This window comes from Compostimonas suwonensis, assembly GCF_002797855.1.
GTDB lineage: Bacteria > Actinomycetota > Actinomycetes > Actinomycetales > Microbacteriaceae > Compostimonas > Compostimonas suwonensis.
In genome coordinates, this window is the sequence record NZ_PGFB01000006.1 from 1 (window position 1) to 57,671 (window position 57,671).

Below are 57,671 nucleotides of genomic sequence, written 5' to 3' on the forward strand. Positions count from 1 at the left end.
CACCGCAAGACCCCACCCGATAGTGACCATAAGAAAGCCACCATTGAAGCCCTTCGTCTTAGCAAGCGCGACATTAGCGACCACACCACAGCCCAAAAGAACAAGCAGGGCCGTGCCTACGAGTTCTGACAGAAATACAACTCCGAGATTGTCCACGTTGACCTTCCTTAGAGTGAGCGCGCTCCTCGCGGAGCGTCTTGGCCCAGCAGATGACTACACCCTAGTCCTCGGCGAACATTCAGGGAACGGATGGAGCCAATGTCGCCGGATGCACTGTTGCCGGGTCGCTTCGAGGGCGTAAATTGAGCGGAGACGGAGCGTGTGCGCCCGGCGCGTCTGCCCGGCAATGTGCTGTCTCTGCGATCGGAGGGATTTTCAATGAAGAAGCTCATCAATGATCCGAAGAACGTCGTGGATGAGGCGGTCGCCGGTGTCGCGCTCGCCCATGCCGACCTCGTGACTGTCGTGACCGATCCCATCTACATCGTGCGCAAGGACGCGCCGGTCGCGGGCAAGGTCGCACTGGTCAGCGGTGGCGGCAGCGGCCACGAGCCCCTGCACGGCGGCTTCGTCGGCTACGGGATGCTCGACGCGGCCGTTCCCGGCCCGGTCTTCACCTCTCCGACCCCGGATCCCATCCTCGCCGCCACGAAGGCGGTCGACTCGGGTGCCGGCGTGCTGCACATCGTCAAGAACTACACGGGTGACGTGCTCAACTTCGAGACCGCCGCCGACCTCGCAGCCGCCGACGGCATCGAGGTGCGCACGGTCGTCGTCGACGACGACGTGGCCGTCAAGGACTCCCTCTACACCGCCGGCCGACGCGGAGTCGCCGGCACGGTGCTCGTCGAGAAGATCGCGGGCGCCGCAGCCCAGCGCGGCGACAGCCTCGACGAGGTGGCCGAGATCGCGACCAAGGTCAACTCGCAGGTGCGGTCGATGGGCGTCGCGCTCACGCCGTGCGTCGTGCCGCACGCGGGGGAGCCGAGCTTCACCCTCGCCGAGGACGAGATCGAGATCGGCATCGGCATCCACGGCGAGCCGGGTCGCGAGCGCATCAAGATCGAGCCTGCCGACGCGATCGTCGAGCGGATCCTGGGCCCCATCGTCGACGACATCCCGTTCGCCTCGGGCGACAAAGTGCTGCTCTTCGTCAACGGCATGGGCGGCACGCCCCAGATCGAGCTGTACATCACCTTCCGTCACGCCTTCGAGGTGCTGGCCTCGAAGGGCATCGAGGTCACCCGCACCCTCGTGGGCAACTACGTGACCTCGCTCGAGATGCAGGGCTTCTCGATCACGGTGCTGAAGCTCGACGACGAGCTCACGGAGCTGTGGGACGCCCCCGTTCAGACAGCGGCGCTCCGCTGGGGAAGGTAGAGGAATTCGATGAGTTTGGGTATCACCTGGGCCGTGGCCTGGATCAGGCAGAGTGCGCAGGTCGTCTCGGAGCACAGGGTCGAGCTGATCACCCTCGACCGCGAGATCGGCGACGGGGATCACGGCGAGAACATGGAGAGGGGTTTCTCGGCGGTCCTGACGAAGCTCGACGACCTGCCATCCGAGGCCACGCCCGGTGATGCTCTCAAACTCGTGGCGACGACCCTCATCTCGACGGTCGGCGGCGCGGCGGGGCCGCTCTACGGAACGGCGTATCTGAAGGCCGCCGCCGCAATCGGCTCGGCGCCCGAGCTCGACGGCGCCGCCATCGTGGCGCTGCTGACGGCCGCCCGCGACGGCATCGTGCTGCGCGGGAAGGCCGAGGTCGGCGACAAGACGATGGTGGATGCCTGGACTCCCGCGGTCGACGCCGCGGCTGCCGCTCAGGCGGCCGGGGCCTCGGAGTCGGAGATCCTCGCGGCCGCAGCCGACGCCGCGGAGGCGGGCGCCGTCTCGACGGAGCCGCTCGTCGCCCACAAGGGACGCGCGAGCTACCTCGGCGAGCGCGCGATCGGGCACCGTGACCCGGGAGCCCAGTCGACGGCGTACATCCTGCGTGCCGCAGCCGATACGGCCGCAGAGGCCTAGGGCATGGCGCAGACCACGGGCGGGGTCGGAGTCGTCTTCGTCTCCCACAGCGAGAAGATCGCCGACGGCCTCATCGAGCTCGCGAGCCAGATGGCGCCCACCGCGGCACTCGCGGCTGCGGGCGGCACCGACGACGGGCGGATCGGGACGAGCTTCGACAAGGTGCTCGCCGCGATCGGCGCCGTCGACAGCGGTCACGGGGTCGTCGTGCTGTGCGACCTCGGCTCCGCCATCCTGACCGCCGAGACCGCGCTCGACTTCCTCGACGACACCGTGCGGGCATCCGTGCGGATCGTCGACGCCCCTCTCGTGGAGGGCGGCGTCGCGGCGTCGGTCGCCGCGCAGACGGGCGCGTCGCTCGACGAGGTCGCCGCAGCGGCGCGATCGGCGGTGGGCGAGGCCGGCGCCGCGCCCGAGACCCCGGGTTCGGCCGCGCCCGCTGCTGCGGCATCCGGAACCGGGGGCGACGCGGCATCCGACGCGACCGGTGCGACAGATTCCGGCTCGACAGCGCCCGGTCCCTACACCCGCACGGCGACGCTCATCAACAAGGACGGCCTGCACGCCCGGCCCGCCGCCGAGTTCGTCAAGCTGGCCTCGACCTTCGGCGGAAAGGTGACGGTCAACGGCAAGGACGCCAAGAGCCTTCTCGGCATCATGTCGCTCGGGCTCACGAAGGGCACGAGCGTGGAGATCGCCTCGGCCGACCCCGCGGGGCGCGACGCGGTCGACGCCCTCGCGGAACTCGTGGCGGGCGGCTTCGGCGAGGCGTAGCCCGCGTCTCGAGATCTGCGCTCTCGACGTCCGGTGAGGCCAGCGCCTAGACGGTGCTCGTGACGTAGTCCTGCGTCAGCTCGAACACGGCTGCGAAGCCCTGGCCGATCTGGATGAACACCACGACGAGGGTGACGACGAGCACAACGACGGCCAGCCACAACGGCAGGTAGCCGCGGCTCGAGCGCCGATGCGCGACGACCGAGCGGCCGATGGTGTAGACGAGCGAGTTGAGGAACGCCCACGCCCAGTGGAAGGGCCGCACATAGCCGTCGCGACGCAGCCGGCGCCAGTCGAGGTAGGCGAAGATGACCGTGAGGCCGTAGATCACCCAGCTCGTGGCCGTGACCAGGAGGTAGCCGGGGTCGAGGAGGGTCGCGAGCTGCGTGGTCGCCGACGGATCGAGGGAGGCCTCCATCGACCGGGTCAGGTAGCCGGTGAAGTCGAAGCTCACGAAGACGAGCAGGGAGAGGATCGGCAGCACCACGGCGACGAGCCAGATGAACGGGTTGTACACGGGCGTGCCGGGCTGCACGGTGCTCGCGGTTGTGGTGCCGCCGGGGTTCGCGAGGTGTGCCGTCCACGCGGTGCCATCCCACCAGCGCACCTGACCGCTGCCCTCGGGGTCGGGATACCATCCCGGTCGAGCGGAAAACCCTGCGTTCGACTCGTACGACACCGATCGCTCCTCACCTAGTCGGACGAGGCCAGCCTAGAGGAGGAGCGATCGGATGCCGGAATGTCAGTTCGCGACCGTCGTTGCGCTCGGCGCGGGATCGGATCGGCGGGAGCCGCCGGTGAGGGCCTCATCGTCGAGCAGCACGCGGTTCGCGCCGTCGATCTCGAGGCTCTCCGGCAGGATGTCGCGCTCGATCGTCGTGGCGAGCGGCTTCTCCTTCACGAAGCACAGCAGGATCACGGCGACGACGATGAGCGGCACCATGTAGAGGAACACCGGGGTGAGCGCGTCGTTGTACGAGCCGACGATCACGTCGCGCACGCCGGAGGGCAGATCCTTGACGATGGCCGGCGTCAGCGAGTTGCTTCCCCCCTCGGCCGCAGCACCGCCGGCCGGCATCCGCTCCGCGAGGAGCTCGGTGAGGCGGGCGACGAACAGGCTGCCGACGATCGCGGAGCCGAGCGAGGCGCCGATCTGGCGGAAGTAGTTGTTCGAGGCCGTCGCCGTGCCGACCTGGGTGATCGGGAACGAGTTCTGCACGATGAGGATGAGGATCTGCATGCTCATGCCGAGCCCGATGCCCATGATCGCGAGGTAGGTGCAGAGGATCCAGACCGGCAGGGTCGGGGTCATCGTCGAGAGCAGCACGAGCGAGACGGCCACGATGGCCGTTCCCACGATGGGCAGCCACTTGTAGCGCCCGGTCTTGCTCACGAGCTGGCCGGAGCCGATCGAGCTGATGAGCAGTGCGGCCATCATCGGGATCATGAGGAACCCGGCCTCGGTCGCGTTCGCCCCGGTCACCATCTGCAGGTAGGTGGGCAGGTAGGCGAGGGCGCCGAACATCGCGATGCCGATGATGAGGCCGGCGATCGTCGTGAGGTTGAAGTTGCGGTCCGTGAAGAGGCGCAGCGGCATGATCGGCTCGGCGGCGCGGCGCTCCACGAGCACGAAGGCGACACCCGCGACGACGGTCCCGATGATGAGGCCGATGATCGTGAGCGAATCCCAGTCGTAGGTCGTGCCACCCCAGGTGGTCACGAGCACGAGGCAGGTGGAGGCGACGGCGAGCAGGGCCATGCCCGCGACATCCAGGCGGGGCCTGCTCGTGGTGCCCTTCGGCAGTCGCAGGAAGAAGACGGCCGAGACGATCGCGAGGATGCCGAGAGGGATGTTCATCCAGAACGCCCAGCGCCAGCCGATGCCCTCGGTGAACCACCCGCCGAGCAGCGGGCCGGCCACCGACGACAGCGCGAAGACGCCGCCCATGATGCCCATGTAGCGTCCGCGCTCACGGGCGGGGACGACATCCGCGATGATCGCCTGGGCGAGGATCATCAGACCGCCGCCGCCGAGACCCTGGATGGCGCGGCCGATGATGAGCCAGGTCATGTCCTGCGCCATGCCGCCCACGATCGAGCCGGCGATGAAGATCGAGATCGCGATGATGAAGAGGCCCTTGCGGCCGATCAGGTCGCCGAGTTTGCCGTAGACGGGAAGCACGATCGTCGAGGCGAGGATGTACGCGGTCGTGACCCAGAGCATGTGGTCGACGCCGTCGAGCTCGCCGACGATCGTCGGCAGGGCCGTGCTGAAGATGGTCTGGTCGAGCGAGGCGAGCAGCATCGTGACCATGAGCCCGGCGAAGACCAGGAGGATGTTGCGTTTGGAGGCGACGCCGGATTGCGGTGCCGCCGTTGGAGCGGTGGTGGTCATGTCAGTCTTTCTACGGTTTGTCGTACGAGCGCGGCCGCTCGCTGTTCGAGTTCTGCTGCCGGGCTGTCGCTTCCTGCGGCGATCCACTCCTTGACGGCGGCACGCAGGCCGCCGCTGCAGAGGGCGAGGAGGAGCTCGGCCGTCGGTTGCGCGTTGTTCGGATCGAGGTCGGAGAACCGGGGGTCACGAGCGAGCAGGGCCGTGATCGCGTCGACGATCTGCCCGGCCATACGCGTGAACTGGCTGACCTGGCGGCCGAGGAGCTGCGGGTTGCTCTTGATGATCTGCACCCGCGACTCGTGCAGCGCGGGATCGGTGATCGCCGGGCCGATGATGGCGAAGAGCAGGCCGGTGACGGATTCGACCGTCTCGGCGCCGTCGGCGCGGGCCAGGTGCTCGGCGAGGAAGTCGTCGGTCAGCTCCACGTCGTGGATGCCGAGGATGGCGTCTTCCTTGCTGTCGAAGTAGTTGAAGAAGGTTCGGGGGGAGACGCCGGCTCGTTCGCTGACGGCATCGATCGTCACCTGCTCGGGGCCGTCGCGCAGTGTGAGTGCGACGGCGGCCTCCTCGAGGCGGGCGCGGGTCTCCATACGTTTGCGGTCACGCAGACCGACGGTTTCAGGAGAAGGCATTGCCCAATCGTTGCACAATGTGAAAACTTGCGCAAATGCAAAATTGCAGGGATGCAAGGATTTCGCGCGCGGCGAAACGAGGATGGGCTGTGGGCCGGGCCGCTGATCATCTCAGTGCATCCCCTCGGTAGGGTTGGGGCAATGGGAAGAATCGTCGAGCACATCATCGCGGACGCGGATGCCGGGCCCTACGCGGTTGCCGTGACGGCCGACGGAGCGGTGTGGTGCAGTCTCGTCTCCGGAGCGGCCCTGGTGCGACTCGCACCGGACGGGGGCATCCGGCGGATCCCGCTCGGTGAGGGATCCCGGCCCTCCCTGCTCGCCGCCGGGGCATCCGACTCGGTGTGGGTGACCGACACGACCGGCAACCGGATCGTGCTCGTGGGCGAGAGCGGCGTGCTGACGTCGATCGCCGTTCCCACGGAGGGCGCTCAGCCGTACGGCATCGTCTCCCTCGACGACGGCACCGTCTGGTTCACCGAGCTCGCGAGCGACGCCCTCGGCCGCATCGACGTCCTCGGCCGGGTCACCGAGTTCTCCGCGGGCACCCGTGACGGCGTCGTCTCGATGATCGCCGCGGCGGGGGAGAGCCTGTGGTTCACCGCGAACCGCGCGAACGCCATCGGGATGATCCGCGGCGGCGACTCCGCGGTGCGCCTCTTCGAGATCCCGACTCCGGATGCCGGGCCTGTCGGCATCACGGTCGGCGGCGACGGCGCGGCGTGGTTCGTCGAGATCCTCGCGGGGCAGATCGGCCGGGTCGACCGCAACGGCGGCTTCACCGAGTTCCCCCTGCCCGACCGGGCGTCCAAGCCGCACGCGATCTGCGCGGATCCCGCCGGCGGCTGCTGGTTCACCCTCTGGGGCTCGAACCAGCTCGGGCACATCGCCGCCGACGGCGAGATCGCGCTCATCGAGCTGCCGGCCGCGCACGGGGAGCCGCACGGGCTCGCCGTCGCGCCCGACGGAACCGTGTGGGTCGCGCTCGAGACCGGGGCTCTGCTCGCCGTCACGCCCTGAGCGGCTGCGTGCTGCCTCATGGTGGCGGGCCCTGCGAACCCGGGCGAATCAGAGTGAGCCGCGCGACACGATCCATCGGCGGCGGAACGCCGGCATCGCCGCGGCGATGTGCTCGACGCCCTGGTCGTCCGGTCGACGGGCGAGCCCAGACGCTGTTGTCGATGAGACGCTTGTGACGGCCATGAGCTCGCCACTATGTCGAAGACGGGAGCCTATAGAAGATGAGTAAATTCAGTTCACGAGCGGTGAGCTGACACTCCGCCCAGCGTCGAGAGGCCGCCGACCACGATGTCGACGAGCAGCCGTGCGTACCGCCCGTCCGGGTCGAGGTCGTCGACGTCGACCTGCATCCAATAACCCTCGCCGGAGACGCGCTGCCCGCAATCACTGGGAAGAGCCGCGACCGGTGTGCGGCAGAGGGCGTGCCGGGCGGGAGAATGGAGGGGTGAGTGAGGCGGGCGAGTTCGTGGATGCCGCACTCCAGCGCGAGAGCTCCTGGGAGCGCGCGGACGAGCACCGCGAGCGGCTGGGCGGCGCGCTGCAGTACTACGGCAGCTCGGTGGGGGCGGTACGCGGCACCGTCCGCGACCTAACCCGCCGGCATCCGGGGCTCTCGCACGACGAGGTGACGGCGCTGAGCTCCGAGCTCTGGGCCGCGCCCGTGTTCGAGCGGCGGCTCGCGGCGATCGTGCTGCTGCAGTCGAACGTCGCTCTTCTCGACAACTCCGACCTGACCCGCGTCGAGGGCTTCGTGCGCGGGGCGCGGCTGCGCGCCCTCGTCGACCCGCTCGCGGTCGATGTCATCGGCCCGATGGTGGAGGGGTTGACCGGCCAGAAGCGCGCCCGTGCCGACATCGCCCTCGACCGCTGGGCGCAGGACGACGACGTCTGGCTCCGACGTGCGGCTCTGCTGTCCCCGCTCCGCGCCTTCCGGGCCGGACGCGGTGACGAGGACGGTCTCGCGCGGCGGGTCGCGACCGTTCGGGCGCGGCATCCGGAGACTGACATCGGGGCGGATGCCGCGGACGCCCCCGACTCGGAGGCGATCGCCCTCGTGCGCGCCGAACTGGCCGAGGCCCGGCCAGGACTGCGTCTTCCCTGACTGTCGCGTATCTTCAAGACCGCCCGTCCGCCCGAGCGATAGCGTGGAATCGTGGACATCAAGGCGACGAATGCACGTGTGATCGAGCAGTTCCGTGCGGGCGAACCGGTCGAGGGGATGCATCGCGATCGACTCGCCCTGCTCACCACCGTCGGCTCGAGGTCGGGGCTGCCGCGGACGACCCCGATGATGGTGAACCGCGACGGCGAGCGGATGCTGCTGGTCGCCTCGAACATGGGGGCGCCGCGAGACCCCGACTGGTACAACAACCTGGTGGCGGAGCCGCACGTCACGATCGAGGTCGACGATCCGGAGCCCGACACGCGCTATGACGCGGTGGCGGCACCGGCGACGGGCGAGGAGTACGAGCGGCTGTGGGCGAGGCTCACCACGGAGTACCCGTTCTTCCTCGACCACGCGGCCTCGAGCAAGCGCCGGATCCCGATCGTCATCGTCACGCCCGTCTGATCAGGCCCGGGCTGCGAGCGCCGGCACCCGCGTCGGCACTCGCATCGACACCACGACCAGCACCCCGGACCGCGCCGGGAAGCCGCACCGTCACCCGCAGCCCGCCGTCGACGTTCGCCGCGATCTCGAGCCGCCCCTCGTGCGCGTCCACGATGCTCGCGACGAGCGCGAGCCCGAGTCCGTGCGTGTCGCCACTCGAGGGGCCTGCACCCGAGAGGCCAGGGCCAGAGCGCACCTCGCGAACACGGCCGCGCGCGCGATAGAACGGCTCGGCGAGCAGGGCGATCGTCTCCGGCGGCACGCGGTCGCCCGAGTTCGAGACGGTGAGCACGACCGGCAGCGGGTCGAGGGGCTCGAGCCGGGTCGAGACGGATGCCGCGCCATCCGCGGTGTTGTGCCGCACGGCGTTGAGCAGCAGGTTGGCCACGAGCTGCCGCATGAGCACGGAGTCCGCGCTCGCGACGGCCGGTTCGAGCGACGTCGTGAAGCGGATGCCGCGGGCCGAGGCCTCGGCCCGCACGAGTCGCAGCTCCGAGGTGACGATGCCGCCGACATCCACCGCCTGCGCCCGCAACGCCGACTGCCCGATGTCGGACAGGTCGAGCATCGCCTCGACGATCTCGATGCTGCGCCCGTTGGTCTCGGCCAGTCGCTCCAGCAGTTGCGGGACGTCGGCGGCAGCGGGGTCGTCCCGTCCGACGTCGAGCAGGGTCTTGGTCGTGGCCAGGGGTGTGCGCAGCTCGTGGGAGGCGTTCGCGGCGAAGCGCTGGTGCGCGGTGAAGGAGCGCTCGAGCCGTTCGAGCATGTCGTCGAAGGTCTTCGACAGGCGGGTGAACTCGTCGTCGGGGCCGGCGAGCGCCACCCGGTGGCTGAGGGAGCCGGTCGCCGCGCGCTCGGCAGCCGTGTTGAGGACCTGCAGGGGCTTGAGCATCCGCCCGGCCAGGATCCAGCTCAGCCAGGCTCCGAGCGCGCCGATGGCCACGAGCGAGACGATGCCCACGACGAGCAGGGTGTCGAGCACGTCGCCCGCGGTCGAGATCACGACACCCGTCTGCACTACCGTGCCGAGATCCGCCGCCTGCAGGGGTGTGGGCGAGAGCGTGAGAGTCGTGGGGGCGGCCGTGGTGAACGTTCCCGGGGAGATGTCGTAGGTGGGGATGTAGCGCATCGCGAGGTAGATGCCTGTGAGCATCAGCGCGCCGATCACCACGAGCAGCAGGGAGCTCGCGATCGTGAAGCGCGCCCGGGCCGAGAAACGGGGCAGGCGAACGGATGCCGCGACAGCGGTTGCGGCGGGCGGCCTCCCGGTCATCCGCGTGACCCCGCAGCCAGGCCCATCCGGTAGCCGACGCCCGAGACCGTCTGGATGATCCACGGCTCGCCCAGCTTCCGGCGCAGCGACGAGATGGTCACCCGGATCGCGTTGGTGAACGGGTTGGCGTTCTCGTCCCAGGCCTTCTCGAGCAGCTGCTCGGCGCTCACCGTGCCGCCGTCGGCCTGCATGAGCAGATGCAGCACGGCGAACTCCTTGCGCGACAGGTGCGCGAGGCGCCCGCGCCGGAAGACCTCGAGCCGGAACGGGTTCAGCTGCACGTCGTCGAACTCGAGCACGGTGGGAGTCGCCCGGGGCGAGCGCCGTTCGAGCGCTCGCAGCCGGGCGATGAGCTCGGGCACCTCGAACGGCTTGGCGAGGTAGTCGTCGGCGCCCAGCTCGAAGCCGCTCACCTTGTCGTCCAGCCGCCGGGCGGCGGTGAGCATCAGGATGCGCGTGTCGAGCTCGGAGTCGGCGATGCGCCGGCACACCTCGTCGCCGTGCAGACCCGGGAGGTCGCGGTCGAGCACCACGACGTCGTAGTCGTTGACGGTCACCGACTCCATGGCCGCCAGGCCGTCGTGCACCGTGTCGGCGGCGATCGCGGCGCGCCCGAGCGCCGTTCTGATCGCATCGGCCAGGTAGGGCTCGTCTTCGACGATCAGCACGCGCATGGGTCCTCCGCTCGGCGCGCACGGACGCGCGCCTCAAGCGATTACAGCACCCCGGGCATAAAGAAAACGTAGGGCCGGCTCCTTACGCTCTCGCAACCCGCCGTGACGTGGACTGGTCTCCGTGGTCGCAACGGCCACGAAACGATCCGGCTGTGCCGGCGAAGACCGGCGGAAGCCGGTGAAGGAGGACAGATGTCCATGAAGTCCATGAGTCCCGTGAAGCGTTGGGCCATCGGCGGTGTCGTCGCCGTGGGCGTCGGCGTCGCCGGTCTCGGCGCGGCCCTGCCTGCGATGGCGTCGTCGCTCGAGGGCGCGTCGACCGACGGCTCCTCGACCGGCGGCGTCTCGTTCGAGAACACCTCGTTCGACGGCGTTTCGATCGGCGGCGTCCCGATCGAGGGCGTTCCCGTCGACGGCGCGTCGTTCGACCTCCCGGTGAGCCCGATCACTCTCACCCCGGGCGACGGCGCGACGTTCCTGCCGAACGGCACGACCGGAGCCGCGGTTACCACCGGTCCCGCACCGGCGGGGACGACCTTCGAGCTGCCCGAGGGTGTCGTCGACGGCGTCGCCGTGCCGATCGGTCCCGTGCCGGAGGGTGCTCTCTCCGGCTCGTCGACCACGACCCTCACGCCCGTGGAGTAACTCGCGAGATGCGACCGGGCGGCGCGCATCGTGGGGATGCGCGCCGTCCGGGGCGGGCGGCGTCGAATCGTCGGGGCCGCCCCCGGTAAACTCTGACGGTGTCCTATTCCGTCGCCGAAGTGAACCAGGTCGTCGAGTCGCTCTGGCCGACCGCCGACGCGGAGGCCTGGGACGCCCCGGGTCTCATCAGCGGAGACCCCGATGCCTCGGTGAGCAGCGTTCTGCTCGCGGTGGATGCCGTGGCCGCGACGGTCTCGGAGGCCACCTCCGCCGACGTCGACCTCCTCCTCGTGCACCACCCGCTCCTGCTGCGCGGTGTCACGACCGTGGCCGAAGACCGCTACAAGGGCGCGCTGCTGGCGCGTCTCATCCGGGCCCGCTGCGCCCTCATCGCCGCGCACACCAACGCCGACATCGTCGCCGACGGGGTGTCCGACATCCTCGCCCAGCGCCTGGGGTTGCGCGGCACACGCCCGATCGTGCCGACCGTCGACGCCGCGACCGGCATCGGCCGGGTCGGACACCTCGACGAGCCGACCACCCTGGGCCGTCTCGCCCGCACCATCGCCGAGCTGCTGCCCTCGACGGCATCCGGGATCCGCGTCGCGGGAGACTACGACGCCGCTGTCGAGACGGTGGCCCTGTGCGGGGGAGCGGGCGACTCGCTTCTCTCCGAACCCGCTGTCACGGCATCCGATGTCTACATCACGGCAGACCTTCGTCATCACCCGGCCTCGGAGGCCAGGGAGCAGGCCGCTCTGTGCGACAACCGGCCGGCCCTCGTCGACGTCTCGCACTGGGCGAGCGAATGGCTGTGGCTCGAGGTCGCCGCCGGGCAGCTGCGGTCGGCGCTCCCCGAACTGCGGGTCGCCGTGAGCGACGTGCGCACCGATCCGTGGGATTTCGTCATTGTCCAGTGAGTGCGTTTGTCCAGTGAGCGCATTCGTCCAGTGAGCGCATCGTCCAGCGAACTCTCGACCATCCAGGGAAGGTGAGGACACCGTGAAGGCCAGTCCCCAAGCTCAGAAGGAACTGCTCAAAGTACAGGAGGCCGACAACGAGCTCAGCCAGCTCGATCACGCGGCGAAGACCCTCCCACAGCTCGCCGTGCTCGCCGAGCTCGGCACGCAGAGCGCCGAGCTCGACAAGAGCGTCATCGAGGCGCGCGGCCGGCTCGACGACGCCCGAACGGAGCTGAGCCGCGTCGAGAGCGACGTCGAGGTCGTTCAGGCACGGATGTCGCGCGACGCCGCCCGGCTGCAGCAGACCTCCTCGGTCAAAGACGTGCAGGCGCTCGAAGGGGAGATCGAGTCGCTCAAGAAGCGGCAGTCCGATCTCGAGGACATCGAGCTCACCGTCATGGAACGCGTCGAGGAGCTGAGCGCGCTCGAGCAGGGACTCGTCACCCAGCGTGAGGCCGTCGCCGCATCCGTCGCCCAGGCGCAGGCTGCCCGCGATGAGGCCCTCGCCGGGATCGTCGCACGCCGTGAGGCCGTGCGGGCCGAACGCGAGAGCGTCGTCGCAGGGCTGCCCGACGACCTCGTCGCCCTCTACGAGCGCCAGCGTTCGCGCTACGGCATCGGGGCGGCCCTCCTGCGCGGCGGGGTCTCCGGCGGCAGCAACATGACGCTCACCGTCGACGACCTCAACGAGATCCGGCGTGCGGCGCCCGATGATGTCGTGCTCGACCCCGAGAGCAACTGCATCCTGGTGCGCACCGACGAGTCGGGGATCTGATGGCGAAGAGGTTTCTCGTCGAAGCCGACGGCGGGTCGCGGGGCAACCCGGGTGTCGCAGCGAGCGGAACCGTCGTCATCGACGCCGACACGGGTGAGATCGTGGCCGAGATCGGCCGCTATCTCGGCATCGCGACCAACAACGTGGCCGAGTACACGGGCATGATCGCGGGTCTGGAGAAGGCGTTCGCCCTCGACCCGACCGCGACCGTGCACGTGAAGATGGACTCGAAGCTCGTCGTCGAGCAGATGAGCGGCCGCTGGAAGGTCAAGCACCCCGACATGCAGAAGCTCGCGGAGCACGCCCGCGAGCTCATCGGGCACTCGGCGGTGACCTTCGAGTGGGTTCCCCGTGCGCGCAACGCGCGGGCGGATGCCGTGGCCAACCGGTCGATGGACCTCAAGGCGTCCTTCGGGGAGTAGCCGCGGCATCCGTCCGATCGCTGCTTGTCAGGCGTCAGACGCTCGACGCCAGGCGTCGGGCGTCAGGCGCCCCGAGCGCCTCGAGCATGTCTGCCCGGGCGTCGGCGGTGGCCCGTGCCTGGTCGTCGAGCCCGTTCCGGTTGCCGCTCGCCTGGTCGCGCGTCGTGCGGATGCCGAGGGCGCTCGCCTCGGCCTGGTAGCGGCCTGTGGCGCGAGCCGCCACCCGCCCTGCACGACGGCGCGCGGTGCGCCTCCAGCGGCGGCGTTCGCCCAGCTTCGCGAGGGGCGCGACCTCGTCCGGGGCGATGTGGCCGTCGCGTGCGAGAGCGGGCAGGGCCGCGGCGATCGTCCTGCCGCGTCGGTGGCGCAGCACGAGCGCCAGGATCGCCATCGCGAGGAACAGCGGCACCATAACGCCTCCGTAGATCTTGTAGATCAGGTACGGGTCGGGCCCGGCGAGGCCCGCCCAGTCCCAGGCGCCGTGCAGGGTGATCGCCACGATCAGGCCAGCGAGGGGGAGGCCGATGCGCAGGCCGCGCCGGCGGGTGTTCGCCGCCGCGGCGATGCCCAGGCCAAAGACGGCGACGAGGAACGGGTGCATAAACGGCACCATCACCAGTCGCAGGAGGAGGCTGATCGCGAGCACGGCGATCGAGTTCACGTCGGAGGTGTCCGATGCGGCGAAGGCGGTCACGGTGCGGCCGAGGTAGAGGATGTTCTCAGTGAACGAGAAGCCGGCGCCGACGAGCCCCGCGAAGACGATGCCGTCGAGCAGGCCGACGAGCTGCCGGCGGCGGTAGATCAGCAGCCACACCAGGAACAGGCCTTTGAAGACCTCCTCGGTGACGGGGGTGATCACGAGCGGGCGGACCCAGGCGCCGACGTCCTCGCCCATCGTCGTGTCGACGAGCGTCTGCGCCCCCTCCTGTGACCAGATCGCGCAGAAGGCGGCGACCGACCCGCCCCATGCGAACGCCGAGAGCAGAAGGCGCGGTCGCCCGCGCTTCCAGCGGTCGAGCCAGAGGAAGACGCCCACGATCGGCAGGATGACCAGGGCGGACAGCACCAGGCCGACGGCCACGCCGTCCGCTCCGATCTGGGTCGCCACCCAGATCACGGACGCGATCCAGGCGATCGCTGCCAGCAGCGGCCACAGGAGCCGGGTCGGTGCCGATGGTCGGGGTGTTCGGGGTGTTCCGGGTGTTCGGGGTCGTCTCTCTGAGGTCTGCACTGCCTGCTGTTCCTTCCAGCCTGTCGATTCCGCCGTGTGCGGTCGCCTCGCCGGTGGGCGACGCTGTCGCCAGTAGACACCGTGCCGTTACGGCATACTCAAGTGGGGCGGTCGTGCAGCGCGGCGTCGTGCAGCGCGGCGTCGTGGAGCGCGGCGGTCGCGCAGAGCGAAAGGCAGGGAGCGGACATGGGCTGGAGCACACGCGAGATCGCGCACCTCGCCGGCACCACTCTGCGCACCGTGCGGCACTATCACGAGATCGGCATCCTCGACGAGCCGGAGCGGATGCCGAACGGCTACAAGGCCTACCGCACCGAGCACCTCGTGCGTCTGCTGCAGATCCGCCGGCTCACACGGCTCGGATTCTCCCTCGCCACGATCGCGTCGATGGAGGACGAGCCGGAGCAGCTCGAGGAGACCCTGCTCGCGATCGACGCCGAGCTCGCCGCGACAATCGATCAGCTCACGGAGGCACGGAGGGAGATCGCCCAGCTGCGGCGCCGGCCGGCGCCGACCGACCTCCCCTTCGACATCTCGACCGCAGCGACGGAGGCGCGTCTGTCGCCCACCGATCGGTCGTTGTTCGCGGTGATCTCCCACGTCGTCGGCGGTGACAGCTCGCAGTACCTCCAAGCCCTCTTGCAGGACTACGAGCCGGATGACGCGACCGGCGAGTTCGACGTGCTCCCGCCCGACGCCGACGAGGAGACCCGCGAACGGCTCGCGCAGCGCATCGCCCCGCAGATGCGCGCGCTGGTCGAGAAGCATCCGGATTCACCGGAGATCCCGAGGGCGTCGAGCCGGCAGGCGGCGGGCACCACGCTCATCAACGCGATGCTCGACCTCTACAACCCCGCGCAGCTCGACGTTCTCGTGCGCATCTGGAGAGCCGCGGGGCTCATCTGAGAGGTGCCGGCGGGGTCGTAGGGTCGCGGGGTGGTCAGGGGGCAAGGGCTCTCGACTTGTCCTGCACGGGATGTCGCGTGGTCGGGTTGTCCACAGATAAAGTGGCGCTGACTTGGGGTCGTCAGTGGGCTCCGGTTGACTTGGTCTTACGGGAACGCTGGTGGCGAGACAGATCCTGAGCCGTCCCAACGCACCGCACAACCTTTAAAAGGCCAGACCAGTCTGCGGATAGGATCATGTGTCTGCAGGACCTTCAGCTTTCGATAGACCGGACGAATTCGATGGACGAACGACAGTCGCATTTTGAACGAACTCTCCTTGCGCACGTGGCGAAGCTGAACGCCTATAGCGAGCAAGAGGATGGGCAATGGACTGTGAAAGGGTTCATCGACGTCTTTAAGAACATCTATACGATCTCAGCTGACACGAAGATCGTGTCGAAGATCCTAGAGATTCATATCTTCCCAGAGCTGCTGAAATTCGCTGACGAGGCTGGCTATCAGATCGTGCTGGCGGACCACCAGAACTACTACCCCGACATCAGCTTCGTCGCGCTCGATGACCCAACGATCAAGTTCGCTGTTGACCTCAAGACCACATACCGCCTCCAGGACAAGCCGGGGTATTGCAACGGATTCACGTTGGGGTCACACGGGGCTTACTTCGTCGATCGCGCCGGGAAAAAGAATATTCAGTTCCCCTACAACGAATACACGGCGCACTATTGCCTGGGTGTGATTTATGACCGGGCACTGAAGACTGATCTTGACGAGACACGGGTCTACGACATCACTGATCTCGAATCAATTACATCGGTGATTTCTCATCTGCAGTTCTTCCTTACGGAGAAATGGAAGATTGCATCGGACAAGAGCGGCTCGGGAAACACCGCAAATATCGGCTCTATCAACAACGTCGAGGAGATTGTTGCGGGCGCGGGGATGTTCTCCAGACTCGGAGAGTCCTGGTTCGACGATTATTGGATGAATTATGGCAAAATCTCGATCAGCTTGCCGACCGGCGTCACAAAGAAGATTACGGATCTCGAATCGTTCCTTGTGTATCGCGGTGGTGACCCTTCTTTGATTGTCCACAAGCATGGTTCGAGAAAGCGGGCCCTCAGTGAATGAATGGCGATTACCCTACACTGTGGGCAAAATCGGCACACCTCCCCTGAAGTCTCAAGGGATCAAAACGAAGCTCGTGCCGTTTATTGCGCAAAGCATAAATTGGGCCCCGGGGTCGTCCGGTCGATGGATTGAGCCGTTCGTCGGGACCGGATGTGTCGCTTTGAATGTTGCACCCCCTCGGGCATTGCTCGCCGACATAAACCCCCATGTCATTGGTGTCTTGCGCGACATTCAAAAGGATGTTCTCACGCCCCAGTCCGTCCGATCTTCACTGTTCGAGATGGGTAGCGAGCTGGCGCGACGAGGCGAAGAGTATTACTACGAGGTCCGCACTCGCTTCAATGAGACCGGCGAACCGATCGATTTCTTATTCCTGAACCGAGCATCATTCAATGGAATCATTCGCTTTAGTAGGAAGTCGGGCTTCAACACTCCGTTCGGGCACAAGCCGGAACGATTTAGCACCCAGTTCCTGAGCAAAGTTTCAAATCAGGTTGCCTGGGCACGCGAGCGCATGATGGGCAAGGACTGGGTGTTCGCGGTCCAGGACTGGAGAGACACCATCGCTTCGGCCGGTCCGAAAGACTTTATTTATCTCGATCCGCCCTACATCGGTCGTAGTGCCGACTACTTCAGTCAGTGGAGCGATGCCGAGGCGACGTCATTGGCGCACGCAACTCGAGAGTCACCTGCGGGATATGCGCTTTCGATGTGGCTAGAAAATGAGCATCGTAGGAATGATCACATAGAGGAAAGCTGGGGTCAGACAGTCATTAGAACAGCGACGCATTTCTATCACGTGGGTGCAAGTGAGAGCCAGCGAAAGCCCATGATCGAAGCTTTAGCGCTTCGCCCCGGATATGAGACATCAGACCTCGGAACTTTCATCACGGGGCGCTCGCTCCAGAAGCGCATGGATGACGCGATCGAGCCACTCTTCGCGTGATCTGAGGGCGCGCTGCTTCCTCTGGCAGCCGGAAGTAGCGGAGCCCCCGTTCGGCTTACCGGCCTCAGCATTCTCGAGCATATCCACGCTAACGGATGACGCATCCGGATGGACAACGAGGTACCCAGGCTCCAGACACTCGCGCAGATCGATCGGACTGATACCGGGAGCGGGGAGCATCGCACGCCCCGGGTAGACTCCTGGTGAATGGGTCGGCAAGACGGCCGCGTCGTCAGCACTCCTGGAGTGCCGGCGCCGAGGAACGTCCGGGCTCCACAGAGCAGGGCGGTGGGTAACACCCACCCGGGGCAACCCGCGAGACAGTGCCACAGAAAACAGACCGCCCGTCGCGTGCGACGGGTAAGGGTGAAACGGTGGTGTAAGAGACCACCAGCGACCGGGGCGACCCGGCCGGCTCGGTAAACCTCGCCCGGAGCAAGGTCAGACAGGGAACGCCAAGGCTGCTCGCCGAGTTCCCGGGTAGACCGCTAGAGGGCTGCGGCAACGTAGTCCCGAGATAGATGGCCGTCCAGTGCGATGTCTGACATCGTGCGAACAGAACCCGGCGTATCAGCCGGCCCATTCCCTCAGCGACACCCATTCTCTCAGCGACACCCGAGAGCTCAGGTCGCGGGCGTCTCCGCGGCCGTGGCCGCGTCGTCGTCATCGGGCACGAAGCGATAGCCCATGCCCGCCTCGGTCAGGAAGTACCGCGGATGACCGGGCTCCGGCTCGAGCTTCTTGCGCAGCTGGGCGAGGTAGAGCCGCAGATAGCCCGTGTCGTTCGTGTACTGCGGGCCCCACACCTCGGTCAGCAGGCTCTGCCGGGTCACCAGCCGCCGGGGGCTGCGCAGCAGCACGTCGAGCATGCGCCACTCGGTCGGGGTGAGCCGTACGTTGACGGTGCCGTCGCCCTCGCTGCGGGTCACCTGCCGTGCCGAGCGGTCGATCGTGATCGCGCCCAGACGCACGATCGGCTCATCCGTCGCGGCCGGCGTGCGACGGGTCAGAGCGCGGATGCGGGCGAGGAGCTCGTCGGCGGCGAAGGGCTTCGTCACGTAGTCGTCGGCTCCGGCATCCAGGGCGTCGACCTTGTCTCCCGAGTCGGTGCGGCCTGAGATCACGAGGATCGGCACACTCGACCAGCCCCGCAGACTCTCGATGACCTCGATGCCGTTCAGCTGCGGCATCCCGAGGTCGAGCATCACCAGGTCGGGATGGTGCGTGATCGCCTCGTTGAGCGCCTCCGCGCCGTCTCGCGCGGTCAGGAGCTCGTAGCCGCGCGCGGTCAGCATGATCTTGAGGGCGCGCAGGATCTGCGGATCGTCGTCGGCGACCAGGATCTTCATCGTCATGCCTGTCCGGGGTTCTCGGGGTCTGCGGTGGACGGGGTGTGCGAGGTGGATGGGCTGGATGCGGCGCGCGGGCTGGACGGAGTAGGCGGGCTGGACGCGGCGGGCGGGCTGGCCGGGCTAGACGGGGTCGCGATGGGCAGCGAGATCACCATGGTGAGCCCGCCGCCGGGGGTGTCCTCGACCTCGAGCGAGCCGCCCATGCCCTCGACGAACCCCTTCGACAGCGCGAGTCCCAGGCCGACCCCTGTTGTGTTGTCGGTGTCGCCGAGCCGTTGGAACGGCACGAAGACGTCGGTCTGGCGCTCCGGCGGGATGCCGGGGCCGCGATCGACGACGCGCACCTCGACAGTCTCACCGAACTCGCTCGCGCTGACAACGGGCGGCACGCCCTCCGGCGAGAAACGCAGCGCATTGGCCAGCAGGTTCACGAGCGCCCGCTGCAGCAGGACGCTGTCGGCGAGCACGGGGTGCAGCTCGCTCGGCACGTCGATGCCGATCTCGCCGGGGGAGGCCTCGAGCTCGTCGAGCACACCGGGCAGGATGTCGTCGACCTCCGTCGGCGCGAGGGTCACCGCGAGGGCGCCGGCCTGCAGCCGCGTGACGTCGAGGAGGTTGGTGACGAGCTCGGCGAGGGAGCTGAGGGACTCCTCGGCGGTCTGCAGGAGGGCCTCGCGGTCGTCGTCGGACCACGTGACATCCGTCGCCCGCAGGCTCGTGATGGCCGCCGTGGCCGAGGCGAGCGGGCGCCGAAGATCGTGCCCGACCGCGGCGAGCAGCGCGCTGCGCACCCGGTCGGCCTCGGCGAGGGGGCCGATCTCCTCCGCGGTGGCGGCGAGGTCGCCGCGCTCGAGCGATGCGGCGATCTGGCTGACGATGACCGAGAGCAGGCGACGGTCGGCGGCGGCGAGGTCGCGCCCGGAGAGCTCGAGCCGCGCCGTCGAGTTGACCGTGATCAGGGTCGGCTCGCCGTCGGTCGGCTCGCCGTCGGCGTAGAGCACGACGTCGTCGCGCAGCAGCCGCACCCCCGCGAGCCCGAAGGCCTCGCGCGTGCGGGTGACGAGGGCCTGCAGGGCGTCCTGTCCGCGGATGACGCCGCCGGCGACCATCGCGAGCATCTCCGACTCGGCCGCCGAGCGGATGGCCGCACGTGAGCGCCGGGCGGCCTGGTCGACGACGACGCTCACGAGGATCGCGATGAGGATGTAGATGACGAGCGCGAGAAGGTGCAGGGGGTCGTTGATCGTGACCGTGTACAGGGGATCGACGAAGAAGAAGTCGAGGGTGAGCCCCGAGAGCACGGCCGCGAAGACGGCGGGCCAGATGCCTCCCACGAGGGCGACGACGACGACGAGCAGCTGGAAGCTGAGCACGTCGCTCGTGATCGACTCGTCGCTGCGGAAGCTCGCGAGCAGCCAGGTGAGCAACGGCCCGCCGAGAAGGGCGAGCACGAAGCCGTAGATGCGTCGACGGGCGGTGAGCCCGCCCGTGTACCGGGGGAGTGCGAAGCGCCCGCCCGCCTGCGAGTGCGAGACGATGTGCACGTCGATGTCGCCGGACTCGCGGATGACGGTCGCGCCGATGCCCGGGCCGGTGAGCAGCGCGGAGAGCCGGCTGCGGCGGCTGACGCCGATCACGAGCTGTGTAGCGTTGCCGGCGCGCGCGAAGTCGACGAGCGCACGCGGGATGTCGCTGCCGACGACCTGGTGGTACGAGCCGCCGAGCGTCTCGACGAGGCTCCGCTGCGCCGCGAGGGCGGCGGGATTCGGCTCCCGCAGCCCGTCTTGGCTGGTCACGTGCACGGCCATGAGCTCGCCGCCGGCGGAACGGGCGGCGATGCGCGCGCCGCGGCGCAGCAGCGTCTCGCCCTCGACGCCGCCGGTCAGGGCGACGACGACGCGCTCGCGCGCCTCCCATTTGCTCTCGATGCCGTGCTCGGCCCGGTAGCGCTTGAGCGAGCTGTCGACCTCATCGGCGAGCCAGAGCAGTGCGAGCTCGCGCAGTGCCGTGAGGTTGCCGAGCCGGAAGTAGTTGGAGAGAGCGGCATCCACCCGCACGGAGGGGTAGACGTGACCTTCGGTGAGCCGGTCGCGCAGGGCCTGCGGCGCGAGGTCGACGACCTCGATCTGGTCGGCGCCGCGCAGCACGGCGTCGGGGATCGTCTCGCGCTGGGGCACACCCGTGATCTGCTGCACGACGTCGTTGAGCGACTCGATGTGCTGGATGTTGACGGTCGAGTAGACGTTGATGCCGGCATCCAGCAGCTCGTCGACGTCTTGCCACCGTTTGGCGTTGCGCGAGCCGGGGGCGTTGGTGTGCGCGAGCTCGTCGACGAGGGCGTAGGCCGGCTTGCGGGCGAGGACCCCGTCGAGATCCATCTCGGTGAGCTCGACGCCCCGGTGCTCCACGAGCGTGCGGGGCACGACCTCGAAGCCGTCGAGAATGGCGGACGTGGCCGCGCGACCGTGGGTCTCCACGATCGCGACGACCACGTCCTTGCCGGCCGCGAGGAGGCGATGGCCCTCCTCGAGCATGGTGTAGGTCTTGCCGACACCCGGTGCTGCTCCCAGGAGAACGCGGAGGCGTCCTCTACTCATCAGTTGCTTCCATCGGGGTCCATCTGCTGAAGGGCGATGTTCAGGTCGAGCACGTTGACCGTCGGGTCGCCGAGGTACCCGAGGTCGCCTGACTGAATCCTAGACTCGACGAGCTCCGCGACGGCGGATTCCTCGAGCCCTCGGGCCTCTGCGACGCGCGGGACCTGCAGCCGCGCGTAGTCGGGGCTGATGTGCGGGTCGAGGCCCGAGCCGGAGGCGGTGACGGCGTCGGCCGGGATCTGGTCGACCGACACGCCGTCGAGCTCGCTGATCGCCTGCTGGCGGGCCGCGATCGCGTCGAGCAGGTCGGGGTTCTCGGGGCCGTAGTTGCTGCCGCTCGACGCGGCGCCGTCCCAGCCGGCTCCGGCCGCCGACGGCCGCGACTGGAACCACTCCGGGAGGGCGAGCTCGTCCTCATCCACGAAGCCCTGGCCGATGAGCGCGGATCCGACGGGCTCGCCGTCGACCTGCCTGATGGTGCCGTTCGCCTGCGCGTTGAAGGCGAGCTGGCCGACCCCCGTCACGAGGAGGGGGTAGAGGATGCCGAGGACGACGGTCATCACGAGCATCGCCCTGACCGCGACCCAGTACTGCCTGGAGGTGCCGCGAATTTTAGTCATGTGAGTATCCGTTTCTAGAAGCCGGGGATCAAGGACACGACGAGGTCGATGAGCTTGATTCCGATGAACGGCGCGATGATGCCGCCGAGACCGTAGACCAGCAGGTTGCGGCCGAGGATCGACGACGCCGAGGCGGCGCGGTACCGCACACCGCGCAGGGCGAGCGGGATGAGCACGATGATGATGAGCGCGTTGAAGATGACGGCCGACAGGATCGCCGAGGACGGCGAGTGCAGCTGCATGAGGTTGAGCGCCTCGAGGCCCGGCAGCACACCGGCGAACATCGCGGGGATGATCGCGAAGTACTTGGCGATGTCGTTGGCGATCGAGAACGTCGTGAGCGAGCCGCGCGTGATGAGCAGCTGCTTTCCGATGCCGACGATGTCGATGAGCTTGGTCGGGTCGGAGTCGAGGTCGACCATGTTGCCGGCCTCCTTGGCCGCTGAGGTTCCCGTGTTCATCGCGACGCCGACGTCGGCCTGCGCGAGTGCGGGCGCGTCGTTGGTGCCATCGCCGGTCATCGCGACGAGGTTGCCGCCCTCCTGCTCCTTGCGGATGTAGGCGAGCTTGTCTTCGGGTGTGGCCTCGGCGAGGTAGTCGTCGACACCGGCCTCGGCCGCGATGGCCTTCGCCGTGAGCGGGTTGTCGCCTGTGACCATGACCGTGCGGATGCCCATCGTGCGCAGATCGGCGAACCGATCGGCGAGGCCCTTCTTGACGACGTCCTTGAGATGGATGACGCCGAGCACACGCCCTTCGCCCGTCGCCGAACGCTCGGCGACCACGAGTGGCGTGCCGCCGATCTCGGAGATGGCCGTGACCTGCGCCCCGAGCTCGCGCCTGGTGGCCTCGGTGAGCGGCGCCGCAGCGCTGAGCTGGTTCGTCTCATCGACCCAGGCGAGCACCATGGAGCCGGCGCCCTTGCGGATCTGCCGGCCGTCGGGGTAGTCGACGCCGCTCATGCGGGTCTGCGCCGTGAAGGGCACGATCTCGCCGGTCATCTCGCCCGTCATCTCGCCCGAGGGATCGTGGCCGAGGCCGCGGGCCAGCTCGACGACCGACGTGCCCTCCGGGGTCGGGTCGCTCAGCGAGGAGTCGCGGGCGGCCTCGATGAGGGCGCGGGACGCGACGCCCGTGAGGGGCAGGAACTCGGTCGCCTGCCGGTTTCCGTAGGTGATCGTGCCGGTCTTGTCGAGCAGCAGGGTCGTGACGTCGCCGGCCGCCTCGACGGCGCGGCCCGACATCGCGAGCACGTTGTGCTGCACGAGGCGGTCCATGCCGGCGATGCCGATCGCCGAGAGCAGCGCGCCGATCGTCGTCGGGATGAGGCAGACGAGCAGGGCGATGAGCACCGTGAGGCTCGGCGCGGCGTTCGAGTACGACGCCATCGGGTCGAGCGTGAGCACGACCACGAGGAAGACGATCGAGAGGCTTGCGAGCAGGATGTTGAGCGCGATCTCGTTGGGCGTCTTCTGACGCGAGGCGCCTTCGACGAGACGGATCATCCGGTCGACGAAGGTCTCGCCCGGCTTGCTCGTGATGCGCACGACGATGCGGTCGGAGAGCACTCGCGTGCCGCCCGTCACCGCGCTGCGGTCGCCGCCCGATTCGCGGATGACGGGAGCCGACTCGCCCGTGATGGCCGACTCGTCGACCGAGGCGATGCCCCAGACGATGTCGCCGTCGCCGGGGATGAGGTCTCCCGCGGCCACCACGACGACGTCGCCGAGGCGCAGCTCGGCCGAGGCGACGGGGGTGAAGCCGACGGTCTGAGCCGCGGCATCCTTCGTCTCGTCATAGCCGTCGATGCGGTTGGCCATGGTGCTCGTGCGGGTCTGGCGCAGGCTCTGGGCCTGGGCCTTGCCCCGGCCTTCGGCGACCGACTCCGCGAGGTTCGCGAAGACCACCGTGAGCCACAGCCAGATCGCGATGCCCCCGGTGAAGGACGGCGCGGTCTCGCCCTCACCGCTCGCGCCTCCACCGGCCGCAGCGGCGTCGAGGAACGGCTCGGCGATCGCGAGCAGGGTGGTCAGGACGGCCCCGACCTCCACGATGAACATAACGGGGTTGTGCCACATGACGCGCGGGTCGAGCTTGCGGAACGCGCCCGGCAGGCCGTTGACGACCTGTTTGAACGAGAACGCGCCACCCGGGGCCTTGCGGCCGCGCGGGCTCCGGGCCGAGGCCGACGGCCCGTTGGACGAGGTGCGGTCGGACGATGAGCCGGACGAGCCGGGATGAGTGAGAGTGGACATGGTTTACAACAGCCCTTCCGCCAGGGGACCCAGCGCGAGAACGGGGAAATACGTGAGAGCCGAGACGAGAAGGACCGTTCCGACGAGCAGTCCGACGAATTGCGGCTTGTGGGTCGGCAGGGTGCCCGCGGTCGCCGGCACCCTGTCCTGGGCGGCGAGCGACCCGGCGAGTGCGAGCACGAAGAGGATCGGGACGAAACGCCCGAGGAGCATCGCGACGCCGAGCGCCGTGTTGAGCCACGGGGTGTTCGCGGTGATGCCGGCGAACGCCGAGCCGTTGTTGTTCGCGGCCGAGGTGAAGGCGTACAGCACCTCCGAGAAGCCGTGCAGCCCCGGGTTCCAGATCGATGTCCCCTCGACGTCGTCGCGCACCGCGGGGATCGCGAAGCTGAGAGCCGTTCCCGCGAGCACGAGCGTGGGGGTCACGAGGATGTAGAGGCTCGCGAGCTTGACCTCGCGGGCTCCGATCTTCTTGCCCAGGTACTCAGGCGTGCGCCCGACCATCAGGCCCGCGATGAACACCGCGATGACGGCGAGCATGAGCATGCCGTAGAGGCCCGCGCCGACACCGCCGGGGGCGACCTCGCCGAGCATCATGTTGATCATCGCCATGCCGCCGCCGAGAGAGGTGTAGCTGTCGAGCATCGAGTTGACGGCGCCGGTCGAGGTGATCGTGCTCGTCGTGTCGAAGAGCGTCGAGCCGGCGATGCCGAAGCGCGTCTCCTTGCCCTCCATCGCACCGCCCGCGGCCATCGAGGCGGAGCCGTTGCCGGCGAACTCGACCGCGGTCATGATCGCGAGCGAGGCCGCGAAGAGGATCCCCATCGCGGCGAGGATCGCATAGCCCTGGCGCTTGTCGCCGACCATCGTGCCGAAGGTGCGGGTGAGGGCGAAGGGGATGACGAGCATGAGGAAGATCTCGATCATGTTCGTCCAGCCCGTCGGGTTCTCGAAGGGGTGGGCAGAGTTGACGTTGTAGAAGCCGCCGCCGTTCGTGCCGAGCTCCTTGATGGCTTCCTGCGAGGCGACCGGGCCGCCGGGGATCGACTGCGCCGCGCCCGAGAGGGTCGTGACATCCGTGAACCCGTTGACGTTCTGGATGACGCCGCCCGCGATGAGCGCGATCGCGAAGACGATCGACAGCGGCAGCAGGATGCGGAAGGTTCCGCGCACGAGGTCGACCCAGAAGTTGCCGAGGTTTCCTGTGCGGCGCAGGGCGAAGCCGCGCACGAGTGCGACGGCCACGGCGATGCCGACGCCGGCCGAGACGAAGTTCTGCACGGCGAGGCCCGCGATCTGCACCGTGTAGCCCATCGTGACGTCGGGGGAGTACGACTGCCAGTTCGTGTTCGTGACGAAGGAGATCGCCGTGTTGAACGACAGGTGCTCGCCCACGGCCGGGAGCCCGAGCGAGTAGGGCAGTACCGTCTGCAGCCTCTGCACGAGGTAGACGATGAGGATGCCGACCGCCGAGAACGCGAGCACACTGCGGAAGTACACCGGCCAGGTCTGCTCGGACCGGGGGTCGACGCCGATGACGCGGTAGACGCCGCGCTCGAACCAGTAGTTCCTGCGGGTCGTGTAGACGGTCGCCATGTAGTCGCCGAGCGGCCGGTAGACCACGGCGAGAAGCGCGATCAGCGTGACGAGCTGAGCGATGAAAGGCCAGAACTCCATCAGAACCGCTCCGGCCTCAGCAGGGCGTAGACGAGGTACGCGAGGCCGGCGACGGCGAGAGCCGCGCTGAGGATGGTGAAGACGATCACAGCTTCTCGACCCCCCGCGCGATGAGGGCGACGAGTGCGACTAGCACCACGACGCCGAGGACATAGACAATGTCGAGCACGAGAATCTCCATCTGCAGCAGACCCATCCCTGCGGGATGTCGTGCGGCGGGCATGCCGCACGAGGGTGACGCGAGGTCACTGGAGAGACTCAACACCCGCGGGCGCGCCGACGGGAGGATCCTTACGGAACGCTAACGCCCGGCCGGGCGATGCTAACGAGAAGCTTGTGGAGGGGGTTCTCGCGGGGGCTGTCGCGGGGGTTCCTGCGGGGGTTCTAGCGGTTCGCCTCCGCGGCGAAGCCGGCGGCGCCCATGATGCCCGCGTTGTTGCGCAGCGTCGCCGGGACGAGCGGCGTGCGGATGTCGATGAGCGGCAGGAAGTCCTCGTAGCTCTTCGAGACCCCGCCCCCCACGATGAAGAGGTCGGGCCACAGCAGCGCCTCGAGCTGGCCGTAGTACTTGGTCAGGCGCTTGCCCCAGTCCTTCCAGTCGAGGTCGTCGCGCTCCTTCGCCGAGTAGGAGGCCTTCTTCTCGTAGTCGCCGCCGTCGACCTCGATGTGGCCGAGCTCCGCGTTGGGGATGAGCACGCCGTTGTAGATGAGCGCCGTGCCGATGCCGGTGCCGAGCGTCGTCATGATGACGAGACCCTTCTGCCCCTTCGCCGCGCCGTAACGCACCTCGGCGAAGCCGGCGGCATCCGCGTCGTTGACGAAGGTGATGGGGCGGCCGAGCCCGCTCTCGAAGAGGTCTTCGGCGGCGAGGCCGATCCACTTCTTCGACACGTTCGCGGCCGACATGGTCTTGCCGCCCAGGATCACGGCGGGGAAGCAGACGCCCAGAGGAGCCTCGGCGGGGGCGTCCGGCAGCCGGTTGATGATCTCCTCGACGGTCATGACGATGTCGTCGGGCTTGCCGCCCTCGGGGGTGGGGAGTTTGACGCGGTCGCTCAGGAGCGAGCCGGTCTCGAGATCGACGATCGCGCCCTTGATCCCGGTGCCGCCGATGTCGATGCCGATGGCAGTGCCGGTGGTCGTGCCGATAGACGTCGTCGTCGAAGTATCGCTCATGGCCTAAAACTATCGCGACTCGCCCCCGGATGACGGTAACCCGTCATCCCGATAGAATCGCAGCATGGCCGAAGACGTCGAGAACCAGTACTGGTACAACATGAAGACCGGAGAGGTCGAGCACGGCTTCCAATCGCCGTCCGTCGATCGCGTCGGCCCGTTCGCGACAGCCGAGGAGGCGTCGCACGCTCTCGAGGTGCTCCGCGCGAACAGCGCCAAGTGGGCCGAGGAAGACGCCGCCGACAACCGCTGAGCCGGCCTGACCCGCCCCCGTTTCGGGGGTTATCCGTTGTTGGTGTCTAGGTAGCCTCCTGGTCAGCTTCGATCCATCTTCCGCTGCGAAATTCACAGATGCCGTCCGCGATCGTTTAAGCGGCGGCCGGTCTTGTGACCGCAGTATCGGACGCACGTTCCTCCTCCGCCTTGACCGGCGCTGACGTGCGGGAGATGGATATTACGTGGAACACACACCTGATCCGGCTGCGTCGCAGCACGGACCGTCCCAGCACGGATTCCGCCGTGCCTGGTCGCGCATCAGCGGCTCGCCTCGGCGGGCCGTGCCCATCGCGGTCGCCGTCGCCCTCGTGGCGGCAGGGCTCGTGCCGGGAGTGGCAGCCGTCGGAACGGCTGCCGCGGAGGCGCTCGGAGCCCCCGGCGCGAACGACTACACGCAGTTCGTCGACCCCTTCGTCTCGACCGAGGACGACTACGGCCAGGACATGCCGGGCGCAATGGCGCCGCACGGCCTCGCCAAGCTCAACCCGATGACCACCCCGGGCCGTTCGCACAGCGGCTACAACTACGCCGAGGACCAGATCGCCGGCTTCACCGCGACGAACCTCGACGGCGTCGGCGGCTCCGGCGCCGGCGGCGACCTCCTGACCGTTCCGACATACGTGCAGTACACGGGGCGGCCGGCCACGAGCTCCTACGCCAAGAACTACTCCCACGACGACGAGGATGCGACGCCCGGTTACTACCGCGTCGCGCTCGGCACCACGCAGGGCACCGACGGCAGCGTCTCCAACACCCCGGGCAGCGCGCCCATCGAGGCCGAGATGACGGCCGACGTGCGCACCGCCTTCCAGCGCTACACCTTCCCGAACGCGGGCCCCGCCTCGCTCGTGCTCGACCTGCGCAACAACTACACGGGGCGCCTCGACGCGGGCCTCGACACGACCGTGCTCGACGACGGCCGCGCGAGCTTCTCCGGTTTCGTGGCCGGCACCTTCAACGGCGCCAACTACCGTCTCTACTACTACGCGGAGACGACGGAGCCCGTGAAGGGCGTGCGCACCTGGGGCAACGACGGCGTGCTCGGCGCTGCGACCTCGCAGCACGGCACCGACATCGGCGCGATCATCGACGTCGACGTCACGGCCGGCGACATCGTGGAGCTCAAGACCACGCTCTCGCCGATCAGCACCGCGCAGGCGAAGACCGACATGGCCAACGAGATCGGCGACCGCGGCTTCGACGCCGTGCGCGACGACACCGCGGCGGCCTGGAACCAGGTCCTCGGCACGGTCGCGGTCGACAGCAGCGTCACGAGCGACCCGGACGGAACGCTCAAGCAGCTCTTCTACACGCACCTCTACCGCCTGTTCAGCTCGCCCGTGAACGCGACGAGCACCACCGGCACCTACCGCGGAGCCGACGGCGTGATCTACCAGGCCGACGGCTACACCCACTACGACGGCTGGGGCCTGTGGGACGACTTCCGCAAGCAGTCGATCCTCGCGATCGCCTTCCCCGACGTCTACCACGACGTGACCCAGTCGCTCGTCGACCTCTTCGCGGAGTTCGCCAACACGAGCGCGGGCTCGATCACGGCGCTCGAGCAGTCCGTTCCCTCGGTGCGGTACGAGCGGGCGTCCGTCGTGGTCGCCGACGCCGTCTCGAAGGGCGTCGACCTCAAGGGTCTCGACCTCGCGTTCGCGGGTCTCAAGAAGCACGTCGGCGGCGGCTACAACCCGGCCAACACCGTGCGCGGCTACATCGCCGACCAGGTCGGCGACACCCTCGGCACGGCCTACGACGACTGGGCGATGTCGGTCATCGCCGACGCGCTGGGCGACGCGGACGACAAGGCCTTCTACCTGAACCGCGCCACCAACTACACGAACGTCTTCAACAAGGATGCCTGGACCAACCTCGACGGGGTCAAGGTCGGCATGATGTACCCGAAGGACGGCAACGGCAACTGGTGGAACAACGTCAACCCCGAGCAGTTCGAGGCGGCCAACCTCTACCAGGGCACGCTCTGGCAGTACAACTGGTACGTCGCGAACGACATGGGCGGCATGATCGACCTCATGGGCGGCCAGGAGAACGCGCAGTCCGCTGTCGACTACATGTTCGGTGAGCAGGCTCCGGATGACGGCTCGCGCATGCTGCACTCGAACGCCAACGAGATCGACCTGCAGGCGCCCTACCTCTTCAACTTCGTGGGGCAGCCCAGCCACACGCAGTACTGGGCGCGCAGCATCTACACGAAGCCGACCTGGAACCGCTACATCGCCACCGGCAGCGTCGGACAGGCTCCGACGAGCGGCGGCGAGTTCCGCCCGCCGATCAAGGACAAGGTCTTCGAACTCGACTCCGACGGCTTCCTGCCGTCCATGGACAACGACACCGGCATGATGTCGGCGACGTTCGTCGCCGCGGCGATGGGACTGTTCCCGGCGACCGCGGGCTCGGACTCGTACCAGATCGGCTCGCCGTTCTTCGAGCACGTGACGATCGACGGCCACAACGGCAAGACCTTCTCGATCAACGCCGACGACGTCTCGCCCGACCGGTTCTACATCCAGTCGGCGACCCTCAACGGCGCGAGCCTCGACCGCACGTGGATCACGAACGACGAGATCATGGCCGGCGGCGACGTCACGTTCCAGATGGGCGACACGGCCTCCGAGTGGGCTGCTGACGGCCCCATGGCCTACACGATGAGCGACCACGTCGACAGCGCGGTGTACGACCGCGCGCGCACCAACCCGGTGAGCTCGTCGTCGAAGGTCTTCGCCGAGGCCACCGCGAACGACGGAACGATCGGCAACACGATCACGCTGTCCGCGACGGGCACGACCTTCGCCGGTGCGGTCGGCGACGATCTCGCGGGTTCTGCGGTGACCGCGGTGAATGTGCCGGACGGCCTCGCGCTCCACGCGATCAAGCGCTCCGACACCTCCCTCGAGCTCTCGCTCTCGGGCTCGGCGCGCATCCACCTCCCCTCCGACGACATCGACGACCTGGCCGTGACCCTCGCGGGCTCGGCGTTCGCCACCGCGGTGAACGGCGCAGCTCAGACGATCGACCTCAAGGTCGCGTACAGCGGCTACTCGCTCGTCGCCGACAAGGCCGGCGTCACCGCCGACGAGTCGGGCGCCGTGACGGGCACCGTATCGCTGACGGTGCAGGGCGGCGCGACGTTCGCCGAGGCATCCGGCGACTTGATCGCAGCGGGCACGGCCCGGGTCGACGGGCTTCCCGCCGGTCTGTCGGCCACGCTCGTGCGGCAGGATGCCACGACCCTCGCCCTCGCGGTGAGCGGCACCCTCCAGGCCGTCGAGGCCGGCACCTTCACGATCGGGTTCGACGACGCGGCCCTCGCCGGCGGTGTCACGGCGTCGGAGATCACCGGTGACGGGCTGAGCGCGCTGCATCCGCTCACGATCTCGGTCGGATCGGACTGGCGCGACAAGCTCGCGGCGCTCTACGCCGACGTGCACCTCGTGCAGCAGGGCAACTACTCGCCGCAGAGCTTCGCGGTGCTGACCTCGGCGCTCGAGAAGGCCAAGGCCGCACTCGACAACCCCGCGGCGTCCGACGTCGCCCTGCAGCAGGCGTACTTCACGGTGCAGTCGGCCGTGGACGCGCTCGAGCTGGGCGAGGGCGGCTTCCGCCGTCTCGAGGGCGAACGGTCCGACGCATGGTCGGGCGGCGAGCTCAAGAACGAGGCGATCAACCTCGGCGGTGTCAAGCCCGACTCCTGGGTCGAGTACAAGGGGATGGACTTCTCCGCCGGCGCACCGGCCAGGATCGACATCCGTTACGTGGCCAACGCGACGCGCACCCCCGCGGACTCCGCTGTGGAGATCCACGTCGACGCGCCCGACGGCCCGCTCGCCGGAACCGTTCCGCTGCCGAACAACTCGCCGGACTGGAACAACTACACGACGGCCACGTACACCTTCACGGATCCCACGGTCCTCGCGGATGCGTCGAGTGTGTTCTTCGTGTTCCGCGGAACCGTGACGGGAAACCTGCCGTGGGTTGCGAACCTGGACTACTTCCAGTTCGTCGGCGCGAACACCGCGCCGGACACCTTCGACAGGCTCACGACGCGCAACGCGACCGAGCTGCACCCCGGCATCGACCGCTCGCTCGAGATGTTCCAGAACGTCAACAACGCCGAGTGGGCGCGTTACCGCGACTACGACTTCGGTGACGAGGGCGTCGACAAGCTGCTCGTGAACTACGACAAGCCCGTCAACGGCACACCGGAGAGCACTGCTGTCGAGGTCCACTTCGGCAGCATCGACTCGCCTGCCGTCGCGACCGTCGCGCTCGAAGGCCACACGGGCGACAACTGGGGCAGCTACCGCACCGCCACGATCGACGTCGACCCGACGGTCTTCGTCGGGGTGAAGGACGTGTACTTCGTGTTCACGATCCCGACACCGGACGCGGGCGGCCGCAACCCCTACATCGCCAACATCCCGTGGATGCAGTTCGTGCACACGGGTCCGGAGGCGCCGACGTCGTTCCATCTGGAGGCCGAGAGCTTCGCGGCCTCGAGCGGCGGCGACCTGGGCGTGGAGAACAACACCGATCCCTCCGGAGTGGGCTATACGAACCTGAAGGGCACGCACAACAACGACTGGCTGCGCTACGACGGGGTCGACTTCGGCGAGCAGACGGCGACCTCGGTCACCGTGCGCTACGTGAACAACTCCTCGCGCTGTGGCGCCAACTCGCGGGTCGAGGTCTACCTCGACTCGCGTGACGGCGCGCCGTTCACGACGGTTCCGCTGCCGGTGACCGGCAACGCGTGGAGCGCCATCAACACGACGACCGTCGACCTGCCGTCGGGGATCACGGGCGCACACACGATCTTCCTCGTGCTGCGCACCGAGCCCAACGCCGACCACCCCTACGTGGCGAACATCGACTGGTTCGACTTCGGCTATGGAGTCGACGCGTCGCCGTTGCGCGCCGCGATCGAGAAGTACGCTCCGCTGATGGACGAGGAGGGCCGCTACCTCGCGGTCGACTTCCGCACCTTCCGCGCCGCCTTCGAGAGCGCGGAGGCGCTGGCCGAGCAGGAGAACATCACCCGGGATGAGCTCGCGGAGGCCCTGCGCACGCTGAACCTCTCGGCGGGCCAGCTGGAGTGGAAGGTCGTCCGTCAGCTGGGCGAGCTGATCCCTCAGGCCGAGGCCGTCGACCCCGCGCTGTACACCCCGGAGAGCTATGCGCCGCTCGCTGCTGCGACGGCTCGGGCGAAGGCCTTGACCGAGGATGCCTCGTACGAGGAGTACCAGGAGGTCTACGGCGAGCTCCGCACGGCTTATGAGTCGCTCGGGCTCGTGGTGCCGCCGGAGCCGGGTCGTGCCGACGAGCAGCTGCAGGTGACGATTCCTGAGGCCGGTTCCGGTGAGTTCGTGTGGAACATCGACGGTGGCAACGGTCTCGTCGATCTGGGCACGGCTGTGCAGGGCGGCGATCACTTCGCCGCTGCCGGTGCGATCAACGCGGTTCGTGTGACGGATACGCGTGTGGCTGCTCCGCAGTGGTCGATCTCGGCCCAGGTGGGCGACTTCACCAGTGGCGGCGACACCTTCTCGGGCAAGTACCTGGGCTGGACGCCGCGTCTGCTCGAGGCCGGTGGCGGTGCGGCAGCGGGTGTCGCCGTGGCGTCGGGCTTCGAGTCGGGTGATGGCCTGTCGGCGTCGTCGACTCTGGGTTCGGCCGGGAGCGGTCACGCTCTGGGCTCTGCGATCCTGGGTGCCGATCTGGACCTGCGGTTCCCGCTCGAGGTCGCCGACGGCACCTATCAGGCCACGCTCACCCTGACCGCGCTGGGCTGATCCCCAGCCCGGTGACGGGCGCGTAAATCCGACGGGCAGTCGGATCCACTCCACGTGGGTCCGGCTGCCCGTTTCCTCGTGTCCTCGCCCTGTCCTCGTCTCCGGCGGCTTGTTCTCTTCTAGGAAACGTTCGCGTAGCGCGCGGTCCATCTTCCACTGTCACCTTCTCTACTGCCGTCGTGGATCCTCTGCGTCGCGGCCGGTCTTGTGATCGCAGAATCGTGCGCACCCCTCCGCCATCGTCGGCGCGGGCGTGCCAGAAGATGGATGGCTCCGTGAAACGTGTATCCGATCGTGACGTCTCCGCCGCCCCGCAGCCTGGGCCCCGGCGCGGGCTCAGCGGCCTGTGGCAGCGTATGAGCAGCTCGCCCGGGCGCGCACTGCCGATCGCGGCCGTCGCCGTCGTCGTCGCGGCCGGCCTCGTGCCGGGTATCGGCGCGGTCGGCGCGGCCGTCGCCGAGCAGGGCGGCGCCTCGGCGAGCGGAGCCGACTTCACCCAGTACGTCGATCCCTTCGTCTCGACCGAGGACGACTTCGGCCAGGACATGCCGGCCGCAGTGGCGCCGCACGGCCTCGCGAAGCTCAACCCGATGACCACGCCGGGCCGTTCGCACAGCGGCTACGACTACGCGGAAGACCAGATCGCGGGCTTCACCCTCACCAACCAGGACGGCGCGGGCGGCTCCGGCTCGGGCGGCGACCTGCTCACGGTGCCCACCTATGTGAAGTACACGACCCGTCCGACGACCGGTTCCTACGCCAAGAACTACTCGCACGACGACGAGGAGGCGAGCCCCGGCTACTACCGCGTGGCCCTCACGACGACGCAGGGCACGGATGGCGCCGTCTCCAACACCCCCGGCAGTGCGCCCATCGAGGCGCAGATGACGGCCGACGTGCGCACGGCCCTCCAGCGCTACACCTTCCCGAACGCGGGAGCCGCCTCGCTCGTGCTCGACCTGCGCAACAACTTCGCGGGCCGCGTCGACGCGAGCCTCGACGTCGACATCCTCGACGACGGCCGCGCGAGCCTCTCGGGCTACGTCGTGGGCGCCTTCGGCAGCAGCGGCTACCGCCTGTACTACTACGCGGAGACCACGGGTCCCGTGACGGGCGTGCGCAGCTGGGGAGCCGACGGCGTGCTCTCCGACGCCGCTCACCGCCAGGGGGCCGATATCGGGGCGATCATCGACGTCGATGTGGCCGCGGCATCCACCGTCGGGCTCACGACGACCCTCTCGCCGATCAGCGTCGAGCAGGCCAGGACCGACATGGGCAACGAGATCGGCGACCGCGACTTCGAGCAGGTGCGTGCCGACACGAAGGCCCAGTGGAACGACGTCCTCTCGACCGTCGCGGTCGACAGCAGCATCACGAGCGACCCCGACGGCACCCTGAAGAAGCTCTTCTACACCCACCTGTACCGCCTCTTCGGCATGCCCATGAACGCGACGAGCACCACCGGCAGCTACCGCGGAGTCGACGGCGTGATCTACCAGGCCGACGGCTACACCCACTACGACTCGTGGTACCTGTGGGACGACTTCCGCAAGTACTCGATCCTCGCGCTGGCCTACCCCGAGGTGTACCGCGACGTCACGCAGTCGCTCGTCGACCTCTTCGCCGAGCTCGCGAACACGAGTGCGGGCTCCCTCTCGGCACTCGCGCAGTCCGTGCCCACCACCCGTTTCGAGCGCGCCTCCGTCGTGATCGCCGACGCCGTGTCGAAGGGCGTCGACCTCGCAGGCCTCGACCTGGCCTTCGACGGGCTCAAGAGGCAGGTGGGAACCGGGTACAACGCCGCGAACACCCAGCGCGGCTACCTCAGCAACGACGTCGACGACACCCTCGGCACGGCCTACGACGACTGGTCGATGTCGATCATCGCCGACGCGCTCGGCAAGGCCGACGACAAGGCCTTCTACCTCCAGCGCGCGACCAACTACACGAACCTCTTCAACACGGACGGCTGGACCAACCCGGCCGGCGGGAAGGTCGGCCTCATCGGCATCCGGGACGACAACGGCAACTGGGGCAACGCCAACCCCGAGCAGTTCGAGGCGGCCAACCTCTACCAGGGCACGCTCTGGCAGTACAACTGGTACGCGGCCAACGACATGGGCGGCATGATCGACCTGATGGGCGGCCAGGACAAGGCCCGCTCGGCGGTCAGCTTCCTCTTCGGCGAGCAGGCACCGGATGACGGCTCGCGCATGCTGCACTCGAACGCCAACGAGATCGACCTGCAGGCGCCCTACCTCTTCAACTTCGTGGGGCAGCCCAGCCACACGCAGTACTGGGCGCGGAGCATCTACACGAAGCCGACCTGGAACCGCTACATCGCGACGGGCTCCACGGGCGAGGCGCCCTCGAGCGGCGGCGAGTTCCGCCCGCCGATCAAGGACAAGGTCTACGAGCTCGACTCCGACGGCTTCCTGCCGACGATGGACAACGATGCGGGGACCATGTCGGCGACCTTCGTCGCGGCCGCCATGGGCCTCTTCCCGGTCACGGCCGGAAGCGACTCGTATCAGATCGGCTCGCCGTTCTTCGAGCACGTGACGATCGACGGCCACAACGGCAAGACCTTCTCGATCAACGCCGACGACGTCTCGCCCGACCGGTTCTACATCCAGTCGGCGACGCTCAACGGCCGAAGCCTGAACCGCACCTGGATCAGCTACGACGAGATCCTCGACGGCGGCGACGTCACCTTCCAGATGGGCGACACGGCCTCCGAGTGGGCTGCTGACGGCCCCATGGCCTACACGATGAGCGACCACGTCGACAGCTCCGTCTACGACAAGACCCACACGAACCCGATCGCGTCGTCGTCGAAGGTCTTCAGCGAGGCGACGGCGAACGACGGAACGATCGGCAGCACGATCACGCTCACCGCCACGGGCACGATCTTCGCCGGCGCCGTGGGAGACGATCTGGCGGGCAGCGCCGTGACCGCGGCGAACGTGCCGGACGGCCTCGCGCTCCACGCGATCAAGCGCTCCGACACCTCCCTCGAGCTCTCGCTCTCGGGCTCGGCGCGCCTGCACCTCCCCTCGGACGACGTCGACGACCTGGCGGTGACACTGGGCGCCTCCGCCTTTGCCACCCCGGTGAACGGCGCCGCCCAGACGATCGACCTCGACGTGGCCTACACGGGCTACACGCTCGTCGCCGGCGCCCCGGGCGTGACCGCCGACGAGACCGGTGCGGTGGACGGCGCGGTGTCGCTCACACTCCAGGGCGGCGCGACGTTCGCCGAGGCATCCGGCGACTTGATCGCAGCGGGCACGGCCCGGGTCGACGGTCTTCCCGCCGGTCTGTCGGCCACGCTCGTGCGGCAGGATGCCACGACCCTCGCCCTCGCGGTGAGCGGCACCCTCCAGGCCGTCGAGGCCGGCACCTTCACGATCGGGTTCGAGGACTCGGCCCTTGCCGGCGGAGTCCGCGCCCGCGAGATCGACGGCGACGGGCTCAGCACGCTGCACCCCCTCACGGTCGGCATCGGAACGGACTGGCACGAGAAGCTGTCGGCGCTCTACGACGAGGCGCACCTCGTGCGGCAGGGCAGCTACTCCTCGCAGACCTTCGGAGCGCTCACCACGGCGCTCGCGAAGGCGCGGGCTCTGCTCGACGCACCGGCGGCATCCGACACGGCTCTGCAGCAGGCCTACTTCACGATCAACTCGGCGCTCGACGCGCTCGAGCTCGGCGAGGGCGGCTACCGGCGGCTCGAGGCGGAGCGCTCCGACTCCTGGTCGGGCGGCGAGCTCGGCAACGAGGCCATCAACATCGGCGGCGTGAAGCCCGGCTCCTGGGTCGCGTACTCGGGTATGGACTTCGCCGCGGGCGGTGGCGCACCGGGATCGATCAGCATCCGCTACGTGACGAACTCGACGCGCTGCCCGGAGGACTCCGCGGTGGAGGTGCGTCTCGGCGCGCCGGACGGCCCGATCGCCGCGACGGTCAAGCTGCCCCGCAACAGCCCGGACTGGAACAACTACTCGGTCGTCACCCAGGCCGTCGACCCCTCGGCGTTCGCCGGCGGCGAGGACGTGTACTTCGTGTTCCGGGGGAGCATCACGGGCACGCTGCCCTGGATCGCGAACCTCGACTACTTCCAGTTCGCGCCCGCCTCCGACGACCCCGACGCGCCCGTGACGTTCGACAGGCTCACGACGCGCAATGCGACCGCGCTGCACGCCGGCATCGACAAGTCGAGCGAGACCTTCCAGAACGTCAACCACAACGAGTGGGCGTCCTACGTCGCGTACGACTTCGGCACCAAGGGCGTCGACAAGCTCCAGGTCAACTACGACAAGCCCTCCGACCGCACGACCGCGAGCACCTCGGTCGAGGTGCACTTCGGCAGCACGAGCGGCCCGCTCGTCGCGACCGTGCCGCTCACGTACACGGGAACGGGATGGGGCACCTACCGCACGCTCACGGCGGATGTCGACCCGAGCGTTTTCGTCGGCAAGAAAGACGTCTACTTCGTCTTCATCGCCTCGAAGGCCGACGGCGGTCACCCCTACGTCGCCAACATCGGCTGGATGCAGTTCGCCCAGACACCGAGGGACGCCACGACCTCCTACCACCTCGAGGCCGAGCGTTTCGCAGCCAACAGCGGCGGCGAGCTGGGCATCGAGAACAACACGGACTCCGCGGGAGTGGTGTACACGAACCTCAAGGGCACGCACGACAACGACTGGCTGCGCTACGACGGCATCGATTTCGGCGATGAGACGGCCACCTCGGTGACCGTGCGCTACGCGAACAACTCCTCGCGCGCCGGTGCGAACTCGCGGGTCGAGGTGCACCTCGACTCGCGTGACGGCGCGCCGTTCACGACGGTTCCGCTGCCGGTGACCGGCACCGCGTGGAACACGATCAACACGACGACCTTCCACCTGCCGTCGGGGATCACCGGAGCGCACACGATCTTCCTCGTGCTGCGCACCGAGCCCGATGCCGACCACCCCTTCGTGGCGAACATCGACTGGTTCGACTTCGGCTACGGGGTCGACGTGTCGCCGCTGCGCACGGCGATCGAGCGGTACGAGCCGTTGAGCGCCGAGGAGGACCGCTACCTCGCGGTCGACTTCCGCACCTTCACCCGTGCGCTCGAGAACGCTCGCGCCGTCGCCGACGACGCCGGGGTGACCGCGCCCGAGCTCGCGGCGGCCCTGCGCGAGCTCACGCTCGCGGCCGGGCAGCTCGAGTGGAAGGTCATCCGCCAGCTCGGCGACCTCGTCGCCCTCTCCGATGCTCTCGACCCCGCGCAGGTCACCCCGGAGAGCCATGCTCTCCTGGCCTCCGCGGTGGCCCAGGCGAAGGCGTTGGCCACGGGCTCGTCCTACGAGGCCTACCAGACGGCATACACCGATCTGCGCACGGCCTACGACGGACTCGAGTTCTTGGCACCCGACACCGTCGCCCCCGTCATCACCCTGCGGGCGGGGGACACGGTCCTCCGCGGAACCGAGTTCGACCCGACGGCCGGCGTCACCGCGCTCGACGCCGTCGACGGCGACCTGACCGCGGCCGTCGTCGTGACGGGCGCGGTCGACACCTCCGTGGTGGGCAGCTACCCGCTGGAGTACCGCGTGAGCGACGCGGCCGGAAACGTCGCGACGGCGCAGCGCACCGTCGAGGTCGTGCCCTCGGAGTCCTCGGACGGCCAGGAGGTCCAGGTGACGGTCCCCGAGCCCGTCACGGGCGAGTTCGTCTGGAACATCGGCGGCGGCAGCGGCGGCGGCAACGACCCGGTGGATCTGGGCGCGGCCGGGCAGGCCGGCGATCACTTCGCCGTGACGGGTGCGATCAACCCGGTCCGCGTGACGGACACGCGTGCGGACGCTCCGCCGTGGTCGCTGTCGGCCCAGGTGGGTGACTTCACCTCGAGGGGCAGGACCTTTGCGGGCAAGTACCTCGGCTGGACGCCGCGTGTGCTGGAGGAGGGCGGCGACGCCGTCGCCGGTGCCGCTGTGGCGTCGGGCTTCGACTCGGGCGACGGCCTGTCGGCGTCGTCGACCCTCGGCTCGGCCGCACGCGGTCACGCGCGAGGCTCGGCGACCCTCGGGGCGCGGCTGGACCTGAAGATCCCGCTCGAGGTCGCCGACGGCACCTACCAGGCGACCCTGACGCTGACCGCCTTGGGCTGATCCTCCGGCGTCCGTCCGGTTCGCGAGAGTCCCGCCGGCCCACGAGAGTTCGTGGGCCGGCGGGACGTCGTGCGCGGGGCGGCATGGATGCTGCGGGGTGGCATGGATGCTGCGAGTGGCATGGATGCCGCGGTGCGGGCGGTGCGGGCGACGAGTGGGGAGCCGCTACTCCTCGTAGCTGTGCTCCTGGGTGGGATAGCGGCCCGCGGTCACGTCGTCGCGGTAGCGCTGCGCCGCCTCCGAGAGCACGCCGCGCAGATCGGCGTACCTCTTCACGAAGCTCGGGATGCGGCCGGTCGTGAGGCCCGCCCAGTCGGTCCAGACGAGAAGCTGGCCGTCGACCTCGGGCCCCGCGCCCACGCCGATCGTGGGGATCCGCAGCTCGGCGGTGACCCGGGCGGCCGCGGCGGCGGGAACCATCTCGAGCACCACGGCGAAGGCCCCGGCATCCTCGACCGCGTGGGCGTCGGCGAGCAGCTGCTCGGCGCCCGCGCCGCGGCCCTGGATGATGTGACCGCCGAGGCCGTGCTCGCTCTGCGGGGTGAAGCCGATGTGGGCCATCACGGGGATGCCGGCGTCGACGATGCGCTTGATCTGCTTGCGGCTGCGCTCACCGCCTTCGAGCTTGACCGCGTGCGCGCCGGTCTCCTTCATAAAGCGCACCGCCGTGTGCAGGGCGTCCTCCGGACCGTTCTCGTAGGAGCCGAAAGGCATGTCGGCGATGACGAAGGCCCGTTTGACGGCTCCGGCGACGGCGCGGGCGAGCGGGATGAGCTCGTCGACCGTGACCGGAAGGGTCGTGTCGAAGCCGAGCACGTTGTTGCCCGCGGAGTCGCCGACGAGCAGGAAGTCGATCCCGGCCTCGTCGAAGATCTGCGCCGTCAGCTGGTCGTAGCTCGTGAGCCCCGTGATCGTGATGCCCTGGTCTTTGGCGTTCTGGAAATGGCGTGTGCGCACGCGTTTGATGACGGGAGACAGGGCAGACGAGGGGGGCGACGAGGGAGCCGATCCGGGCGTCGACTCGAGGGGGGACTGGGCTTCCGCTGACTGCTCCGACATGTGGTCAGTCTACGTCTCGGCGATCACGGCGCCTGCGAATCCGGCGGGTCGCGCACAGACCCAGCCCGAGCCACTAGCCTTAGATGAGAACACGAAAGGGCCCGAATGGACAAGCAACGTGACTTCGTTCTTCGCACTATCGAAGAGCGCGGGATCAAATTCGTTCGACTCTGGTTCACCGACGTCATCGGCACCCTGAAATCGGTGGCCATCGCCCCCGCAGAGGTCGAAGGGGCCTTCGCCGAGGGCTTGGGCTTCGACGGCTCGGCCATCGAGGGGCTCACCCGCTCCTTCGAGTCAGACCTCCTGGCGCACCCCGATCCCACGACCTTCCAGATCCTGCCCTGGCGTGGCGAGGTCGACCCCACGGCGCGGATGTTCTGCGACATCACGACGCCCGACGGCCAGCCCGCCGTCGCCGATCCGCGCAACGTGCTCAAGCGCACGCTCGAGAAGGCCGCCGACCTCGGCTTCACCTTCTACACGCACCCCGAGATCGAGTTCTACCTGCTCAAGTCGTCGCAGTTCGGCGCCAACGGCCCGGAGCCCGTCGACTCGGCCGGTTACTTCGACAACGTCCCCGGCGGCACCGCCCACGACTTCCGCCGGCGTTCCGTGCGGATGCTCGAAGACCTCGGCATCTCGGTGGAGTTCAGCCACCACGAGGCCGGCCCCGGCCAGAACGAGATCGACCTCCGCTACGCCGACGCGCTGACGACGGCCGACAACATCATGACCTTCCGCACGGTCATCAAAGAGGTCGCCATCGAACAGGGCGTCTACGCGACGTTCATGCCCAAGCCGATGTCAGGTCATCCGGGCTCGGGAATGCACACCCACATGTCGCTCTTCGAGGGCGACACGAACGCCTTCTACGAGGCCGGGGCCCAGTACCAGCTCTCCAAGATCGGCCGCAACTTCATCGCCGGCCTGCTGCACCACGCGCCCGAGATCACCGCCGTGACGAACCAGTTCGTCAACTCGTACAAGCGGCTGTGGGGCGGCGACGAGGCCCCGAGCTTCGTCTGCTGGGGCCACAACAACCGCTCGGCGCTCGTGCGCGTTCCGCTCTACAAGCCCAACAAGGGCCAGAGCTCGCGTGTCGAGTACCGGGCGATCGACTCGGCCGCGAACCCCTACCTGGCCTTCTCGCTCATGCTGGCAGCCGGTCTCAAGGGCATCGAGGAGGGCTATGAGCTGCCGCCGGAGGCCGAGGACAACGTCTGGAGCCTCACCGACACCGAGCGCCGAGCGCTCGGCTACAACCAGCTGCCCGCGAGCCTCGACCACGCCGTGCAGTACATGGAGGAGTCCGAGCTCGTCGCAGAGACGCTCGGCGAGCAGGTCTTCAATCACGTGCTGAGCAACAAGCGCCGGGAATGGCACCAGTACCGCGACCAGGTGACCCCCTTCGAGCTGCGCAGCAACCTGGAGATGCTCTAGGCACATCCGCCCCCGCACCTCCATGCCACGCGATCAGAACACTCTCACCGAGTTCGCCCGGCTCGGGTTCGCCGAGCTGGGCGAAGCGCGCGGGCGCCTCGACGAGGCCGTGAGCCTGGGCGGCACGGAGGCGGCGCGGCTCCTGCCGGCTTTCGCGAACGCCGCCGATCCGGATGCCGCGCTCGTCGGCCTGCTCGCGCTGCTGCGGCTGGCACCCGACGAGGTGCGGCCGTTCCTCGCCGACGACGAGCGGATGCCGCGGCTCCTGCGCATTCTCGGGGCGTCGACGGGTCTCGTCGACTTCTTCACCCGCCACCCGGAGGAGCTCCAGGCGATCGCCGAGCCCACGGCGGCCCTTCCCGGCGTCGACGAGCTGCGCGCCGACCTCCTCGCGAGTGTCGGGGCACCCGACGTGTCTCCCGAGGAGCCGCGCCCCGTCTCCGCACGTGGCGACGAGTCCGCATGGACGGCCTTGCGAGTGCGCTACCGTCGCAGGCTCGCTCAGATCGCCTCCTACGACCTCTCGCAGGCCGATCCGGCCACGGGGCTGGAGTCGGTGGCGGGCGCTCTCGCCGATCTGGCCGGCGCCGCGCTCGAAGCCTCCCTCGCCGTGGCCCGGAGCATGGTCGCGTCGGGGGGCGCCGCAGCGCCCGGGCGGTTCCCGGTAGACGAGGTCGCCGCCACGAAGCTCGCGATCATCGGCATGGGCAAGGCCGGCGCCGGCGAGCTCAACTACGTGAGCGACGTCGACGTCATCTTCGTGACCGAGGGCGACAGCCGTGCCGTCGACATCTCCACACGCCTCGCGATGGTCACGATGCGCGGCATCAACGAGGCCGGCTTCGAGCCGCCGCTCTGGGAGGTCGACCCCAACCTGCGCCCCGAGGGCAAGGAGGGCGCCCTCGTGCGCACCCTCGACTCCCATCTCGCCTACTACGACCGCTGGGCGAAGAGCTGGGAGTTCCAGGCGCTGCTCAAGGCCCGGCCGCTCGCGGGCGACCTCGAGCTGGGGGAGCGGTACGTCACCGCCCTCGCCCCCAAGGTCTGGTCGAGCGCCTCCCGCGAGAGCTTCGTCGAGTCCGTTCAGCGGATGCGGCAGCGCGTCACCGATCACATCCCCGACGACGAGGTCGAATACCAGCTCAAGCTCGGCCCGGGGGGCCTGCGCGACGTCGAGTTCACCGTGCAGCTGCTGCAGCTCGTGCACGGGCAGAGCGACGAGCTCGTGCGCCAGCGCGGAACGCTGCCCGCCCTCAACGCCCTCGCCGAGAACGGCTACATCGGGCGTGCCGAGGCCATCGAGTTCGCCCGCGACTACCGGGTGCTCCGCCTGCTCGAGCACCGCCTCCAGCTCTCCCGGCTGCGGCGCACGCACCTCATGCCGCGCGACGAGGAGGGCCTGCGGGTGCTGGCCCGCGCGAGCGGCCTGGCGCCCGACGCCGAGCACCTGACCGAGCTGTGGTCGTCGACGAAGCTCCGGGTGCGAGGACTGCACGAGCGCCTGTTCTACCGCCCGCTGCTGTCGGCCGTGGCCGCGCTGCCCACCGACGAGTTCAACCTCAGCAGCGCCCAGGCCGAGGCCCGGCTCGCCGCCATCGGCTTCCGTGACGCCCGGGGCGCGCTCGCCCACATCGCCGCCCTCACCTCGGGGGTGTCGCGTCGCGCGACCATCCAGCGCCACCTCCTGCCGGTCATGCTCCAGTGGTTCGCCGACGGCGCCGACCCCGACTACGGACTGCTCGTCTTCCGCCGGCTGAGCGAGGATCTCGGTTCCACCTACTGGTATCTGCGGATGCTGCGCGACTCCTCCGGTGCCGCTCAGCGCCTCACGCGCGTGCTCAGCGGTTCGCGCTACGTGGGGGAGCTGCTCGAGCGCATCCCCGAGTCCGCGGCGTGGCTGGAGAACGACGACGAGCTGCGCCCCCGCACGATCGAGAGCCTGCGCGACGAGGCGCGCGCGGTGCTCGCACGCCACGAGACGCCGGATGCCGCGGCATCCGCTCTTCGCACGGCGCGCCGCCGCGAGGTGCTGCGCCTGGCCTTCGCCTCGGTGCTCGGGCTCTGCACGGTCGAGGAGCTCGCGGCGGGCCTCTCCGCGGTCACGCAGGTGTTCCTCGAGGCGATCCTCGAGACGGTGCGGATCGCGCGCACGGCCACCCGAGACGACGGGCTCGAGTTCGCGATCATCGCGATGGGGCGGTTCGGCGGGCAGGAGCTCGGCTTCGGGTCCGACGCCGACGTGATGTACGTCATCCGCTCGAACGGGCTCGACCAGGACGCCGCGTCGCAGGCGGCGAAGGGCGTCGTCGCCGAGCTGAACCGCCTGACCGAGGACGGCAGGCTTCCGCTCGACCTCGACCTGGGGCTGCGGCCGGAGGGCAAGAACGGTCCCGTCGTGCGGTCGCTCGACTCCTACCGCGCCTACTACGAGCGCTGGTCGCTCACCTGGGAGGCCCAGGCCCTGCTGCGCGCTCGGGGCGCGGCGGGCGACCCGGCGCTCATCGCCGACTTCGAGGCGCTCGCGAACACGGTGCGCTACCCCGAGCAGGTGCCCGAGAACGACGTGCGCGAGATCAAGCGCATCAAGGCGCGCGTCGAGAACGAGCGCCTGCCCCAGGGCGCCGACCCCACCCGGCACCTCAAGCTCGGTCGCGGCTCGCTGAGCGATGTCGAGTGGTACGTGCAGCTCATGCAGCTCCAGCACGCGCACGAGGTGCCCGGCCTGCGCACCACCTCGACGCTCGCGTCGCTCGACGCGCTCGTCGAGGCCGGCCTGCTCAGCGAGGCGGATGCCGCGCAGCTCCGTGCCGCGTGGCTCTTCGCCTCCCGCGCCCGCTCCGCCCTCACCCTCTGGACGAACCGCACCTCCGACGTGCTGCCCGCCGACCGTCAGCAGCTCGAAGGCGTGGCCCGGCTGCTCGAGTACCCGCCGGGGTCGGCGACCTCGCTCGAGGAGGACTACCTCGCGGTCACCCGCCGTGCGCGCCGGGTCTTCGACCGGCTCTTCTACGGGCCGCGCTGAGCTGCGGGTGCCGAGCTGCGGGTGCCGAACTCATGACCCGGCTCGCGCAGGCAGCACGGGGGAGCCGATGAGCTGCTCCGTCTCCTGCCAGATGCGCGATCCGAGCGCGGGCTCGGTGTAGCGCGGATCGCCCGCGCCCGGCACGGGCGGCCCTCCGATCCGGCCGAGCGGGCCCCAGTACTGGCCGCCCTCCGCCTGCGGGTCGATCGTCGCGCGAACCGCCGACCGGGCGGCCGCGTCCTTGCCCACGCCGAGGAGCCCCCAGAGAGGCTCGCGCAGCCGCTCGCCGCGACGGTGTTCGAAGGCACCGGCTCGTTCGGGCGTGCGCGAGTCGACGGCCATTCCGGGATGCGAGAGCAGAGCCGCCGTCGGCGACGCCACGGCGCGCAGCCTGCGGTCGAGCTCGGCGAAGAGCGCCTCGTGCGCCGCCTTCGACAGCACATAGCGCCTGCCCACCGCGAGCGCGCGACCTGAGGCGAGCGGTCTCGACACGGATTCGAGAGGTGGGATGCGGGGGTGGATGCTCCGCACGAGCCCGCTCGTCGTGCCGACGATCCTGCTGCCCGCCGTGCGCTCGAGGGTGGGCAGGGCGGCCGCGATGAGCGCGGCGTTGCCGAGGTGCCCGGTTCCCATGATCGGGTCGAAGCCGTCGGCGGTCGCCTCGCCCGCCGACGCGCGCATCACGGCGGCGTTGAGCACGAGGCCGTCGACGCGGCCGAGCTCGGCGATCCGCGCGCCGGTCTCCGCGATCGAGGCGAGCGAGGCGATGTCGAGCGGCAGTGTCAGCACCTCGGCGAGAGGATGCCGCGCCAGGATCGCGTCGCGCGCGGCATCCGACCTCTGCGGGTTGCGCGCGGCGAGCACGACCCGCGCGTTCGCGCCGGCGAGCTGCTCGGCGATGAAGTAGCCGATGCCCGCGCTGCCGCCCGTCACGACGACGGTGCGGCCGGTCTGGTCGGGAAGGGCGTCGGGCGTCCAGGCGTCGTGGTCGGGCATATCGGTTCTCCGCATCTCGTGGTGCTGCTCGGTTCGTGGATCTGGTCGGCGCAAGCGGAATTCAATTCCGTTTCTTGGTGTCGAGCCTAAACGGAAATCGATTCCGTTTGCAACTAGACTGGCGGTATGCCAGCACACGTCGATCAGCGCCGCGTCGATGCGCTCCGCAATCGGGAGCGTCTGCTCGTCGCCGCTCGCGAGCTGTGCGCCGAACAGCAGGCGGTTCCCGTCCTCGCCGACGTGGCCGCTCGCACGGGCGTGGGCGTCGGCACGGTGTATCGCCACTTCCCGACGGGCGCCGACCTCGCGGGGGAGCTCGCGCTCGAGAGCATGCGCGCCCTGCTCGCCGACGGCCGCGCGGTGCTGGCGGCGTCATCGGGCCCGAAAAGCACAGCGAACTCCGTCGGCACAGCAGCCAGCACAGCACGGCCGCTCGACGGCTTCATCGCCGAAGCGGTCGGCATGCTCGTGCGCGATCCGAGCTTCTCGGCCGTCTTCGCCTCGCCGGTCGAACCGCCCGAGCCCGCGGCCCGGATGATGAACGAGCTCATCGAGGTGTTCGGGGCGATCGTCGAGCGGGCGCACGAGAACGGCGAGGTGCGCGAGGACATCGGGGTCGCCGACATCCACCATCTGATCTGCGGCGTCAACCTCGCGCTGAAGCTCGCCGGCGCGCGGGCGCCGGAGCTCGCCGGGCGGTACACCTCGGTGCTGCTGGCCGGCATCCGACCCTGACCTGCGGGCCCGTTTGCGACGGGCGCGGCTCGAGCGAGAGCGGGCCAGCCGAGGTCGGCCACGCCGATACGATGGCGGTGTGTCCCTCGCCTTCTGGATCTGCGCCGCCGTCACCGCGATCAGCGCCGCCGTCAGCTTCGGCTACGCCCTCGCCGGTCTCCGCGCCGCCTCGACGACAGACCGCGTCGGCTCGATGTACGCCTTCGCCCGCAGCCTCGCACTGCTCGTGGTGGCGATCGTCGCGCTCTTCACGGGCTCCGTCGCCTTCGTCGCGGCGATCGCGATCGCGATGGTCATCGTCCAGGTCGCGGACGCCGTGATCGGCGTGCGGATCCGCGACCGCCTCAAGACGGTCGGGCCGGCCGCGACCGCCCTCGTCGACCTCGCGGCGCTCGTCTGGATGCTCGCCTCCTGAGCGGACGCCCGGAGAGCACTCGGGGCGCACTCGGGGAGCGCCCGGAGAGAACTCGGCGAGCGCCGAACAGGTCCGGCTCTGCGACATCCGCCCGGGATGTCCGTCGCACGGCGTGCCACACGATCCATCCTGTTTGGCGACAGTGACTCCACCGACGCGGAAGGGCCGCACCCCGAAGGATGCGGCCCCTGTCTCACGGTGCGAACGGATCAGACCCCGTAGTAGAGCTCGGCTTGATGATGTGAGAGACGCAGGGCGTCCCGCAGGCTCGCACTTCCCTGTCACCGCAGGGAAGTGTGATGTTGAACATGGGTTGGGTCGCTACGGCGGCTGTCCGAGAACCTGTCCGTTTTGCTGATTTTTCGCCGTCCTACGGGGCTGCCTGGGCGTCTCTGGGAGGTGGCACCTACCTGCTTGGTATGAGCGACGACCGCCCTCGCCTCTGGACTCCGCAGGAGCTTGCCGACTACACCGGCGTCCCGATCAGGACGCTTGCTGACTGGCGCACGGAGCGCGCGCGCCGCCGCGGTCTGGGGTTGCCCTTCGTCGCGCTGTCGTCGCACAACGTCCGCTACCGCGACGAGGACGTTGAGGCGTTCATCGCTGAGCGGGTCGTGGCCCCGATGGATCGGGCGGGCGACTGATGGCGCGGGCGAAGCGCGCGCTCGGCGAACTCGGCAAGGTGACCTATACCGTCGCCCCGAGCGGTCTCGTCGTCGCGCGAGGACGGGTCTACGACGGCAACGGGAACGAGCGTCGTCCGAGCGGCAGCGGAGCGACCGAGGCTGAGGCGCTGGCCGCGTTGCAGGAGGAGGCCGATGTCGCTGTCGGTCGGGTTCTGGCGCGACGGAAGCAGTTCATGACAGTTTCGGAGCTGGCGACGGCGTGGCTGAAGACGGCGTATCACGACGACGATCCGCGGGTGCTGCGCCAGCGCCGGGAGCAGACCGTCGATGGCTACGCATCGGTGGTGCGCGCGCATGTCATCCCGCGTGCCGGTGCCATCCCCATCGCGGACATCACCGCGGATCGCGCCGACGGGTTGCTCATGGACGTCGCCCGTCAGAAGTCGGTGACAACGGCGAACAAGGTGCGGAACGTGATGTCGCTGATGTTCGATTGGGCGATCCAGCAGGGGCACTTCTCGGCTGTCGGGTCGATTCAGCAGACGCGGTATGGAGCGGTCGTTGTGGCGAACCCGATCCGCGCGACAAGGCGAGCGGATGAGCCGGACACCGTGTACTTCGAACTCGACGCGACTCAGGTCAAGTACATCCTTCATCTCATCCGCGAGGTGTGGCCCGAGCGGCACCGGGCGCGTTACCCGGTGGGTCGGCGACCCAACTACAAGCTGCTCGCCGATTACATCCTGGTCACGCTCGGCACTTCCGAGCGGACAGCGGAGCCGATCGCTATCCGGTTCCAGGACATCCGATTCGAGGCGGTGGAGCAGCCGGACGGCAGCCTGGTGATGGACGCGCTCGTCTGGGTCGGCGGCACGATGGTGCGCACCAGGTCCCGCGGCCTGTTCCGTCAGGACTCGCCCAAAGCTGAACGGCAGAAGCGATGGGTCCGCGTACCGAGGTTCGCGGCGAAGGTCCTCAGCGAACTCGTCGCGAACCACGTTCCCGACCCGGAGCGCAATCCTGACGACGTGCTGTTCACGTCTGAGCGCGGGCGTCCGCGTGATCCGAGTGCGATCGGCGAGCTGCTGCGGATGTTCCGCCGCGAGTTCGAGCCGGAGCTGTTGGCAATCGGCGTCGACGCCGAGCATCTCACCTTCCGCAGCCTCCGCAAGGCCGTCGCCGCAGCGGTGTCGGGCACGGTGGGCGTCGAGGTCGCACGCGACCTCCTCGGACACAGCGACGCGGCGATCACCGAAGGTCACTACGCGAAGCGCCCGGCTCTCATCGTCGAAGCCGCTGCCGAGGCGCTCGACGAGGTGTTCTCGGGGATCGATGCATGAACCGTCGCGAAGGGTGACTACTGGCTCAGGGGTCGAGCAGTGCCGCGTCCGCTCGGACTTGAGCCAGGATGTCGTCGAAGGAGGGCGGCGCGTCCATGCCGTAGTAGAGGTGGCGCATGGCCGCATCGTGCTCGGTTCGGAGGCGATCGGCGAAGGACGAGGCAGGGTCGAAGGCCGGGGAAGCGGCGAACCCGCCGATCGGTGCAGGAAGGTCTGGCCTGCCGAACGCGGCAGACACGTCGCGGGCGCTGGTGAGGATGTCTGCGACGAGCGGCTTGTCTGTCAGTAGCTCGCGCACGGTGGGGTCGAGCAGGAGGGAGTAGATGTCGTAGAGCTGTCGCCCGATGCGCGGCCAGCCGTGTGGCGAGGCAGCGGTGTCGGGGGAGGCGGCGAAGTTGTTCACTCGCAACAGCTTCTCCAACAGGGTGCGGCCCGGATGCAGGATCGGCACGTCGAAGGAGGCCAGATCGGCCCATGCACTCGTGTCAAAGCCTGAGTCGGCCAACTCGCGTGCCAGGAGCGAGGTGACCGGGTGCAGGGCATGCGGGTTCGGCCCGCCGGACTGGCCGAGTTCCACGAGGATCGCGGCAGGGTTGGCGATCGCGCCCGGCTCGCCGCGGTGCTCCAGCGGCGGGCTGAGATAGCCGGAGCGATGGAAGGAGCCGGAGTTGCCTCCCGCGGTCACCCCGGTCGGTTCCGAACCGGTCGCCTCCGCCGCGGAAGCGAGCAGGGTCCGCAGTGCACGCTGCTCGGCGTTCTTCGACGGGTACTGGCCGATCACCAGCAGGTCGAGGTCTTCGGAGAAGCGCCGGATAATCCGCAGCTTCTCCAGGCTCGTACCTCCCTTGAAGACCACCTCACCCGGATGCTCGGTCGTGATCGCGCGGAGCGCCTCGCAGACCCAGTAATCCTTCTCGACGGCGAGCGGCTGCACGTCGAGGCGTTCCGCGGCGGCGAGGATCGTGCCGCGGAACACCTCGGGGTCGTCATCCCGCCACAGGGCTGGAGCGTTCATGCCGCCGCCAATGTGGCGAGCGCCGACTGGCGCGTGCGGGGGTCAGGTGACGGAATCCTCGCGGCGAGGTCGTCACGTCCGGCCGCACGCAGCAGCGCCGCGAGACGCGCACGGGTGCGACCCGGCTCGGTGGTGGCAGCCTGGGTGAGTCGTTCGGCGCGGAGGACGCCGGACCTCAGTAGCGTGGTCAGCCGCCTCGTGGCCTCGTTCGGGGTGACCTCCAGCACAGCGGTCCAATCGTCGAGGACTTCGAGCGCCGCGACCTCTGTGGCGTTCAACCCGGCTTCGGCCCGGCCGGTGCGCGTCGCGCGGGACACGAACGCGACCGGCCCGGCACCAGAGGGAGCCCGCTCGGGAACGGCCACGAGCGCGCGACGGGGGATCTGCGTCGAAAGGCGCAGCAGGTTCGCCGCGGACAGACCCGCTGGCCCCACGCCGGGGCCAGGGGCGAGCGCCTCGATCAGTTGCTCGCTCGGCGGCGGGGCCATGCCCAGCGGAGTCTTCGTGCCACGCCAGTACAGGCCGCGGCGCACACGCCGCAGCTCACCGCGAGCCTCCAGCTCACCGAGCAGATGGTGCGCGGTCGACGGCGTGAGGGCGAGATCGCCGGGCTCCCAGAAGCGTCCCCGTGAAGAGAGGACGGTGCGCCGGGCATCAGCAGCGCCCTGGCGATTACGACGGGGCGCGAACAGTGTCGACATCATGCTCTCCCTTCTGCAATAGGATACGAGAAACTGCGGTAATCGAGTCTACAACTCAAAACGAGAACCTGCACTAAGTTTTCACCATCGCGATCCCGGTTCTTGCCTCGTTGGGCCATGCGGAGACAACGGAGGTGACGGTGGGAGTGGTGGCGGGGCTGCTCATACTGACAGGTGCGACGCCCACCCCGCGCACCATCGCAGATCAGGAAGCCTCCGACTTGTTCGGCTTCGCAGCCCAGATTGCCGCCAGCAACCCCGTGTCGCAGCGCAACAAATCGAGGGGCTCCTCGTTGAGTAGGCGCAGCAACACTCCGTCACCGGTCGGAGTGCCCGCGTACTTCCGGTCAGGATGCCCCAGCACGATCCGCAGCAGCGCTGACCAGGACTTCGCAGGTATGTCGAACAACACCGAAATCGCGTGATCGCGGCGCAATACCTCTACGGCATTCGCGCGAGAGGTCAGATCAGCGAGGCGGTAGGCGACGTGCTCGACGCAGTCGGCCACGAGTACCGCATCCCATCCGGTCGACGCGAACAATTCGACTATCGCCGACAGTGCTGTGGCGACGCGGATCCGCGCGTCGTCGGGGTCGTCTTCCTCGTCGACTGCAGGGTTGACGGCGAAGGCTGGGTGGTAGTCCGTCAGGTGCTCTCGCTCGGCGAACCGGATGGCGTCGTGGAACCCGGCGATCCGGGAAGTGTGGCGCACTTTCCCGGACGAGACGAGCATCCCGGCTGCGCGTATCTCGACGCCGCAGGTGATTTGCACCGCGCGAGTGACCACAGCCCACGGATTTCGAGCTTTCCGGGTCGAGGGTGCGAGCATGACCTCGAATGCGGCCGAGGCAATTTCCCACGGGTCCAGGTCGTGCTTCTGGGCGAGGGGTCGGTATCTGATGGCGGTGTAGCGCATCAGCTCTGCCGCTTCGCGGTCATGCTGCCAAGCACCCGGCCCGGACTCATGAAGCCGGATGAGCAGGGCGCGTAGCGCCTCTGGGCTTTCGAGGTCGTGACTGGCCGGGCCAGATTGTGCCGCGGCGGCGTTGTTGTTGTCGGCGGGTGAAGTGTGTTCGGTCACGGTGGCACCTCCCGTGAAGGAGGTGGCCCACCAGAGACCAGACCGGGACGCGCGCCAACGCGTCGCTACACTCGCCGCCCGTCAATAGCGACGCCGTTTGCGGAATGCGGCGACAGCTTCGTGGAGACCTACTGAGCGGTCGTTATGTGAGGGATCTGACCTGAGCGGTTTCGCTCATAGAGGGCAATGCCTGCGGACACCGAAACGTTCAGCGACTCAAGATCAGGCGACATAGGGATCGAGTACTTGTAGCTCGCGATCCCGTCGAGCTGTTCGGATAGACCGTTTCGTTCGCTTCCCAGAACGAGCGCCATACGCCCCCTGATCCCGCCGACGGACTCAAGGCTCTCGGCTGCGTGTGCGGTCAGCGTTCCCACGGTTGTTCGTTTGCGGAGGACGTACTCGGCGAACTCGTCAGTGGTCGCGAGCACAACTGGGAGAGCGAACACGAGTCCTCTGCTGGCGCGGATGAGTCGCCGGTCAAACGCATTCCGCAGCCCGCTTTCAAGAAGAACGAGTCCGGCTGCGGAGAAGCCCGCCGATGTCCTTGTAATCGCGCCAATGTTGCCGACAAGACGCACGCCGTCGAGCACGACGATGTCCCCGTCTCTCCCGGAGAGGTCGTCAAGGCGTGCGGGTCTAGGAGCCTCCGCTAAAGCAAAAACACGAGCGCGCTTCTCGCCACCGAACAAGCCATCAGTAACTGCGTGGGACAGGGTGTACGTCGGAAGCTGCCCGTACATTGGTGTCGCGCCGTCGCCCGAGGAGAGCTGAAGACCCTCTGTCAGGTACAAGCTGTCCAGCCGGACACCGCTACGCGCGGCTTGATCGATGTTTTCAAGGTCATCGATCAGGATCGTCTTTGGTCTGGACGCGCGGCTGCGCAGTACATCGTTGATTCGTCGAACGATGGGGTGATGCGGATCGCTGATGGCCGCATATTCTTCTTCCATGCCGTTGGGCCGGTCGCGGAGCGAGATCGTCTCTTGCATGTGCTCCACGGTTCGGCATGACGCGACGTGAGAGTCAACTGGTAGACCCTTACGCGAGGGAAGCCCCTAGCGTCATTGGCATGGGACAGCCGCTCGAAACGCATCAGTCAATGAGGAAATCACCTTTAGAGTTGTGTATACCGGTATCCCTCGTCGCACGGCTGGCTGGGCTCGTCGGCTGGGCAATGGATCACCAACCTGATGCGCTTGCGCCCTATCTCAGCGCAGTTGAACGTGGAAGACGGTCAAGTCCCGGGACGTGGTGTAGCGGTTTGTGATCCTTCTGGTTGTTAGGCGCTGAGTTCGAGGATGGTGTCGGTCACCTCCTCGTTTCCAGTGTCGGCGACGAGGGCAAGGCGGGACTTCGCGAGGATGTCGAGGCCGAGGTAGCGGCGTCCTTCGGCCCATTCGTCGGTCTGTTCGGCGAGGACGGCGCCGACGAGGCGGATGATGGCGTCGCGGTTGGGGAAGATGCCGACGCTGTCGGTGCGGCGGCGGATCTCGCGGTTCAATCTCTCGTTGGGGTTGTTGGACCAGATCTGGTGCCAGAGCCCATCAGGGAACCCGGTGAACGCGAGGATGTCTGCTCTCGCGGTGTCGAGATGCTCGTGCGCGTCGGGGAGCTTGTCGTCGACGTAGTCGAGGAGTCGGTCGAACTGCGCGTGAACGCTGTCGGCGTCGGGCTGGTCGTAGACCGAGTGCAGCATCGCTTTCACCGCTGGCCACATGCTCTTCGGCGTTACCGACATCAGGTTGGCCGCGTAGTGCGTTCGGCATCGCTGCCAGACCGCTCCGGGCAGGTTCGCCGCGATTGCCTCGACCAGACCTGCGTGTGCGTCGCTGGTGACGAGGCGGACCCCTCTGAGGCCGCGGGCGACGAGGTCGGCGAAGAACGAGTTCCAGGCAGCCCCGGTCTCCGAGGTTGCGACCCGCAGGCCGAGCACCTCGCGACGCCCGTCCGCGTTCACGCCGGTCGCGACGAGCACGACGGCGTTGATCACCCGCCCGCCTTCGCGGACCTTCATCGTCAAAGCGTCAGCGGCGACGAACGTGAACGGGCCGGCGTCATCGAGGGGACGGTGGCGGAACTGGTCGACGTGCTCGTCGAGCTCGGCCGCCATCCGGGAGACCTGTGATTTCGAGAGTGAGTGGATCCCGAGGGTCTTGACGAGCTTGTCCATCCGGCGGGTGGAGACGCCGGCAAGGTAGCAGTCCGAGACGACCGTGATCAACGCGGTCTCGGCACGTTTGCGGCGCTCCAACAGCCATTCCGGGAAGTACGTCCCCGACCGAAGTTTCGGGATCGCGACATCGATTGTCCCGACGCGGGTGTCCAGGTCGCGATGCCGGTAGCCGTTGCGCTGCGCGACACGGTCAGGACTGGGCCTGCCCCATTCCGCGCCGACCACGGCGTCCGCGTCGGCGGACAGGAGAGCGTTGATCGTGGTTTGCAGCAAGCTGCGCATCAGATCCGGCGACGCATCGGTCAGGGCTTCAGCGAGCACGCTCGCAGGGTCGACAATATGAAGTGCGGTCATCGTGATGATGCCTTTCGAGTGGGATGTGAGAGTTTCCTCGAAGGATCACACGGTGACCGCGCTCACGTCGGGAACGACGAGCCAGCCACCGCGGACTACACCACGCTACGGGGCACTACTTGGAAGACAGGCATGCGCAACTCAGATGCTGTGGTCCGACATTGCTGACGGAGGACAAGGCATCGAGGAGATATGGGAACGAGTCCGAAGGGGTGACATCGATGATCGGTCAGCAGCGCGACATGCGTTCATGCTGCTGATCGCGTTGGACGGATGGTCGCGAGTAAAAGTGTGCGATCAACCAGAATGTCGTCGTGCTTTCGCGGATGCCACGAACGGGCTCAGCCGGCGTCGATGCTCCGCACACACGCGACGACAATCACCTGAGTGACCTGTCCCGTCGTTTCTACGGCTGGATCACTCCCATTTAGCTTGTGTTGGATCGACGCCGTGAACCGCAGCATTGGCGAAGATTACGTCTCGTAGCCACTCGCTCATTCCCGGTTCCCACCGGTCGATAGTCGCAGTGAAACGTTCGTCCTCGACATACAGGCGTCCAAGGCACGCGTGCATTGAATATGAGCACGCGAATAACTGCTCGATCAGGCCTCGGTGAGCCTCAGCAAGTCGGTTCGCCTCGCTAGTCCCGGGCGTAACGCCGGAGCGCTTCGCTTCGGCCAGCTCGCCCTGAACGGCTTCGCCAAGGTCGTGAATCCTGGCCCGTTCGGCCGCTGAAAGAGGCGCAATGTTCTGCTCAAACTGGGCCCATTCGAATGAGTTGCCCCAACGTTCGTAGGCTTCTTCTGCCCACTCTGGTCGCCACTCTCGTCCGAAGATCTCTGCCTGCTCCCGGAGCGAGAGCCGTGTGCCACGCTGCTTCGCGGCTAGGAGCGTATCGATGCCTTCTGCCATTTCGGAGAGCCGACCGATTCGGTCTCCGATGATCTGTCGCTGTTGACGTAGTTGCTGCTCTTCGTCGGTGGTGGGGTCATCCAAGATTTCCTGGATGCTCGCGAGACTGAAGCCGAGTTCTCGGTAGACGAGGACACGATGAATCCGACCGATGTCATCGTGATCGTAGGCGCGGTATCCGGAACGTGAACGATTCTTAGGAACCACCAAACCGATGTCATCCCAGTGGTGCAGAGTCCTGACGCTCACTCCGACCAGCCCGGCGGTCTCGCCAACTGACAGTGCTTCAACGTCGACGGAAGAGGCGGGCACTGAGCTCCGACGAGACAACCATGGCGTCATCGACGCTGGCGTGTGCATACTCATCAGGTTGGCCTCCTCACCTCTCCATTCTGCCGTCTCGTCCTGAACCCTTACCAGTTCAGCACAGGCCCCGGACTCTGGCCGTTCCATGACCGATGCACTCGACATCGATCTATCCTCAACAGTTCCCCCAGTTCTCCTCAGCAGATGCCTCCACGAAGCGAAGACGTTCCGCCCGCCAAAAGAGCTATGCACGGATGCCACGGCGGGGCCGTGGTGCGTACCTCCCTCATGAGACGACTCATGAGGGAGGCCCAGATGAAGGGCGGGGTGATCCTGTTCCACGGCAGCGGGGCTGCCGCACGCCGGTACGTCGAGGTCGACCGCTCCCGCGCCGACGAGTATTACCTCGGCGCTGATGACGCCGTAGCCGAGTATGCGGTGCTCGACTCTCGCGGCGAGGTCACCGCCGCCCGGTCCTTGTCGGCCGATGAGTATGAGGGGTGGGTGGACTGGATCAACCCCGAAACGGGCGAGTCGATCGGCACCCCGCGCGGCGGCGGCGAAGGGTACGAAGGGGTCGCCGTTGTTCGCGGAAATGACGATCAATGCTCCCAAGAGCCTGTCTGTCGCCGCCGCTCTGCATCCCGAGGTTTCCGAAGCCCTCGATGCGGCACAGCAAGACGCTCTTGCGGAGATTCGGCGGTGGCTGGGTCAGCACTCGGTCACCAGGGTCGGGCCGCGTGACGCGCGAGAGGTCGTGCCCATCGAGCACGTGCAGGTCGTGGGCATCCGGCATAAGACCTCCCGTGCAGGAGACCCGCACCGGCACATTCACATGCAGATCGGTACGCGCATCTTCGCCGCCGGGAAATGGCGATCACTCGACACGGCCGCTTTGTTCAAGCAGCAAGGAGCGATCCGCGAGTTGGGTACTGCGGTGATCGCGGCGCACCCGCCGCTCGCGCAGACCCTCGCAGCATATGGTCTGACGCTGAACCCTGCATCTGGTGAGGTGACCGAGTTGGAGCCGTTCAATGGGGTGATGTCGAAGCGATCGGCGCAGATCAGACGCAACTTGGAACGTCTCGAAGCCGAGTGGGAGCAGCTACATCCGGGTGAGGAGCTGGGGCCGGTGATGACGGCGCGGTTGCAGGGCATCGCGTGGACGCATCAGCGGCCGGGGAAGAAGCCCGCCGACCTGAAGAACGAGGCGTGGTGGGTGCAGGAACTCCGCGATGCTGGATACGACCCCGCAACGCTTGAGCGCCGGGCGGTGCAACTGTCCGTCGCAGTGGACGAGCTATCCGTGCAGGAGGTTGCATCGCGGGCACTCGGCCGCAGCGCCGCGAGTGCGTCGGCGTGGACACGGCACACGATCCAAGAGCACGTCACCCGCATCACCACCGAACACGGCGTGCAAGCAGCCCCCGACGAGTTGCGGGAGTTCATTACGTTGGCGACCGAGCTTGCAGCCGGTGATTGCTTCTCCGTGTTGCCGCCGGGTTCGGCGATGCCGGAGCATGTCGCGCACCTGACCAGCCTCGGCGTGGTCGCTACCGAGACCGTACTACGCGACCAACTCACCGCCGCAACACCCCAGCAGGAGCCGAAGCACCCCGACGTGTCCAAGGAAACGGACGCCGCTGGGCTCGATGAAGGGCAGACCCTCGCAGCAGCCGCTGTCGCGTCGACCGATCCGTTGGTGATCGTGGAAGGAGCAGCGGGCAGCGGAAAGACCACCATGTTGCGCACGGCCATCGAGATTGCTGCCGAGCATGGTCGGTTCTCGCGGGTGGTTGCACCGACGAAGAAGGCCGCGCAGGTTGCCGAGAAGGAACTCGGTGTCCCCGCTACATCGGTTGCAGCGCTCGTATACGCCCACGGATGGCGATGGAACAAGGACGGCGTATGGACACGCCTCAACGCAGGCGACCTCGACCCCGACAGTGGACACAACTACACCGGCCCACCGAAGGATGCGGTGCTGTCGCAGGGTGAGCGGGTGATCGTGGATGAGGCCGGGATGCTCGATCAAGACACCGCCCGCGCGCTGCTCGCTGTGATTGCTGAGGCGGGGGCGACGGTCGCGCTCGTCGGCGACCGGGCTCAACTCCCCGCTGTCGGACGTGGCGGGG

Annotated in this window: 45 protein-coding genes, 1 other RNA gene and 1 pseudogene (1 of these 47 running past the window's edge); 24 read left to right on the forward strand and 23 right to left on the reverse strand. The window is 68.2% G+C overall.

Annotated features, from left to right (window positions below; genetic code table 11):
- A pseudogene (locus CLV54_RS18030) lies at nt 1–156 on the reverse strand (aquaporin family protein); the annotation flags it as partial.
- Nucleotides 157–378: 222 nt separating this feature from the next.
- Here CLV54_RS18030 and dhaK point away from each other — a divergent pair.
- From dhaK to dhaM, 3 genes are read left to right on the forward strand one after another with little or no spacing between them, the layout of a single operon-like run.
- Nucleotides 379–1,380 (forward strand): dihydroxyacetone kinase subunit DhaK, encoded by a 1,002-nt coding sequence (dhaK, locus tag CLV54_RS15595; RefSeq protein ID WP_100345933.1) that lies wholly within the window; start codon nt 379–381, stop codon nt 1,378–1,380.
- Nucleotides 1,381–1,389: 9 nt separating this feature from the next.
- The gene (gene dhaL / locus CLV54_RS15600; protein ID WP_100345934.1) at nt 1,390–2,028 is read left to right on the forward strand and encodes a dihydroxyacetone kinase subunit DhaL; all 639 of its coding nucleotides are present in this window, start codon (nt 1,390–1,392) and stop codon (nt 2,026–2,028) included.
- A gap of 3 nt (nt 2,029–2,031) precedes the next feature.
- Entirely contained in the window at nt 2,032–2,802 is a 771-nt protein-coding gene (dhaM, locus tag CLV54_RS15605) for a dihydroxyacetone kinase phosphoryl donor subunit DhaM (protein ID WP_100345935.1), read from the forward strand.
- Nucleotides 2,803–2,848: 46 nt separating this feature from the next.
- Here dhaM and CLV54_RS15610 read toward each other — a convergent pair whose 3' ends face one another.
- The 3 genes from CLV54_RS15610 to CLV54_RS15620 form a co-directional block, all read right to left on the reverse strand.
- Nucleotides 2,849–3,481 (reverse strand): DUF2510 domain-containing protein, encoded by a 633-nt coding sequence (locus CLV54_RS15610; RefSeq protein ID WP_100345936.1) that lies wholly within the window; start codon nt 3,479–3,481, stop codon nt 2,849–2,851.
- 63 nt (nt 3,482–3,544) lie between these two features.
- A complete protein-coding gene (locus tag CLV54_RS15615) occupies nt 3,545–5,197 on the reverse strand; it encodes an MDR family MFS transporter (protein WP_100345937.1) in 1,653 nt (550 codons plus the stop codon).
- Nucleotides 5,194–5,829 carry a TetR/AcrR family transcriptional regulator gene (locus CLV54_RS15620; RefSeq protein ID WP_100345938.1) on the reverse strand — a complete coding sequence of 212 codons (636 nt, stop codon included), beginning with the start codon at nt 5,827–5,829 and terminating at the stop codon, nt 5,194–5,196. The genes CLV54_RS15615 and CLV54_RS15620 overlap by 4 nt, the downstream gene beginning before the upstream one ends.
- A gap of 141 nt (nt 5,830–5,970) precedes the next feature.
- On the opposite strand from CLV54_RS15620, the gene CLV54_RS15625 reads away from it, so the two are divergent.
- From CLV54_RS15625 to CLV54_RS15635, 3 genes are all read left to right on the forward strand, one after another.
- Nucleotides 5,971–6,849 (forward strand): Vgb family protein, encoded by an 879-nt coding sequence (locus CLV54_RS15625; RefSeq protein ID WP_100345939.1) that lies wholly within the window; start codon nt 5,971–5,973, stop codon nt 6,847–6,849.
- A 445-nt stretch (nt 6,850–7,294) separates the two neighbouring features.
- Nucleotides 7,295–7,951 carry a DNA alkylation repair protein gene (locus CLV54_RS15630; RefSeq protein ID WP_100345940.1) on the forward strand — a complete coding sequence of 219 codons (657 nt, stop codon included), beginning with the start codon at nt 7,295–7,297 and terminating at the stop codon, nt 7,949–7,951.
- 51 nt (nt 7,952–8,002) lie between these two features.
- Nucleotides 8,003–8,419 carry a nitroreductase/quinone reductase family protein gene (locus CLV54_RS15635; protein ID WP_211294581.1) on the forward strand — a complete coding sequence of 139 codons (417 nt, stop codon included), beginning with the start codon at nt 8,003–8,005 and terminating at the stop codon, nt 8,417–8,419.
- Here the strand turns inward: CLV54_RS15635 and CLV54_RS15640 are convergent.
- Entirely contained in the window at nt 8,406–9,731 is a 1,326-nt protein-coding gene (locus tag CLV54_RS15640) for a sensor histidine kinase (protein WP_100345941.1), read from the reverse strand. The genes CLV54_RS15635 and CLV54_RS15640 overlap by 14 nt on opposite strands.
- Nucleotides 9,728–10,405 carry a response regulator transcription factor gene (locus CLV54_RS15645; RefSeq protein WP_100345942.1) on the reverse strand — a complete coding sequence of 226 codons (678 nt, stop codon included), beginning with the start codon at nt 10,403–10,405 and terminating at the stop codon, nt 9,728–9,730. Before CLV54_RS15645 ends, CLV54_RS15640 begins: the two co-directional genes overlap by 4 nt.
- 198 nt (nt 10,406–10,603) lie before the next feature.
- Between CLV54_RS15645 and CLV54_RS15650 the strand changes: the two genes are divergently transcribed.
- The 4 genes from CLV54_RS15650 (at nt 10,604) to CLV54_RS15665 (ending at nt 13,209) form a co-directional block, all read left to right on the forward strand.
- Nucleotides 10,604–11,050 carry a hypothetical protein gene (locus CLV54_RS15650; protein ID WP_157803023.1) on the forward strand — a complete coding sequence of 149 codons (447 nt, stop codon included), beginning with the start codon at nt 10,604–10,606 and terminating at the stop codon, nt 11,048–11,050.
- Between the two features lie 98 nt (nt 11,051–11,148).
- Entirely contained in the window at nt 11,149–11,970 is an 822-nt protein-coding gene (locus CLV54_RS15655) for a Nif3-like dinuclear metal center hexameric protein (RefSeq protein ID WP_100345944.1), read from the forward strand.
- An 82-nt stretch (nt 11,971–12,052) separates the two neighbouring features.
- Entirely contained in the window at nt 12,053–12,787 is a 735-nt protein-coding gene (locus CLV54_RS15660; RefSeq protein ID WP_100345945.1) for a zinc ribbon domain-containing protein, read from the forward strand.
- Nucleotides 12,787–13,209 (forward strand): reverse transcriptase-like protein, encoded by a 423-nt coding sequence (locus CLV54_RS15665; RefSeq protein WP_100345946.1) that lies wholly within the window; start codon nt 12,787–12,789, stop codon nt 13,207–13,209. Before CLV54_RS15660 ends, CLV54_RS15665 begins: the two co-directional genes overlap by 1 nt.
- Nucleotides 13,210–13,243: 34 nt before the next feature.
- Here CLV54_RS15665 and CLV54_RS15670 read toward each other — a convergent pair whose 3' ends face one another.
- Nucleotides 13,244–14,317 carry a PrsW family intramembrane metalloprotease gene (locus tag CLV54_RS15670; protein WP_170062016.1) on the reverse strand — a complete coding sequence of 358 codons (1,074 nt, stop codon included), beginning with the start codon at nt 14,315–14,317 and terminating at the stop codon, nt 13,244–13,246.
- A 309-nt stretch (nt 14,318–14,626) separates the two neighbouring features.
- Between CLV54_RS15670 and CLV54_RS15675 the strand changes: the two genes are divergently transcribed.
- The 4 genes from CLV54_RS15675 (at nt 14,627) to rnpB (ending at nt 18,008) form a co-directional block, all read left to right on the forward strand.
- Complete coding sequence (locus tag CLV54_RS15675; RefSeq protein WP_100345948.1) at nt 14,627–15,346, forward strand: MerR family transcriptional regulator; 720 nt, start codon at nt 14,627–14,629, stop codon at nt 15,344–15,346.
- A 326-nt stretch (nt 15,347–15,672) separates the two neighbouring features.
- Nucleotides 15,673–16,476: an EcoRV family type II restriction endonuclease gene (locus CLV54_RS15680; protein ID WP_211294582.1), complete on the forward strand. Its 804-nt coding sequence runs from the start codon at nt 15,673–15,675 to the stop codon at nt 16,474–16,476.
- 19 nt (nt 16,477–16,495) lie between these two features.
- Complete coding sequence (locus CLV54_RS15685) at nt 16,496–17,422, forward strand: DNA adenine methylase (RefSeq protein WP_157803025.1); 927 nt, start codon at nt 16,496–16,498, stop codon at nt 17,420–17,422.
- Between the two features lie 208 nt (nt 17,423–17,630).
- Nucleotides 17,631–18,008, forward strand: an RNA gene (gene rnpB / locus CLV54_RS15690) — RNase P RNA component class A.
- 37 nt (nt 18,009–18,045) lie between these two features.
- Here rnpB and CLV54_RS15695 read toward each other — a convergent pair.
- The 8 genes from CLV54_RS15695 to ppgK all read right to left on the reverse strand — a co-directional run bounded on the left by CLV54_RS15695 (nt 18,046) and on the right by ppgK (nt 27,099).
- A complete protein-coding gene (locus tag CLV54_RS15695) occupies nt 18,046–18,771 on the reverse strand; it encodes a response regulator (protein WP_100346057.1) in 726 nt (241 codons plus the stop codon).
- A 2-nt stretch (nt 18,772–18,773) separates the two neighbouring features.
- Nucleotides 18,774–21,371, reverse strand: coding sequence for a DUF4118 domain-containing protein (locus tag CLV54_RS15700; RefSeq protein WP_100345950.1), 2,598 nt, complete (start codon nt 21,369–21,371; stop codon nt 18,774–18,776).
- Nucleotides 21,371–21,991, reverse strand: coding sequence for a potassium-transporting ATPase subunit KdpC (gene kdpC, locus CLV54_RS15705; RefSeq protein WP_100345951.1), 621 nt, complete (start codon nt 21,989–21,991; stop codon nt 21,371–21,373). Before kdpC ends, CLV54_RS15700 begins: the two co-directional genes overlap by 1 nt.
- Nucleotides 21,992–22,005: 14 nt before the next feature.
- On the reverse strand, nt 22,006–24,246 hold the full coding sequence (kdpB, locus tag CLV54_RS15710; protein ID WP_100345952.1) for a potassium-transporting ATPase subunit KdpB: 2,241 nt from the start codon (nt 24,244–24,246) through the stop codon (nt 22,006–22,008).
- 3 nt (nt 24,247–24,249) lie between these two features.
- On the reverse strand, nt 24,250–25,923 hold the full coding sequence (gene kdpA, locus CLV54_RS15715) for a potassium-transporting ATPase subunit KdpA (protein WP_100345953.1): 1,674 nt from the start codon (nt 25,921–25,923) through the stop codon (nt 24,250–24,252).
- The gene (kdpF, locus tag CLV54_RS15720; RefSeq protein ID WP_100345954.1) at nt 25,923–26,012 is read right to left on the reverse strand and encodes a K(+)-transporting ATPase subunit F; all 90 of its coding nucleotides are present in this window, start codon (nt 26,010–26,012) and stop codon (nt 25,923–25,925) included. Before kdpF ends, kdpA begins: the two co-directional genes overlap by 1 nt.
- Nucleotides 26,009–26,146: a hypothetical protein gene (locus tag CLV54_RS17745; RefSeq protein ID WP_170062017.1), complete on the reverse strand. Its 138-nt coding sequence runs from the start codon at nt 26,144–26,146 to the stop codon at nt 26,009–26,011. The genes kdpF and CLV54_RS17745 overlap by 4 nt, the downstream gene beginning before the upstream one ends.
- Before the next feature lie 161 nt (nt 26,147–26,307).
- Nucleotides 26,308–27,099, reverse strand: coding sequence for a polyphosphate--glucose phosphotransferase (gene ppgK / locus CLV54_RS15730; protein ID WP_100345956.1), 792 nt, complete (start codon nt 27,097–27,099; stop codon nt 26,308–26,310).
- A gap of 64 nt (nt 27,100–27,163) precedes the next feature.
- Between ppgK and CLV54_RS15735 the strand changes: the two genes are divergently transcribed.
- The 3 genes from CLV54_RS15735 (at nt 27,164) to CLV54_RS15745 (ending at nt 39,355) form a co-directional block, all read left to right on the forward strand.
- Nucleotides 27,164–27,352 (forward strand): hypothetical protein, encoded by a 189-nt coding sequence (locus tag CLV54_RS15735; protein WP_100345957.1) that lies wholly within the window; start codon nt 27,164–27,166, stop codon nt 27,350–27,352.
- Nucleotides 27,353–27,557: 205 nt separating this feature from the next.
- Nucleotides 27,558–33,191, forward strand: a complete 5,634-nt coding sequence (locus CLV54_RS15740; RefSeq protein WP_157803026.1) for a glycoside hydrolase domain-containing protein — start codon at nt 27,558–27,560, stop codon at nt 33,189–33,191.
- A 275-nt stretch (nt 33,192–33,466) separates the two neighbouring features.
- On the forward strand, nt 33,467–39,355 hold the full coding sequence (locus CLV54_RS15745; protein WP_157803027.1) for a glycoside hydrolase domain-containing protein: 5,889 nt from the start codon (nt 33,467–33,469) through the stop codon (nt 39,353–39,355).
- 165 nt (nt 39,356–39,520) lie between these two features.
- On the opposite strand, the gene panB is transcribed toward CLV54_RS15745, so the two are convergent.
- Nucleotides 39,521–40,414 (reverse strand): 3-methyl-2-oxobutanoate hydroxymethyltransferase, encoded by an 894-nt coding sequence (gene panB / locus CLV54_RS15750; RefSeq protein WP_100345960.1) that lies wholly within the window; start codon nt 40,412–40,414, stop codon nt 39,521–39,523.
- Between the two features lie 105 nt (nt 40,415–40,519).
- Here panB and glnA point away from each other — a divergent pair, with 105 nt between their 5' ends.
- Together glnA and CLV54_RS15760 are read left to right on the forward strand one after the other, a co-directional pair.
- Nucleotides 40,520–41,857 carry a type I glutamate--ammonia ligase gene (glnA, locus tag CLV54_RS15755; RefSeq protein WP_100345961.1) on the forward strand — a complete coding sequence of 446 codons (1,338 nt, stop codon included), beginning with the start codon at nt 40,520–40,522 and terminating at the stop codon, nt 41,855–41,857.
- A 22-nt stretch (nt 41,858–41,879) separates the two neighbouring features.
- A complete protein-coding gene (locus tag CLV54_RS15760) occupies nt 41,880–44,879 on the forward strand; it encodes a bifunctional [glutamine synthetase] adenylyltransferase/[glutamine synthetase]-adenylyl-L-tyrosine phosphorylase (RefSeq protein WP_100345962.1) in 3,000 nt (999 codons plus the stop codon).
- A gap of 30 nt (nt 44,880–44,909) precedes the next feature.
- Here CLV54_RS15760 and CLV54_RS15765 read toward each other — a convergent pair whose 3' ends face one another.
- Nucleotides 44,910–45,890, reverse strand: a complete 981-nt coding sequence (locus CLV54_RS15765; RefSeq protein WP_100345963.1) for an SDR family NAD(P)-dependent oxidoreductase — start codon at nt 45,888–45,890, stop codon at nt 44,910–44,912.
- A gap of 111 nt (nt 45,891–46,001) precedes the next feature.
- Between CLV54_RS15765 and CLV54_RS15770 the strand changes: the two genes are divergently transcribed.
- The 4 genes from CLV54_RS15770 (at nt 46,002) to CLV54_RS15785 (ending at nt 48,991) form a co-directional block, all read left to right on the forward strand.
- A complete protein-coding gene (locus CLV54_RS15770; RefSeq protein WP_100345964.1) occupies nt 46,002–46,610 on the forward strand; it encodes a TetR/AcrR family transcriptional regulator in 609 nt (202 codons plus the stop codon).
- Nucleotides 46,611–46,689: 79 nt separating this feature from the next.
- Nucleotides 46,690–47,025 carry a hypothetical protein gene (locus tag CLV54_RS15775; protein ID WP_245861776.1) on the forward strand — a complete coding sequence of 112 codons (336 nt, stop codon included), beginning with the start codon at nt 46,690–46,692 and terminating at the stop codon, nt 47,023–47,025.
- 419 nt (nt 47,026–47,444) lie between these two features.
- Nucleotides 47,445–47,669, forward strand: a complete 225-nt coding sequence (locus CLV54_RS15780; protein ID WP_100345965.1) for a helix-turn-helix transcriptional regulator — start codon at nt 47,445–47,447, stop codon at nt 47,667–47,669.
- Complete coding sequence (locus tag CLV54_RS15785) at nt 47,669–48,991, forward strand: tyrosine-type recombinase/integrase (RefSeq protein ID WP_100345966.1); 1,323 nt, start codon at nt 47,669–47,671, stop codon at nt 48,989–48,991. Before CLV54_RS15780 ends, CLV54_RS15785 begins: the two co-directional genes overlap by 1 nt.
- Before the next feature lie 25 nt (nt 48,992–49,016).
- Here CLV54_RS15785 and CLV54_RS15790 read toward each other — a convergent pair whose 3' ends face one another.
- From CLV54_RS15790 to CLV54_RS15815, 6 genes are all read right to left on the reverse strand, one after another.
- The gene (locus tag CLV54_RS15790; RefSeq protein WP_100345967.1) at nt 49,017–50,006 is read right to left on the reverse strand and encodes a nucleotidyl transferase AbiEii/AbiGii toxin family protein; all 990 of its coding nucleotides are present in this window, start codon (nt 50,004–50,006) and stop codon (nt 49,017–49,019) included.
- Complete coding sequence (locus CLV54_RS15795; protein WP_100345968.1) at nt 50,003–50,710, reverse strand: hypothetical protein; 708 nt, start codon at nt 50,708–50,710, stop codon at nt 50,003–50,005. The genes CLV54_RS15790 and CLV54_RS15795 overlap by 4 nt, the downstream gene beginning before the upstream one ends.
- 202 nt (nt 50,711–50,912) lie before the next feature.
- The gene (locus tag CLV54_RS15800) at nt 50,913–51,788 is read right to left on the reverse strand and encodes an exopolyphosphatase (protein ID WP_100345969.1); all 876 of its coding nucleotides are present in this window, start codon (nt 51,786–51,788) and stop codon (nt 50,913–50,915) included.
- 128 nt (nt 51,789–51,916) lie between these two features.
- A complete protein-coding gene (locus tag CLV54_RS15805; RefSeq protein ID WP_157803028.1) occupies nt 51,917–52,780 on the reverse strand; it encodes a TrmH family RNA methyltransferase in 864 nt (287 codons plus the stop codon).
- Nucleotides 52,781–53,070: 290 nt separating this feature from the next.
- A complete protein-coding gene (locus CLV54_RS15810; RefSeq protein WP_100345971.1) occupies nt 53,071–54,318 on the reverse strand; it encodes an IS256 family transposase in 1,248 nt (415 codons plus the stop codon).
- A 417-nt stretch (nt 54,319–54,735) separates the two neighbouring features.
- A complete protein-coding gene (locus CLV54_RS15815) occupies nt 54,736–55,701 on the reverse strand; it encodes a MerR family transcriptional regulator (RefSeq protein ID WP_245861777.1) in 966 nt (321 codons plus the stop codon).
- 418 nt (nt 55,702–56,119) lie between these two features.
- Here CLV54_RS15815 and mobF point away from each other — a divergent pair, with 418 nt between their 5' ends.
- A protein-coding gene (gene mobF, locus CLV54_RS15820) for a MobF family relaxase (RefSeq protein ID WP_342745300.1) crosses the window boundary here: on the forward strand, nt 56,120–57,671 show its 5' portion. Its footprint extends 626 nt past the window's final position; only the first 1,552 of its 2,178 coding nucleotides appear in the window; the start codon lies at nt 56,120–56,122; its stop codon lies beyond the right edge, outside the window.

Bases quoted from the DNA above. Each gene is read 5' to 3' on its own strand.
- CLV54_RS15625 (WP_100345939.1), top strand. From the start codon at position 5,971: ATGGGAAGAATCGTCGAGCACATCATCGCGGACGCGGATGCCGGGCCC.
- CLV54_RS15735 (WP_100345957.1), top strand. From the start codon at position 27,164: ATGGCCGAAGACGTCGAGAACCAGTACTGGTACAACATGAAGACCGGA.
- kdpC (WP_100345951.1), bottom strand. From the start codon at position 21,991: ATGACTAAAATTCGCGGCACCTCCAGGCAGTACTGGGTCGCGGTCAGG.
- CLV54_RS15780 (WP_100345965.1), top strand. From the start codon at position 47,445: ATGAGCGACGACCGCCCTCGCCTCTGGACTCCGCAGGAGCTTGCCGAC.
- kdpA (WP_100345953.1), bottom strand. From the start codon at position 25,923: ATGGAGTTCTGGCCTTTCATCGCTCAGCTCGTCACGCTGATCGCGCTT.
- panB (WP_100345960.1), bottom strand. From the start codon at position 40,414: ATGTCGGAGCAGTCAGCGGAAGCCCAGTCCCCCCTCGAGTCGACGCCC.
- kdpB (WP_100345952.1), bottom strand. From the start codon at position 24,246: ATGTCCACTCTCACTCATCCCGGCTCGTCCGGCTCATCGTCCGACCGC.
- CLV54_RS15765 (WP_100345963.1), bottom strand. From the start codon at position 45,890: ATGCGGAGAACCGATATGCCCGACCACGACGCCTGGACGCCCGACGCC.
- glnA (WP_100345961.1), top strand. From the start codon at position 40,520: ATGGACAAGCAACGTGACTTCGTTCTTCGCACTATCGAAGAGCGCGGG.
- CLV54_RS15805 (WP_157803028.1), bottom strand. From the start codon at position 52,780: ATGCAAGAGACGATCTCGCTCCGCGACCGGCCCAACGGCATGGAAGAA.
- CLV54_RS15615 (WP_100345937.1), bottom strand. From the start codon at position 5,197: ATGACCACCACCGCTCCAACGGCGGCACCGCAATCCGGCGTCGCCTCC.
- CLV54_RS15785 (WP_100345966.1), top strand. From the start codon at position 47,669: ATGGCGCGGGCGAAGCGCGCGCTCGGCGAACTCGGCAAGGTGACCTAT.
- CLV54_RS15665 (WP_100345946.1), top strand. From the start codon at position 12,787: ATGGCGAAGAGGTTTCTCGTCGAAGCCGACGGCGGGTCGCGGGGCAAC.
- CLV54_RS15620 (WP_100345938.1), bottom strand. From the start codon at position 5,829: ATGCCTTCTCCTGAAACCGTCGGTCTGCGTGACCGCAAACGTATGGAG.
- CLV54_RS15790 (WP_100345967.1), bottom strand. From the start codon at position 50,006: ATGAACGCTCCAGCCCTGTGGCGGGATGACGACCCCGAGGTGTTCCGC.
- CLV54_RS15815 (WP_245861777.1), bottom strand. From the start codon at position 55,701: ATGTCGAGTGCATCGGTCATGGAACGGCCAGAGTCCGGGGCCTGTGCT.
- CLV54_RS15650 (WP_157803023.1), top strand. From the start codon at position 10,604: ATGAAGTCCATGAGTCCCGTGAAGCGTTGGGCCATCGGCGGTGTCGTC.
- CLV54_RS17745 (WP_170062017.1), bottom strand. From the start codon at position 26,146: ATGCCCGCCGCACGACATCCCGCAGGGATGGGTCTGCTGCAGATGGAG.
- CLV54_RS15675 (WP_100345948.1), top strand. From the start codon at position 14,627: ATGGGCTGGAGCACACGCGAGATCGCGCACCTCGCCGGCACCACTCTG.
- CLV54_RS15810 (WP_100345971.1), bottom strand. From the start codon at position 54,318: ATGACCGCACTTCATATTGTCGACCCTGCGAGCGTGCTCGCTGAAGCC.
- CLV54_RS15695 (WP_100346057.1), bottom strand. From the start codon at position 18,771: ATGAAGATCCTGGTCGCCGACGACGATCCGCAGATCCTGCGCGCCCTC.
- CLV54_RS15795 (WP_100345968.1), bottom strand. From the start codon at position 50,710: ATGATGTCGACACTGTTCGCGCCCCGTCGTAATCGCCAGGGCGCTGCT.
- dhaM (WP_100345935.1), top strand. From the start codon at position 2,032: ATGGCGCAGACCACGGGCGGGGTCGGAGTCGTCTTCGTCTCCCACAGC.
- dhaL (WP_100345934.1), top strand. From the start codon at position 1,390: ATGAGTTTGGGTATCACCTGGGCCGTGGCCTGGATCAGGCAGAGTGCG.
- CLV54_RS15640 (WP_100345941.1), bottom strand. From the start codon at position 9,731: ATGACCGGGAGGCCGCCCGCCGCAACCGCTGTCGCGGCATCCGTTCGC.
- dhaK (WP_100345933.1), top strand. From the start codon at position 379: ATGAAGAAGCTCATCAATGATCCGAAGAACGTCGTGGATGAGGCGGTC.
- ppgK (WP_100345956.1), bottom strand. From the start codon at position 27,099: ATGAGCGATACTTCGACGACGACGTCTATCGGCACGACCACCGGCACT.
- CLV54_RS15760 (WP_100345962.1), top strand. From the start codon at position 41,880: ATGCCACGCGATCAGAACACTCTCACCGAGTTCGCCCGGCTCGGGTTC.
- CLV54_RS15700 (WP_100345950.1), bottom strand. From the start codon at position 21,371: ATGAGTAGAGGACGCCTCCGCGTTCTCCTGGGAGCAGCACCGGGTGTC.
- CLV54_RS15645 (WP_100345942.1), bottom strand. From the start codon at position 10,405: ATGCGCGTGCTGATCGTCGAAGACGAGCCCTACCTGGCCGATGCGATC.
- CLV54_RS15770 (WP_100345964.1), top strand. From the start codon at position 46,002: ATGCCAGCACACGTCGATCAGCGCCGCGTCGATGCGCTCCGCAATCGG.